Below are 57,671 nucleotides of genomic sequence, written 5' to 3'. Positions count from 1 at the left end.
ATTTTTATCTAAAGTCCGTTTTTTGTTTCTCTCTGCCTTTCGCCAATATTTTGAAGAAACGATTGTTGCCGAAATGCGTGGATACTCTGATGCAAATGGGCAGTCACCATTTTGGAATGCGGTAGGCCATAAGTTTTTTAATATTGAATTTACCAAAGCCGATTATTTGAGTGGGGTGGGACAAAAGGCTTTTATTGCTGAGTTGATGCCGAGACATCCACTCTATGTTGATATGCTGCCTGATGATGCTAAAGCCGCGATTGGTATTGTTCATCCCAATACTCGACCAGCCTACAATCTCTTGCTTGAAGAAGGACTACGCTACAAAGGCTATATAGATATTTTTGATGGTGGTGCAACGCTGCAAGCAGATATTGAAAATTTACGAGCAATTAAAGAAAGCCAGATTTTAACTGTACAAGTTGTAGAGTCTATTCCTCTTAGTTCAGGTGATGAACCCTATATTGTGGCCAACGATAACTATGAAAATTATCGAGCCATTCTTGTATTCGGCACACCTTATCAGGAGTTATTGCAAATAACAAAAGCACAAGCAAAACAATTAAATGTTGAAAATGGCTCTTTAGTTCGTGTGCTAAGTGTCCATGTTAAACAGGACTCGAACCCACAGATAGTGAACAAACTTAAAGAAACAGAGCATTTGCGAATGGCTGTTAATTAAGCAGAAATACTATACATTTCACCAAATTTAAGAAGGAATACTATATTATCGCTAGCGCAAGAGGGGTATATGGATAAATACGATCTTGCTCGCTGAGCTGGGATTAATTAGCCTGTTTTATTATATAAAAGATAATTCAATAAAATATGTAATTAATTTATATATTTTAAGAATTTTTCAAAATTATATTTTTAAATGCAGGCTAATATAATAATGAAGGAAAGGAATGATGAATAATTTTTATTGTTATAGGTGATAGCTTTTAAAAAGGAATTTATAAGGTTTTAAATGATTTAATAATATTTTTAACATGATTTAATGGACTAAATTAATAATCATATAATTTATTTATTATTAAAGCATTTACGACGGTTGCTATAAATTGGAGTAAATATTACATGAGTAAGAATAACGGAAAGCAATTCCTGGAAGGAGATCTTCTTGGTAGTCAACATATGACTGAGCAAGAAGAAGAGAAATTGCAGCGCTCATTGACAAATCGTCATATTCAAATGATCGCAATCGGTGGTGCAATTGGTACTGGATTATTTATGGGTTCCGGGAAAACATTAAGTGTTTCGGGTACTTCAATTGTTTTAACCTATTTAATTATTGGTTTCTTCTTTTTCTTCGTGATGCGGGCAATGGGTGAATTGTTGCTTGCCAACACGAATTTTAAAACCTTCGCCGATTTTGCAACAGCTTATCTCGGTCCGTGGGCGGGGTTCTTCCTTGGTTGGTCGTATTGGTGTAACTGGATTATTACTGCGATTGCCGATGTAATCGTGATCGGAGGGTACATGCAGTTTTGGTATCCAGATTTACCCGTCTGGATTCCGGCATTTACTTCATTGGCGATCTTAACCATACTCAACTTTGTGGCTGTGCGGCTTTTTGGTGAACTTGAGTTTTGGTTCTCCCTCATCAAAATTACCGCAATTATTCTGTTTATTCTGGCGGGTATTTATTTAATAGGTACCGGATTTACTTCTCCAAATGGGGTTAAGGCCTCGATGAGCCATTTGTTTGAAACAGAATCGATGTTTCCTTATGGCGTTACAGGTTTCTTGGCTGGCTTCCAAATTGCCATCTTTGCATTTGTGGGTATTGAGCTTGTCGGTACGACTGCTGCTGAAACCAAAGACCCGCATACTTCACTTCCGAAAGCAATTAACTCTATTCCTTTACGCATTTTATTATTCTATGTAGGCGCATTGGTTTGTATTATTGCAGTCACATCTTGGGCAAAAGTTTCACCAGAAAAGAGCCCATTTGTAGAAATGTTTACCTTGGTTGGATTACCAATTGCGGCGGGTTTAATCAACTTTGTTGTTGCGACTTCGGCTTTATCTTCTGCAAATAGTGGAATCTTTGCAACCAGTCGTATGCTATATGGTTTGGCTTTAGACAACGATGCACCTAAAAGCTTTAGTAAGCTGTCAAAAAGAAAAGTTCCAATTCGCGGACTCGTATTTTCAATGGCATGCGTAACGGTTGGTACTTCTATTTTATTTATTGTGCCTAATGTCATGACCGCCTTTACGATTATTTCAGCGCTCACTTCAATTTTATGTATTTTTACATTTATGCTGATTGTGCTTTCATATATTTACTATCGTAAGAAAAGCCCTGAACTACACATCCAGTCAAAATATAAAATGCCAGGTGGTTTATTTATGGCATGGATGACCATGTTATTTTTAGTTTTTACTATCGTAATTTTAGCTTTAGACCATGATACTTTAATTGCACTTGAGTGCTCACCAATCTGGTTTATTGGTTTGTTTATTGCCTATAAATATAAAAAGAAAAAGATGTTGCAGCTTGATATTTTAAAAGCTCAAAAGGTTGATTATATTTAAATAAATTTTAGTGATTTTATTAGAAATCTTATTATTTAAAACCCAATAAAAAAGCCTCATAACGAGGCTTTTTTATACTCTTTATTTAATACTTGGATCGCCTTTTTTCAAGAAAAAGCGAATCGCTAGTTTTTGTAGGAATGTTCCATAAGGAGGGTGGAAAAGCTGAGTCGGGAAAAACCGATGACGAATAAATACAGTTTTTGCATGTGAAAGTTCACGGAAACCTTCTTCGCCATGATATGACCCCATGCCTGAGTTACCGATACCGCCAAAAGGAGCATCGTGGTTAACTACATGCCAACCCCAGTCATTGATGGTCACACCACCTGAATGAGTTTCACGCAAAATACGATCTCGTTCTACTGAATTATGCGTAAAGCAATAAAGTGCTAAAGGTCTTTCGTCCGATTTCACATAGGTAATCGCATCATCTAAAGAATCATAAGCCACCACAGGTAAAATAGGGCCAAAGAGTTCTTCTTTCATAATCCGCATGTCTGGCGTGCAATTCAGCACAATGTGCACAGGCATCCTGCGACCTTGTTGGTCAAAGCTATAAGTATCGCAAGGAATAATAAGGGCACCTTTTTCTTGCGCATCGGTCAAAATATCTTGAATACGTTTTAAATGGCGGTCGTTCACAATGGATGTGTAATTCTCATTATTTTCAATGTTTTGACCAAACATTTTTATAAAGCTTGATTTCGCAGCTTCAACAAATTCATCAATACTTTCTTTGGGAACCAACGCGTAGTCAGGCGCTACACAGATTTGACCACTATTAGTTGCTTTGCCATGGGTAATACGTTTTGCCGCATCGGCAAGTGGGTAATTACGGCTCACAATGGCCGGTGATTTGCCACCTAACTCAAGTGTAACAGGTGTTAGATTTTCAGCAGCAGCTCGCATGACGACTTTGCCAATCGCAGGAGAACCCGTAAATACAATATGGTTAAATGGCAAAGAGGTAAATCTTGCTGGGTCTGTAATTTCTTCACCAAAAACCGCCACTTCATCTTCATTAAAGACTTCAGCAAGCATGCGTCTTAGCATTGCATTGGTATTCGGTGTAATTTCAGGGAGTTTAATCATGACTCGGTTGCCCGCAGCCAAAGCTGCAATGAGCGGGCCAAGTGCTAAATAAACGGGGAAATTCCAAGGAACAATCACACCAACCACGCCTTTAGGTTGGTATTGCACACTTAAACGGTTCGATAAAAATAAAAGCTCGGTACGGCGTTTACTTGGACGCATCCAGCGGCGTAAATGATGAATCGCATGATCAGCTTCCAACACAGAACCAAGCAAATCTAGTAGTTTAGATTCATCGAGTGATCTTGAACTAAAGTCAGCATTAATCGCGGCAGCCAAAGCATCTTGATAACGGATAATTTGTTTTTTAAGTTTATGCAGTTTTGTGCGGCGTGCTTCAAGACTTGGGTAAGGATCTGCCTCAAAATTGGCACGTTGTTTGGAAAAAATAAGTTCCATATGTTCAGTGGCAGAGCCGCTATATTCTTTTAAAGTGGAGCTTTCCATTATTGTTCCTTCCATACTTTTGCTTATCATACTTTATGCTTGAAGCGTCGTATGGTCGATGTTAAATTGAGACAACAAGAGGTAGATTAGTGCCATTATGCACGTCACTCTAGGGATGGTGTGAGTTAAATGCCTAAAAATCTTTATAAAAATGCAAATAGTGTTATCGAAGGAAATTATGATAATACACCCTTAGGTGCCAATACATATTTGCTGGGTTTAACCAGTTTATTTGATGAAATGGGGGCGCAAGGCCATTCAATATCCGATGTTTTATCTGGCACAAATATTTCGCCAGATGCTATGAATCACTCCTCTTTATATATTTCCCAAGTCCAAAAAATTCAGCTATTTCAAAATATTCAAAAGCTATCAAATGATCCACTCATTGGTCTGCGCGCAGGGCAAAAGCAGCGATTGTCAGATTTTGGAGTGTATGGCTATGCGCTATATTCTTCACGTAATTTTAGACAAGCGGTCGAGCTTGGTATTCGACACATTAAGCTTGCAGGACCTATTTTAAAGAAGTCATTTTATATTCGAGATGATGTTGCCGTTTTTGAAGGGCAGGACATTATTGCACTGGGTAAGCTTTTACCTTTAGTGTGCGAGTTTTGGTTTAGCTCTATGCAAACTTTAATTGAACGAGTGCTTGAAGGACCATTTCAAGCAAAGAAGCTTTTATTACCATACCCAGCGCCTGACTATGCAGAAGAATATGAAAAAGTGTTTCGTTGCCCCGTTCAGTTTAATGCTGGGGTGATGCAATGGCATTTTGATTTAAAGTGGCTCGATGTACCTTGCCCAAATGCCAACCCGATTACTGCGGACATGTGTAAGTCGTTTTGTGAGCGGATGCTAGGCGTTGCTGAACTTGAAGAGCCTGAGTTGGTGAAAACGATTCGTTTAATACTATTGGATGGAACGGGGCTTTTTCCATCAGCTCAAGAAATGGCTGAACGTTTACATATCTCAAAGCGTACTTTACACCGGCGCTTGGCAGGTTTTGATTTAACCTATCAAGAATTGTTAGATGAGACTCGGCGCCGTCTTGCTGATGAATATTTGCGAGAGACAACTTTAACCATAGATGAAATTGCTGAGAGAATTGGCTTTTCAGATACTTCTAACTTTCGAAAAGCCTACCGTCACTGGACAGGCATTTCACCAAATGAGTATCGAATACAGTACCTAAATTAGATTAAGGTTTGTTTATTATTTAAATCGAGAGAGTAACTTTTTCTGCAAAAATGGATTACAGAGCAAAATCGCAAATAAAATAATAAAAATGCCGATAATACTGAATAGATCTGGTAATTCATGCCAAAAAACAAATCCCCAAATTCCTGCAAAAATAATAGCAATATAGTTCATTGGGCCAATTTGTCCTGCTGGTGCTAAGCTGTAAGCATAAGACATAAACAGTTGACTAATATTAGCTAAAAGTCCTGCGGCAATGAGTAATGCTAATTCATGCCAAGTGAAAATACGCCAATGCCAGAACATTGGAATAGAGGAAATTAAACTACCAAAAACACAGAAGTAAAAAACAATACGTTCAGGCGGCTCTGTACTGGTTAAAGCTCTTACGGTGACAAAGGCCATTGCTGATAAAAAGCATGCACCCAAGCCAATAAAAGATAATGCGTTAAATAGACCTTGATCGGGTTTAGCGACAAATAAAACCCCAATGAGTCCAATCACAGCGGCAAAAATCATAGACTTGGTAATTTTTTCTTTTAAGAAAAGCCATGCAATGAGTGGTATAAAGATAGGAGATGAATAACTAAAAACCATGGCGTTCGATAGTTTTAAGTTCGCAATGGCATAGAAAAAACCATACATGGCGGCTAGCCCGACAATACTTCGCCAAGTATGCATCCAGAGTTTATCGGTTTTAATAAAATCTAGCCCCTGTTTAAAGAGCATCGGAATAAAAATAAATAAACCTACTGCATTTCTAAAAAACACGACAGTCGCGTTATCTACCGTTTGTGAAGCAAAACGAATGCACACTCCCATAATGGAAAACAATAATGCCGACGTCATAAGACAAAGCAGTGCTTTTCCAAGTTGTGTAGAGGGGAGGTTTGAAGCAGTCTGATTTTGCATAGAGAAATACAGTTCTTAATTTTCGATGTTATTTTAGCAGCGCTGTTAAGTTTTAGTGAAATGTGTCGTAATTAATAGGGGAAATAAGAAAGATGAGGTGATATAACCTCATCTTCTAAACCTTATTAGGTCACGGGTGCAGGGTTAAATACAGCGAGTGAGTTATGAATACCCCAACGGTCCGACCACGTTTGTTTTTCACCGCTAGCTACTTGTAAAATCAGCTCAAAAAGTTCCCAGCCCACTTCTTCAATAGTTTTCTTCCCAATGGCAATATCGCCAGCACTGATATCAATCAGGTCATACCAACGGTTTGCAATATTGTTTCGGCTTGCCATTTTAATAACCGGCACTGCTGCCAGCCCGTAGGGTGTACCGCGACCTGTGGTAAAGACTTGAACGGTAATACCAGATGCCATTTGCTGCGTACCACAGATAAAGTCACTCGAAGGGGTGGCCGCAAAAATTAAACCCTTTTTAGTCGGTCTTTGGCCCGGTGCGAGAACTTCTACAATCGGTGAGCGGCCCGATTTTGCAATTGATCCCATCGCTTTTTCTACAATGTTATTCAGTCCACCTTTTTTATTGCCGGGTGTGGTATTGGCACTTCGGTCTACTTGGCCTGCTGCTAAGTAGTCATCGTACCATTTCATTTCCCGAATTAGATCTTTGGCAACTTGTTCATTTGCTGCACGTGGAGTAAGTAGGTGAATACCATCGCGGACTTCCGTAACTTCAGAGAACATGACTGTACCGCCACATTGCACAATCAAGTCAGCTGCGAAACCAACGGCAGGGTTAGAGGTAACTCCGGAAAATGCATCACTCCCACCACATTGCATGCCTACAACTAATTCAGAGGCTGGAACTTCTTCTCGAGTACGTTGATTAAGCTTTTCAAGGTGTTGTTCTGCCACGGTTAAAATATGGTTCACCATACTTTCAAAACCGTTGTGGCGTTCATCTTGTAACTGAATAATATCTTCGTATGCTAGGGGAATATATTTGTTTTCTTTAGGAATATTTAAAAGTCGTTCGGGTTGCATTTTTTCGCAGCCCAGACTCACCACCATAATTTCTCCACCAAAATTAGGGTTGAGTGCAAGGTTATGTATGGTACGAATAGGAACAATTGCAGCGGGTGCATCAATTGCTACACCACAACCATATAAATGGTTTAATCCAACTACACCATCTACATTTGGATATTTTGGAAGTAAATCACGTTCAATAATTTTAACGACATAATCGACAATACCCTCTACACAGTTAACGCTGGTCGTAATACCTAAAATATTTTTTGTGCCGACGCTGCCATCCTTATTTTTATAACCTTTAAATGTATATCCGGTCAGTGGAGGAAGCTTAGGATCGGGGCGAGTTGCTAATTCAAGATCATCTAGCTCAGGTGCCTCTGGCATTTGGGTAACGGCTTCATTCACCCAAGAACCTGCGGTTAAATCTTTATTGGCATAGCCAATGATTTCGCCATAACGAACAATTGCTTCACCTTGCTTTAACGGCTCCAATAAAACCTTATGTCCTTGTGGTACTTCATCAACCAAGGTGAGTTGGTATTCTTCAATATATGTAGAGGATGGTAAGCCACCGTCATTGACCACAATGGCTACATTATCGGGAGGACTGATTCTTATTAGGAGAGGCTTCAGCATGATCGTTCCTTGTATACATTTGAAGAGAGGCCATAACGCTTAATGTGTTTAAGCGTTATGGTGTAAAGGTTTAAGAAGTAGGTTTTAATTCGAAGCGCTGAATTTTACCGACAATAACGGTATAGCAAATGACAGCTGCGATGGCATGTATACCGACATAAGTTAATGCAAGGTTGAAAGAGCCTGTACTTGCCAAGATATAGCCGATCACAATTGGGGTCACGATTCCTGCCGTATTACCAAATGCATTCATCATTCCACCTGATAAACCAACCATTTCTTTTGGTGCAACATCAGACATGACTGCCCAGCCTAAAGAGCCGATTCCTTTACCGAAGAATGATAAGGACATAAAGAATACGATTGCTGCTTGAGAATCTACGTAATTACATAAGATAATTGAGGTTGAGACCAAGAAGCCGACTACGATAGGGAGCTTTCTCGAAAAGCTTAAGCTGTAATTCATTCGAATTAACTTATCTGAAATTAAGCCACCTAAAATTCCGCCTACAAAGCCACAGAGTGCTGGTGCAACCGCTGCAAAACCCGCTTCTAAAATGCTGAGATGTCTTTCTTTGACAAGGTAAACAGGGAACCAAGTCAAGAAAAAATAGGTCAGTGTATTTACACAATATTGACCAATAAAAATACCGAGCATCATACGTGAAGCAAGAAGTTGTTTAACTTTACTCCAAGTAATTTTCTCTTTTTTAGCGTTTTGGCTGTTTTCGCCCATATCGAGTAAAGCACCTTCTGAAGCAATGTATTTTACTTCTTCAGGATTTACTGTTGGATGATTGGTCGGGCTATAGATGACCTTGAGCCAGATAAAGGAAAGAATGATTCCAAGACCACCCATGACCCAGAAAATAGACTGCCAGTGGACGGTTGCAACAAGCCAACCCATGAGGGGAGCGAAAAGTACGGTCGAGAAATAAGAGGATGAGTTAAAAATGGCAGCGGCAGTTCCACGTTCTTTGGTTGGAAACCATGCAGCAGCAATTTTACTGTTACCCGGAAAAGCAGGCGACTCAGACAAACCGACTAAAAATCTGAGTACAAAGAGCGAAGTAATGATGGTCGCAGTATCACCTAAAATGTCGGTAAAACCGATTAAAACAGTGAACAAAGACCATAAAAACAGGCTCCAGAAATATACACGGCGAGCACCAAACTTATCGAGTAGCCAGCCACCTGGAATTTGACCAATCACATAGGCCCATGCAAAGGCCGAGAAAATATATCCCATAGTGACTGAGTCAATTCCCAGTTCATGAGACATTGGCGTTGCTGCCATTGAGAGAGTTGCACGATCACCGTAATTAAAAGCCGTGACCAAAAAAATCATCGCAAGAATGTAATAGCGAGTTTTTGTATGCTTGGCTCTTTGCTGAGTCACTACAGCAATATTTGTTTGCAGATTATCCATATACAAACTCTTTTTAATAATCGACCTATTTGCATATCCGTGAAATAGGTGACGTCATGTCAAATTCATCGATAGAATAGATGAGAAAACGGAATGTTGTATCTACTCTATAGTCCTAATTCTAAAACCGCGCCTTTAGATGTATGACATCATATGATTAAAAATATTATTTTGGCAAGTAGGCTCGAAAAATAATTTTTGTGCGAGTTTATATTGACAAGTTGTATGATGTCTTATAAGTTTTGGTGATGAAAAAATAGTATCAGTATGCCAAGGAGTATTTTAATGGCGACCTCTACACCTATTGTTAAATCCATTCGAGCAATCCCAGTTGCCGGGCATGACAGTATGCTGCTCAATTTGAGTGGTGCCCATGGACCTTATTTCACTCGTAATATACTCATCATTGAAGATAACTCTGGAAATATTGGTGTAGGTGAAATTCCAGGCGGAGAGAAAATTTTAGCGACATTAAATGATGCTAAAGCCTTGGTAGAAGGGCAGCCGATTGGTGAATATAAAAACTTGCTCAAAAAAATTCAGCAAACTTTTGCTGATCGTGACAGCGGTGGTCGAGGCAATCAAACCTTTGATTTACGTACCACAATTCATGTTGTAACGGCCTATGAATCGGCATTACTTGATTTGCTTGGTAAGCATTTAAATGTAAATGTTGCAAGTTTACTTGGTGAAGGGCAACAACGTAGTGAAGTTGAAGTATTAGGGTATTTATTCTTTATTGGTGACCGCAAACAGACTTCATTAGACTATGCGACTACACCTCAACATAACCATGATTGGTATAAAGTCCGTCATGAAAAAGCGTTAACACCTGAGGCTGTGCAGCGTTTAGCAGAAGCATCTTATGACCGTTATGGTTTTAAAGACTTTAAATTAAAAGGTGGTGTATTACAGGGCGAACAAGAAGCTGAGGCAGTAACTGCAATTGCGCGCCGTTTCCCGGATGCACGTGTAACGCTTGATCCAAACGGAGCATGGTTTTTAGATGAAGCAATTGCTTTAGGTAAACATTTAAAAGGTGTGCTGGCCTATGCGGAAGACCCGTGTGGTGCAGAACAAGGTTATTCAAGCCGTGAAATTATGGCTGAGTTTAAGCGAGCAACGGGGTTACCGACCGCCACGAATATGGTTGCGACTGACTGGCGGGAAATGTCGCATAGTATTCAATTGCAAGCTGTTGATATTCCATTAGCTGACCCGCATTTCTGGACATTGGAAGGTTCGGTGCGTGTTTCTCAGTTATGTAAAATGTATAACTTAACGTGGGGATCGCATTCAAATAATCACTTTGATATTTCCCTTGCCATGTTTACCCATGTTGCAGCGGCTGCCGTGGGTAATGTGACTGCAATTGATACGCACTGGATTTGGCAAGAAGGTACAGATCAACTGACTAAAGCACCGCTTGAAATTAAAGATGGTAAAATTCAGGTACCAACAGCACCGGGACTTGGTGTCGAACTTGATTGGGACCGAATTAATCAAGCCCATGAACTTTATAAATTAAAAGGTTTAGGAGCTCGTAATGATGCGGATGCGATGCAATTTCTAATTCCTAATTGGACTTTTAATAATAAAAAGCCATGTTTGGTTCGTTAATCTGACTCGATTCGTATTTAAATATTGAATTGATAGCTGTCCTTTGGGGCAGCTTTTTTATTGCTATAAAAAAATTAATTTTAAAAAGAAAAAAGATATTGAAAGAAATTAGATTGATGATGTAAGATGTCTGACAACATAAACACGTATGGAAACTTGCAAATGGATGCTCTTGAGTTAAAAAACATTATTTCTGATGGTTTACTGTCTTTCCCGGTAACAGATTTCGATCAAAACGGAGATTTTAATAAATCTTCTTATGCAAAACGTCTTGAGTGGTTAGCTCCATACGGCGCCAGTGCTTTATTTGCTGCAGGTGGTACAGGTGAGTTTTTCTCATTAACTGGCAATGAATATTCTGAAGTAATTAAAACTGCGGTAGATACATGCAAAGGCAGTGTACCGATTATTGCTGGGGCAGGTGGTCCGACACGTCAGGCGATTGAACAGGCAAAAGAAGCAGAGCGCTTAGGTGCACACGGTATTTTGTTAATGCCGCATTACTTAACTGAAGCAAGCCAAGAGGGTTTAATTGAACACGTTAAGCAAGTATGTAATTCAGTAGACTTTGGCGTAATTTTTTATAACCGTAGCGTATCAAGATTAAATCTCGATTCTATCCAAAAGTTAACTGAGATGTGCCCGAACTTAATCGGTTTTAAAGACAGCTCTGGCCAAATTGATATGATGACGGCAGTGACTCAAACTATTGGAGACCGTTTGTCGTATTTAGGTGGCCTGCCAACAGCAGAAGTTTTTGCAGCGCCATATAAAGCCTTAGGTTGCCCAGTTTATTCGTCAGCTGTATTTAACTTTATTCCAAAGACTGCAATGGAGTTTTATAACGCGCTTCGCAGTGATGACTTTGAAACAACCAATCGTTTGATTAAAGATTTCTTCTTGCCTCTGATTAAAATTCGCGACCGTAAATCAGGTTATGCGGTAAGCATGATTAAAGCTGGTGCCAAAATTGTTGGGCATGATGCAGGTCCTGTGCGTCCACCATTAAGTGATTTAACTCAAGCAGACTATGAGGATTTGGCTGCTCTCATTGCGACACTTGGTCCGCAATAATTCTAACTGTTTAGGTATTGGAGCTTTAAAATGAGTAAAAATAACGGTCGGCAGTTTATTAATGGTCAACGCGTTGCTGTAAATGTGCCAGCTTTAGAAAGTATAGCTGCAAAAGACTATCAGCCAACAGGTTATATATTTAGTCAGGCAACACTTGAAGAAGTAGATCAGGCTGCTCAAGCTGCGCATAACGCTTTTTTAGTTTATAGCCAAACTTCTCAAGAGCAACGTGCATCTTTTCTTGAAGAAATTGCTCGCCAAATTGAAGCATTGGGGGCGAACCTGCAAGAAGTCGCTTCACTTGAAACAGGCTTACCACTTGCTCGTCTTCAAGGGGAGACAGGGCGGGTTACTGGTCAGCTTCGACTGTTTGCTGAACTTTTACGTCGTGGCGATTTTTATGGTGCTCGTATTGATGTGGCATTACCAGAACGTAAGCCTTTGCCACGTGTTGATTTGCGTCAATATAAAGTTGGGGTAGGACCAGTTGCCGTGTTTGGCGCGAGTAATTTCCCACTTGCATTTTCAACTGCAGGCGGTGATACCGTAGCTGCTTTAGCAGCAGGGTGTCCGGTTGTCTTTAAAGCACACTCTGGCCATATGGCGACTGCTGAGCTTGTTGCAGAAGCCATTGAAAAAGCAATTGAAGTTTGCGGTATGCCTAAAGGCACATTCAATATGATTTTTGGTGGCCGTATTGGTGCAAACTTGGTAGAACATCCACTGATTCAAGCAGCTGGTTTTACGGGTTCTCTTGAAGGAGGAATGGCGCTTTATAACCTTGCGCAGAGCCGTCCTCAGCCGATTCCATTTTTTGCTGAAATGTCAAGTGTGAACCCTGTGGTGGTTTTACCTGAAGCACTTCATTCACGTGGTGAACAAATCGCACAAGATACGGTTGCTTCTTTTAATATGGGGTGTGGCCAGTTCTGTACAAAACCCGGTCTAATTTTAGGTGTAAAAGGCCCCGAGTTTGACCGCTTTATTACAGCTTTAGTTGAAAATACACAGAAAGCCGTGCCTCAGGTTATGTTGAATGAAGCTACTTTAAAAAGCTATCGAACTGGTATTGATGCATTAATAAATGAAGCTGGTTTTGAGGTCATTGCATCGGGTCAGGAACCTGAGTTGGTTTCTCAAGCAAAAGCACATCTGTTTAAAGCGGACCAATCTGTTTTATTGTCAGGCAACCCAAAACTACAACATGAAGTTTTCGGACCGATGTCGATTGTGATTGCGGTCGAAGATGAAGCCACTCTGTTGAAGGGTATTGAAGCTTTAGGTGGACAGCTCACGGCAACCATTATTGGTGATGAAAATGAGTTGTCTGAAGCAGGCGAGCTTCTTCATTTGCTAACCGGTAAAGCTGGCCGTGTATTGTTTAACGGTTTCCCGACAGGAGTTGAAGTGTCTGATGCCATGGTACATGGTGGTCCTTTCCCTGCAACCAGTGATGCACGCGGAACTTCGGTGGGTACGGGAGCGATTGAGCGTTTCTTGCGTCCGGTATGTTTCCAAAATACACCACAAGTTTTATTACCCGATGCATTAAAAGATAGTAATCCACTACAGATTACTCGTCTGGTCAATGGGCAATTAACTCAGGCTCAAATTTAAAAGTTGTGCAGCTCAATCAATGGTATTGAGCTGCATATTTTTTAACTTATTCAACGCATTATTAAATATCAACAGAAGCATAAGTTGCTTACTTTTTAAATATATGTGAGAGCTTGATAAGGGAGATAAAATATTTTGATTTTAATAACTTAGAGGTATAAAAACCGAATATGACTATCGTCTAAGTTTATAGTAAAATGAATTTTCTAATTTTTTCAACATTTCATGAGTTCTTCAGATTATGTCTAGCGCAATTAAACCTAGATCAACAAAAAAACTAAGCCAGATTATTGTAGAACAACTGATCGAAAAAATTCAGTCTGGAGAATTTAAAGTTGGAGAAAAAATCCCGACCGAACTTGAATTAATTGAAACTTTTGAAGTAAGCCGTTCTGTCATTCGCGAGGCAATTACTGAGTTGCGTTCATTAGGATTCGTCGAGACTCGTCACGGGATTGGTACTTTTGTAAAAGAGCAGACTGTTGAGCAAAACTTTCTGTTGTCTAATGCCAGTTTAGAAACCATTAATGACATTATTTCCTTGCTTGAGCTTCGGATTAGCCTTGAATCTGAAGCTGTTTTTTTAGCATCTGAGCGCCGTAAGCAAATCCATATTGATAAAATGAAAGCTGCGCTTGAAGACTTTGAACGACATATTTCTTCAGATGCAAACGATGGTACGGTAAAAGCTGACTACGATTTCCATATTGCCATTGCTGAAGCTTCTGAAAACCAATATTTCGTTGATTTTTTGAAGTATCTGGGTGAAAAAATTATTCCACGTGCACGTGTTAAATCTATTGAGCAAAGTCCTGAAAATCGCGAAGAATATTTAAAAGCGGTTCACCATGATCATGTCAATATTTATAACGCAATTGTCGATCAGGACGGATTATTGGCCCGACAAATGATGCGAGCTCATTTGTCTAAGAGTATTAAAAAGTTTAAGCAGTAAAGCTTGAGCTAAGATCAAGATAAAAAAGAGAGCTTATTTAAGCTCTCTTTTAATTTTTTGGGTGCTATTTACAGCTAAAGTTTTCGGCTTTTTCGCTATCGCCTTGACCATTGTAACGAGCAATCAGTGGGTAAGGACAAAGTGGACGGGTGCGGTCTGGTGCCCAGTCTTGTGGAAGTTCAGTATTCACTTGACCACTCGGATTACCTGCGCCGCGTGCAGTCGCAATGATTTTGTCAGGTGCTTGCCCATATTCCACCCAATTAACTAAAGCAGTCAATGCATCAAATTGGTCGGTCGCAATGCCATCACGGGTATGGTTCATGCCTGGAACTCTAAAGAAACGTGCAAATTCAGGTGCTGTGCCTTTTGCATCATTTTTATAGTGTTGTAGCAGTTGATCGTACCAATTTTGGGTGTCATCTACAGAGAAAACGCCATCTGCTGTGCCTTGTACCACAATCATTTTCCCACCGTGATTACGGAGTTTATCCCAATTCAATTCATCAGGTGGCATCATGAATGACATGGAACTTTCGGTATAAACATCATTGGTTGCTGATAGTTTTGAATAGTCGGTATCGAAGTTAAAATTAAAGGCAAATTGTCTAGAGTTTTGAGTCACGGTTGGGTCTGGTGGGACTTGAAAAAGAATGCCGACTGCAACGGGGTCACGCGCTGTTCCCACCGAAGATTCAAATTTCCAGCTTGCCCAGTTACTGCCGACTAAACCGGGGTCGAAAGGCTGGGTTGCATAGAGCGCTTGTCCAGCCGAATTTACAGGCCCACGGTAAATGTTGGCTAATACATCAATTTGTTCGGTGCTTAAACAAGTACCATCTCTTGTGCTTGAGCAAACGGGTACATGTTGGTGAATATCAAAAGCTGTACGGCAAGCCTCGACGTCTTGAACCAGTCCATCTGCAACACCGTCTAAAGCATCGCATCGATCTAAAATCGCTTTTGCTAAAACTTTACGCTCTGGAAGAGTTAGAGCAGTACTTAGGTCATTTTCATCTGTTGCGACACGACGAAGCTGCTGTGCTGTATAGAGTTGAGCCGCGGCTGCACGAGGTAGGTGAAAACCTGGTGTACTCGCTAGAATTCCATCATATTGGTCGCCCAAACGGGTTGCGGCAATCATGGCATGACGTCCGCCGTTCGATGTGCCACCTGCATAGGAGCGATCTGGCAATTTGCCATATGCGGCTTTAATTAGGTTTTTTGCCATAGGCGTGAGTTTGGTAATCGCACCGTAGCCGTAGTTAATTCTAGCTTGAGGGTCTAAACCAAACATTGGATTTTGTGAAGCATTATGTCCGGCGTCGGAGGAAATAACAGCAAAACCATCATGCAGGGCATTGGTGAGTGGTCCACCGCTACCAATCTGACCTGTTGCAGGAACTAAATTACCATCGGTTCCGCCATTACCTTGATAGAGGAAACGGCCGTTCCAGTCTATTGGTAAGCGCATTTCAAAACCAATTTGATAAGTTTGTCCATCGACAGGGCTTACCCGTTGATCCATATAACCTTTGACCAAACAATGTGCACCAATCGGTTTGTTGGCGACAGTCAATGTACCTGCTTCTTGAAGGGTAGCTGAGCTAATAACGGTATTGTTGTAATGAAATCCGAGTAAGTCTGAACAGCTTCCTGTCATTTTTACGCCAACAGCAGGAGATAACTGCGGTGGTTTGGTTGTTGACGGAACCGTTGTGTCATCATTATCACTTCCACAGCCTGCCAAAGAACTAAGCATGGCAAGCACCAAAGCGGAGCGGGTCAAAATTCGTTTATTGTTGGTGTAATTCATTTATTCATATCCTTATTGAATGAATGTTTGCAATTAATCTAAAACCAAAAAATTAGCTGTGCTTCGTGCAATCATTTTGTTGTTTTGCCAAGCTTCACTTTCGAGATTCAGTACGGTTTTGCCTTGTTTAATGAATCGGCATTTTGTAATGACTTCACCCACAGCACAGGGCTTTAAAAAATCCATCGTTAAATTGATGGTGGTGGCGGGTTTACGGTCATTAGCGAGAAATGCAAAAAGCCCCATCACATCGTCAAGCATGGCGCAGATCATGCCGCCTTCAACGGTGCCGCGTGGATTGGTAAAGCTTTCTAGCGCTGTGTAGTGGATGGTGAGTTCAGTGTTTTGGTCATTCCAATGGATATTATGTCCACCCAAATGCTGATGGATGGGCGGTAAGTGTTCTAAAATTTTTTGATCCATAGTGAAGGGTCCATCCTTTTTGTTGGTGTTATAAAAATTATTATTTCAGGGTATAGGCATCATAAATAACTGCTTTACCCAAGCGCATTGCACTGCCTACAGCAACGGTCTGATTGAGCCATGAATATTTTGGTGAGCTGGTTTCAAACTGCATGGTAATTTTGAAATAGTAATTTTTCGGGTCGACATCTTTGCCTTGGGCAAGCTGTTTTAGCGTCTCTGCCGAGCCATGGCGGTAACCTTTGGTTTGAAGGTAAATAAGCGCACCGTCATCGGTTTCTAACAAATATCGCGTATCAATAATGGCTAGCCCTTTACTGTCGACAATTTGCCAATCTGCGCCATTATTTAAAATGCGGCCCTTAAGGGATTTGCCTTCGAATGTCCCACCTGTAATGGGAATAATTCGGCGTTTACCTGCATCACTGGTGGCACCTAACTCCCAAACAGGCGCATTTAAATCAACACTAAATTTTGCTAAAGGCTCAAGCTGAATAGGTGGTGGGCTATATTGCGTTTCGGCATGAGTTAGGCCAATGAGACAAATTCCGCAGAGTAGCGTTAAAACTTTCTTCATGATGAATTTCCCGAAATAAAAAGAGGTTCTATGTGTGACAGAACCTCTGGTTTTAATTATTTAAATTTCCATGTGTAGTCGATGTTGATACGGGTTTCGTTTACAGGTTTGATATTGGCTGTAGAGAGCATGTTGTTGTCATAAATGGCGTAGCGCGCGCGTAGCCCTAGATTTTTTAACCAGCCACTTTGAACGGTGTAGCCTAAATCAAAGTCTGTTTCGCGTTCTTTTAAATTGGTCCCACCTAAGTTAGGTGCATAAATATTGTGACCTGTGGTGTAACGAGTCATAAAACGTAAACCCGGTACATAATCTTTAAAGTCATATTCATAACGGAAGCTATAGGCTTTTTCTTTTGGGTTTAAAAACTCGCCCGGCCATGTATCAATGAGTAGACCCGTTTCACCTCCCGTTAAATACGGAAACGCGGTGTCGCCATGATGTTGGAAAGTCCCAAAAATAAATTTATGGTTTTGATGTTTGAGTTCGAAATGCGCATGATAGAGGTCATTATCGACTAAGCCTGCTTTTGCTTGTCCATCATCTCGGCTGCGGTAGTAACGTAATTGAGAGCTAAAATTAGTAGTGTCATTAATTTTGTATTGGTGTAATGCACCGACCATGGTTTGGTTATAAAGATCATCAACATCCATATAAAAAGCGGTGAGTTTGAGTGCAGGATTAAACTGATAGTTTCCACCTAAATAATAGAGTCCATCAGTTTCGGCACTTTTAAATCGTCCATTTACGCCTGAAATTTTAATTTTTTCATAGTTGGTCGAATCCCGATGATTCACTTTATCGAGATAGGCTGCCTGTAAATCAAAGTCTTTAATATCTTTACTGGTTAGTGAAATTCCTCGATAAGTTTGAGGAAGCAAACGAGCAGGTGACGCCACTAAAACAGGGTTCATTGGCATGAGCGTACCAATACGTAACTCAGTCTGGCTCATTTTGGCTTTTGCTGTGACCCCAATTTCGCCATAAGAGTCAGTAGGTTCATTGGTACGCGTGTCTCTAGGTAAGTTTCCTGTACCGCCATGCTCTGCATCAGCATCGAGTTTAAAGCCTGCCGTTGCAAGCACATCCAGCCCGAAACCGACAGTCCCTTCGGTATAACCTGAATTGGCTTTAAGAATAAACCCTTGTGTCCAGTCCTTGGCAGCAGGGTAAGCAGATTGCTCTTGGTAGTCGCGGTCAAAATAGAAATTACGTGTGGTGAGTTCTACTGAACTATTATCAATAAAACTGCCAGCCCACACTGAACCAGAGAGCATAAGGGTAGAGTACATCCATAGTTTCGACATAGCATTTCTTCCTGAAATATCATTTTTTGTTTTCAACAAGGCATAGTTGTTGTGTCTGCCTTATTTGGTTTTTAAATCGAATTATTTTCCGAGCAGTTCTCGGGCGACGATTTCTTTCATAATTTCATTGGTTCCCCCATAAATTTTTTGTACCCGCGCATCCACAAAAAAGCGTGAAATCGGATATTCCTGCATGTAACCGTAGCCACCAAAAAGCTGAAGTAATTGATCAATCACTTCACATTGGACATCGGTAATAAAGCATTTCAGTGCGGCAACTTGAGTGACGCTTAACTGGTGTTGTTGATACAGCGCTGCACATCGGTCTACAAAAGCTTGAGCGGCTTTGGCTTTGATTTGCGCATTTGCGAGTACAAATCGTGTGTTTTGCATTTGGCTTAAAGGTTGCCCGAAAGCTTTACGTTCTAATACATAGTCTTTGGTCAGTTCGATGGCGCCTAAAATTGACCCCAGAGCCATCATCGAAATGCTTAAACGTTCGCGAGGTAACTCTTGCATTAAATAAGCAAAGCCTTGTCCTTCTTCACCCAAACGCTGAGTTGCAGGCACACAAACATCATCAAAAAATAGTTCGGCTGTATCTTGGGCATGCAGCCCGATTTTTTGTAAAGAGCGACCTTTTTTAACGCCGTCTAAAGCAGCATCTACTAGAAAAATCGAAATGCCTTTTGCTTTAGCTTGAGGGTCAGTTTTTGCCACCAGAACGATCAGGTCGGCATGCAAGCCATTTGATATAAACGTTTTTGAACCATTCACACGGTAGTGGTCATTTTCTAAAACCGCTTGAGTGCGTATGGCTTGTAAGTCTGAGCCAGCATTGGCCTCTGTCATGGCAATTGCAGTCACGACTTCACCTGTGACCATTTTGGGTAACCAATAACGTTTTTGCTCTTCGGTTCCAATATTTTGCAGATAAGGGGAAACCAGCTCATTTTGCCCACCAATGGCAACAGCTAAAGATGCAAAGCCAGCTTGAGCAGTTTCTTGAACCAGCATGAGTGAGTAGTGCACAGGAGCGCTGTAGCCGCCATATTCTTCGGGCACATCGACGCACAAAAAGCCATTTTCCCCAAGACGAAGCCATAGGTCACGTGGGATAAGGCCATCGTATTCCCATTGTTCGTAATATGGAGCAACCTGTTCTTTTAAGAACCTGCGATAGCTGTCCCGAAATAGTTCAAATTCTGTATCGTGTGGCATGTTGAACCTTTTTTAGGCAAAAGTGAGGCTAAGGCCCAAACCGAAATTTGAGCTTCCTTTTTTATTTCAATTGCTTATTGTTTTAAGGTGGGCACCCGAATAATCAGCGGGTTATCAGTCTGCTTTTGATAAAGTTCATCAATTAAAGCGGCTCGACGTTTCGTAATACTGCTTTGATTGAGGTTGCCTTTATCAGTCACTTCACCTGCATCAAGTTGAGGTGGCTCGGTCATTAAATAAAGCATTGAGACTGTATTTGAGCTGCCAGTCGCATCTTTATTAAAGGTCGTTAAAAATTGGCGGAACCATTGCTGGACTTTAGGGTGTTGTAATATCTCTGTTGCAGAATGTTCACCAAGCTTAAGACCTGCATATTGAGCACACGCTTCTAATTTTGGAAAAATCAGAAAACCCACAGCATTCAGGTTTGAACCAGTAATACAAACATCTTGAACCAGTAAATTACCTTGAATCAGTACTTTGTTGCGTAGTGTGCCCACATTCACAAAAGTGCCTGTATTGAGTTTAAAGTCTTCGGCAATTCGTCCGTCGTACATCAGGCCTTTAGTTGGATCATTCACATCGACTAAACGAACAGCATCGCCCGTATGGAAAAAGCCTTCATCATCAAACACAGTGCTTTGCTGGTCTGCTTTTAAGCGCCAATAGCCTTTCATGACATGTTTGCCACGAACACAAAATTCTAGTTTGTCACCACATGGAACTAGCTTAATTTCGCATCCCGGAGCAGGATATCCAATAAAACCAGCCATCACACGTGGGCCAGTTGTAAAAGCGCAAGATGGTGCAGTTTCAGTCATGCCCAATCCACTCATTATGCGGATTTTTTCTCCGCAATGTTGCTGAGCAATTTTATCGAGTCTGTTCCAGCCCGCTTCTGAAAGTGCAGCACCTGCAAAGAATAAAATTTTAACTTTAGCAAAAAAGCGGTCTCTTAATTCTTCATCTTTTTCTAAAGCTTCGGTGAGTTCTTCCCAACCTTTAGGCACATTTAAATAAACTGTTGGAGAAATTTCTTTGAGATTGCGAATAGTTTCGTCAAATTTTCCGGCAACGGGTTTGCCATCATCAATGTAAATGGTACCGCCGTTATAGAGCGCGATGCCGACATTGTGACTACCACCAAATGTGTGGTGCCAAGACAGCCAGTCGAGTAGGACAGGTGGTGTTTCTTCAAACTCAGGGAAAGTTTGTAATAACATTTGCTGATTAACACACAACATTAAATGCGTGGTCGGTACAGCTTTAGGCAATTTGGTTGAACCTGACGTAAATAAGAATTTGGCAATTTGGTTTTCATCAAGGGTTTGATAAAATTCTTGTACATTTGAAACTGGCGTATCTAATAGCGACTGAAAAGATGTGCAGATCTGATCGCCTACAATGCCTTTATTGGTCACCACTTCAATGTCGGATGTAATACATGCCTGAATCGCTTTGGCAAAAGCTTGTCCGTCGCTGGCATAAACCATACCAGGTGTGAGCACTTCAAACACATGTTTGAGTTTGCCAAAGTCTTGAGAAATCAGAGAGTAGGCAGGGGAAATAGCCGAGAAAGGCACGCCTGCTAGCATGGCAGCCATAGACAGTGTTAAATGTTCGAGATCATTACCACTTAAAATAACGAGTGGTCTTTCTTGGCTTAAATTACGATCATGCAAAGCTTGAGCAATGTGCCATGCACGTTGTAAAACTTCTGCATAACTCAGTTTGACCCATTCACCTTGAGCATTGCGTTTTGCTGCAAAAATATGGTCTGGTTTGGTTTGTGCAAAATGAATTAACCGATCTGTCAGTTTTTGTGGATACGGTTTTAATTGCTCTTTTGGGCTGATATAGAGCGCGTCATCTTTATGGTGATAATGAATATCATGTTGCCCTAATTTTACGAACCGTTCGCGGTCTTGTGATTGAGTGGCATTCATTTGCATTTCTTTCACTCCATGGAAAGCGCATCACTGCGCTTTATTTTTTTGCATCATGCAATTTTTATTTAATCTGTCGGTATTCGCATTAGCCTGACTAAATCGGGTAATGACGTGATTGGGTTTGAATGGTAATCCAGCGTAGTTCGGTAAATTCGGCAACGGAGACTTTACTACCAAAACGTCCGTAACCACTCGATTTTGTTCCACCAAATGGCATTTGAGCTTCGTCATGTACGGTTGCGCCGTTAATATGACAAATACCCGAATCAATCTGTTGAGCGACTTCCAGTGCTTGCGAAATATTTTGGCTAAACACTGCCGAAGAAAGACCGAACTCGCTGTCATTTGCCAATGCTACGCCTTCTTCAATGCTTGAAAAGCGTTGAACTGTGCATACAGGTCCAAATGATTCTTCACGGTAAAGCAGCATGTCAGGTTTAATATTGAGCACCAGCGTCGGTTGCATGGTGGTGTCTTCAATATGAATACCTAAAGGTAAGTCAGCACCTTTGTTTTGAGCATCTTCTAGCAAATGCTGAATACGGCTTGCAGCGCGGCGACTTTCTAAAACACCGAGCACATTGTCTTTTGAAGTTGGATTACCTGCCCGAATAGTGCGGGTTTTTTCAATCAGTTTTTCAATAAATTGGTCGGCAATATTGTCTTGAACCAAAACACGTTCGGTCGACATACAAATTTGACCCTGATTAAAGAATGCTCCAAAAGCAACTGCATTTACGGCTTCATTAATGTCAGCTTCATTTAAAACCACAACAGGGGCTTTGCCACCCAATTCAAGTAAAACAGGTTTTAAATATTTAGCCGCAGTCTCGGCAATAATTTTTCCGACTTTGGTTGAACCCGTAAAATTAATACGCTTCACGGCTGGATGAGACACTAGGCGCTCCACGATTTGTGGTGCATCTTCAGCGGCATGCGTAATCACATTTACCACACCTTCACCAAGCCCCGCTTCATGTAACACCTCACCAATTAAACGATGTGTTGCTGGGCAGGCTTCTGATGCTTTTAACACTACCGTGTTACCACAAGCCAAAGGCATAGCAAGCGCACGTGTTGCCAAAATGACAGGGGCATTCCAAGGTGCAATTCCTACAATCACACCACAAGGAGCTCGCACACCCATTGCAAGATTGCCCGGCACATCTGACGGAATCAGACTTCCGTCAATTTGTGTGGTCATGGCTGCTGCCTCACGTAACATGTTGGCAGCAAGATGAACGTTAAACCCATACCATGTTGCAGTTGAACCTGTTTCTTGCATTCCAGTTTCAATGAATTGCTCGGTTTTTTGGTCCATTAGATCAGCTGCTTTTAACAAACGTAAGCGACGTTCGGTAGGCGAGAGTTTCGACCATACTTTAAAAGCTTGTTGTGCCGATTCGATTGCACGGTCAACATCTTCCAGTGTTGCGGCAGCAGCTTTACTGGCTACTGATCCATCAATTGGGCTAATACGCTCAAAAGTTGCCTGATTTGATGCATCAACAGATCGACCGTGAATAAGTAACTGTACATTTTGCATGGGTTGCGTCCTTACATTGCCATTAAAGTATCAAAAGTTAACCAGTACGTTTATAACTCTGTAAACCCGGTTTAATTGATTTTTCATCTAAAAATTGTTTCAAACCTTCTTGGCGGCCATTTTCAGTATCTCGGTGGATACATTGATCAAGTTTGGCATATAAGTAGTCTTCGTTTTGGTCCCATGTCAGTTCGCGGCAACGCTTAAAGCCATTTTTTGCGGTACGAAGAACTACTGGATTTTTCTCAAGTAAGCAATTTGCAAGTTCAGTCACTTCTGCTTTTAATTGGGCAAGCGGTACGCTTTTATTCACAAGGCCCATGGTTTCAGCTTCTTTACCACTAAAGGTTTTACCCGTCATGATGTAGTACAAAGATGCACGATGACCTACGGTATCTGCCATTGCTTTGCTTACAAGGTTACCCGGTGGGATCCCCCAGTTAATTTCAGATAAACCGAAAGTTGCTTCATCTGCTGCAATTGCTAGGTCACACGCCACTAAAGGTGAGAAACCGCCTCCAAAGCACCAGCCGTTAACCATAGCAATGGTTGGTTTTGAATACATACGAAGAAGTTGCCACTGCCAGCGACATGAGTCACGGCGAATACGTTCTTGGAAAATTTCAGGCTGAGTGTCGACTTCACGGAAATATTCCTTCAAATCCATACCCGCTGTCCAAGAATCACCTGCACCCGTCAACACTAAAACACGTGCATCTTGATCAAGCTCAAGAGTTTCTAGCACATCAATCATTTCGCGATTGAGTGTTGGGCTCATGGCATTTTTCTTTTCCGGACGGTTTAGGGTGACCCATGCAATTCCATCTTCAACTTTAACATCTACTGTTTCCCAGCGGTTTTCATAACTCATCTTCATACTCCTTGAATGATTTCTTGCTGTTCTGGGATTTAATCTAATATCAGTTAAACTTACATTCAAGTCTTTTTTGGAAAATTTCATAAATATTTTATAATTTGTTGTATTTTAAACATTAATTATTTTAAAAATTAATTTTAAATAAAAATATGTTGATTTTTTAATAAGTTTAACTGATATTTTTGGTGTGTTTAAAAATAATACACAAAGGGCTAAATGGAACGACTAGTCAATAAAGGACAACACAATGGAAAAAATATCAGGACAGCCTTCAAGGGCAAAAATCACGTTGCTACTGTGCTTTGCCATAGCGATTTTTGAAGGATTTGATCTTCAATCAATGGGGGTAGCCGCTCCACGAATGCGGGCTGAGTTCATGTTAGACAATGCCCAGATGGCGTGGGCATTTAGTGCTGCAATTTTGGGAACACTCCCAGGCGCAATATTAGGTGGTCGGTTTGCCGATATCGTCGGGCGTAAGAAAATTCTGATTTTTAGTATCTTACTTTTTGGAATTATGTCTTTGCTAACCGCCTATGCCGCCAATTTTAGTCTGTTGCTACTCATTCGTTTTTGTACTGGTTTGGGAATGGGTGGGGCATTACCCATGATGATTACACTTGCTTCTGAAGCTGTACCTGACCAGCACAAAGGCACTGCAGTTAGTGTGATGTATAGCGGCATTCCTTTTGGTGGCTTACTGACATCGGTGGTTGCCATGGCATTGGCAGGCGATGCAGAGTGGCGTCATATTTTCTATATTGGGGGGATTGCGCCTATTTTATTAATCCCACTGATTATGCGCTTTTTACCAGAGTCAAATGACTACCTGCAACGCAAAGTTCAAGCACAGCAAACCACGCCATTCTTTGAGGTTTTATTTGCCAAAGAGCGTCGTATGTCAACCATTCAACTTTGGATAAGTTTTTTCTGCACGCTGGTGGTACTGTATTTCTTGTTGAACTGGTTGCCGTTACTCATGGGAGCGCAGGGATTATCAAAACTACAGGCGAACTATGTACAGATGGGCTACAACGTTGGTGGAATTTTAGGTTCAATCCTCATGGGCGTATTGCTTGATAAATTACGCATGAGTTTTGTGATTAAGCTAATTTATCTCGGCATTTTATTTTCGCTATGTTGTTTGGCAATTTCTCCGACCGTGGCTTTACTTGCACTTTCGGCAGTGGGTTGTGGCTTATTCATTGTGGGTGGGCAATCAGCGTTGTATGGTTTGGCTGCCATGTATTATCCAACCGAAATGCGTGGAACCGGAGTTGGCGCTGCGGTTGCAATCGGGCGTATTGGTTCGTTTGCAGGGCCTTTAATGGCAGGGTTTTTACTCTCGCTTGGACAAAGCTCGACCATCGTGATTGGTTCAAGTATTCCAGTGATCTTAATTGCAGCGATCTCTGCATTACTTCTTGTCAAAAAACCTAAACAGCCTGTACATTTAGTACAAAGCTCAGGTGCTCGCTAAGTTTTAACGAAAGTATGGGGTTAGAACCTCATACTTTCACTACAGATTTTCTTATGATGATTGAAAGGTTATGGTACGTTCGAATTTAGTTCAAAAAAAAGTAGAAGATGAGCCTAAGTTAAGTTATATGATTGCTCGTGTTGACCGAATTATTAGTAAACATTTAACAGAACATTTAAAAGAGCTTGAAATTACCTTACCGCAATTTACCGCACTTTCTGTTTTAGCTTCAAAAAGTAATTTATCCAATGCCAAGCTTGCTGAGCGTTCTTTCATAAAGCCTCAATCTGCCAATAAAATTTTGCAAGATTTACTGGTGAATGGCTGGATTGAGAAAAAACCGGACCCGACACATGGCCGCCGTATTTTAATTACCCTGACCAAAAGCGGGATTGAAAAGTTAAATAAATGCAATGAAGTGGTTTTAAAAGTCGAAGAAAAAATGCTTGAAGGCATTGATATTAACTTGGCTTATTTAATTCGCAATAACCTCGATATTATGGTCAATAATCTTAAAAATTTTAAATAAGTGTGTTTGTTTAGGTTGAGTTAAATTGCTAAGTACTGATTCACACAGAAAATTGATTTCATTTTGCAAATGAACTTGCTAGCATCGAAGTGACGTTTTTGATGATGTGTGGCAACGAATGTCTTCAGGACAACAAGTTTTACTAAAACTAAGAAAAATGATTATTTCAGGGGAACTTGAAGGCGGTGCCAGAATTGCCGAGATTCCTACTGCCGAGTTACTTGGTGTTTCACGCCAGCCTGTTCGTATAGCCTTTCGGTTGCTCGAACAAGAAGGTCTCCTCATTAAAAACCCAACTCGTGGTTACACGGTTCGTGAAATTTCCGGAAAACTGGTGCATGACGCACTTGAAGTGCGCGGTGTGCTTGAAGGGTTGGCTGCGAAAACTTTGGCCGAACAAGGCTTAAGCGAAGATCAGAAAAAGACGTTGCAACATTGCATTCAGGAAACTGAAAAACTCTTTAATGAAAAAGACGAGTTTGGTGATGCTGAGCTAGAACGTTATCACCATTTTAATGTCATCTTTCATGACACTATTATTGAGGGAGCGCAAAACGTTGCGCTCATCCAAGCGTTGGCTAAAAACAACCAATTGCCAATGGCTTCTGCCCAAGCCATTACCTATGACCAGAACCAAGCTTTATCGGAATATCGCCGTTTGCACTATGCGCATTTACAGCATTGTTCGATTTTCGATGCATTGGTACATCGTCAGGCAGGGCGTGCTGAAACGTTAATGCGCGAACACAGTAGTGTGGTGATTTTAGGTGAAACGCTAAGAAATGTTCTCAGCGCTTAAAGTGAAAAGTTCCTTTATTTTTGAATAAAGGAACTCCAGAATTAAAGCTCAATCACAAGATGTTTAGTTTTTGCACGAGAACAACAAGGCGTAAATTGGTCATTTAGTGCATGCTCCTCATCAGTCATAAATAGATCACGATGATCAGGTATACCTTCTACCACGCGGGTAATACAGGTACCGCAAATGCCTTGTTCACATGAAACAGGAATATCAAAACCATTTGCAATTAATGCTTCTGTTGCAGTCTGCTCTGGCAATACTTCAATTCGGCGGCCCGTACCTTTCACTTCAATCGTGAAAGCTTCATCGTTGGACGTATCTACCTTTTGAGCGACAAAATGTTCTTGATGTAACTGTTCACTATACCACCCAGCTTGTTCAGCCGAGCTCATGACAAACTGCATAAACCCTGTAGGCCCACACACATATAAATGTTTATCAGGTGAAGCTTGGCCCAAAGCCTCTGCCATATTACATTCGGTGTCTGATTGATCTTGAATGTGAAAATGGACTTGGTCACCAAAGTGCTCGGTTAAATTGCCATAGAAGGCAAGCATTTCATGACTGCGAACAAAGTAGTGTAATTCAAAAGGGATATTGGCCGACTTAAGCCGATACGCCATCGACAAAATAGGGGTAATCCCAATACCGCCTGCAAATAAAACCGCCTTTTTTGTGTGAGGGTGAATTTCAAATAAATTACGCGGCTCACCAATTTTTAAGAGGTCGCCTTCACGATATTCAGTATGGATACAACGTGAACCACCGCGTGAATTGGCATCATGTAAAACACCAATGACATAACGATGTTTTTCACTGCAACAGTTTGAAAGAGAATACTGACGGGTGAGGCCATTTTTCAGATGCACATCAATGTGTGCACCTGCTTCAAAACTCGGCAGCTCTGTACCATTTGCTGCAACCAATTCAAATGCACGAATGGTCGGGGTGAGCTGGTGAATTTTTTGAATGATAACGTCCATGTTCATGCTCCTTTAAATAATCCGAATGTTTGGAAACTTCTGTGTGGACGTTTCAGGAGGTGTTTTATTTTCTTCGGCAAGGAGTCGGTCAATGACCTTACGGGACTGGACACCACCTGCGTCGATATTGAGCATCAGTAACTTGCGATGTGGATTGTTTAAAATGTTTTGCTGCTGTTGCTCCAGCATTTCTAAATCTTCAGTAAAGATTTTGCCTTGGCCTTCACGAATTTGATCGGTGAGTTCAGCATTATCTGGCTGGAAGTTACGCGCCATTCCCCAGAAATACCAATGTGATGTTTCAGTTTCCGGTGTAATAAAATCGACCACAATTGAGGACACTTTTTTGTCTTTCGGTGCGTGATAACCACCATGTCCAGCATGCGCTACACCTACTTCAATGTGGACATTACTTGGCGCAAAGAAGTGGCAACGTTGCCAACGGTCGACAGGTACATCATCTGCTAAATGATTGCCGCGAAGGGCCATTTGCCAAAATGGAGGTGCGATCACATTTTCCATATAGCGTTCGGTAATGACATGGTCACCGTCAACTTTAGTCACTGGCAGGGCTTCATCAATTTCTTTTTGCCCAATACTGCTTGAGTGAACATAGGTCTCATGGGTTAAATCCATTAGATTGTCGATCATTAGGCGATAGTCGCACTGAATGTGAAACAAGCCTCCGCCATAGCTCCATTCCGGATGATCTGCCCATTCTAAAGTTGGGAGTTTTGCTTCATCTGCTAAAGCCTTTTCACCTGGCCATACCCAAATAAAGCCGAACTTTTCAACAACTGCATATGCTTTGTTGCAAGGGAAACCATTTACACGTTGGGCTGGCATTGAAACGGTCTTTCCGTCACAACCCATGACTAAGCCATGATAACCACAGACAAGATTGCCATCTTCGACATAACCAAGTGAGAGTGGGGCACCACGATGCGGACAAAAATCTTCAACGGCTGCAACTTGGTTTTCTTTACCGCGATAAAAAACGATTTTTTCACCACAGATGGTGCGACCTAATGGTTTATCTTGGATTTCTTCTGGACGGCAGGCAACATACCAAGCATTTTTAATAAACATTGTGACGACTCCTTATCACTTATTGGATCCAATTTATAATAAATAAAAATATTGGTCAATTGATAAGCAGTATATTTTTTAAAAATGTTGTTCTTTAGGTTTGGTTGTTTTGTAGATTTTTAATTGCTATTAAAGACTTTTGTATTTACTTTGAATTTTAGAGGCTAAATTTTTACTCATCTTAATTTGGATCCATAATGGCTATAGTTAAGCCATTATGGGAGTGTAAAGATTTAGAAATTAACCGTGTAGTGAAGCATCATGCGCTGTTCATCCAGACTTTTGCCATGTTTGGTGTCGTAGTTAATATTTAAGAAAAGAAACTTAAGATTTTTAACCCAAGCATTTAGGTCGTACTGAATCAACACATCACTTTCTTGCTCAAAATCGTTTTGATTCATGGTTTGAAAAGAGTCGCCATAAATATATTTATAGGTCACTTTTAAACCCTTGATATAGTTTTTAAAGTCATAGGAAGCAACGAAATGATAAGACTTTTCATCTGCTTTGGTAAACGCACCTAAGGTCCAGTTCACCATATGAGGGATGGGTATATTGTCGAGTTTTGGAATACCATCTTTGCCAAAGTTTTCTTGATAGCCAATTCCGGTTGTAAAGTTGCCATGTTTGATGAAATGCATAGCGCCTATGGATGTATTGTCATATTCACCAAGCTTTGATTTACCGACATCGTCGTGGCGAAACACACGTAATTTTGTAGTGTGCTGCTTTGTCCATTGATAATCAAAAGCAAGGTAACTTTGATTGATGAGATCTGTTAAGTAACCATTATAAAATTTCCAGTGGTACCGTGGTGTTTTGCCATCCCATTGAAAGAAATAGAGTCCGTCAGATTCATGTTTTGATATGGCGAGTTTGTGGTAGTCCTCCTCATTTTTGGGTGAATAACGGTTAATCAAACCCAGCTCGAAATTTTGTTGCGGTGTCTTATATTTTAATTCCAAGCCTTTGTAGTTCACGCGTAATTGATGTGTGTCGACTTGTGGGGTAAGTGGTGAGTCGGGAATAATTTCACCTATATTCATGTGAAAGTTTTGATATTCAACTCCAGCTCCTAAGCCATATTTAACGTAGTCTTGTGCTTGTTTTTTGGTATTAGGGTCAAAGGGTATGACCATATCATTGGTGTGTTGGTCACTACTTAGGCGATAAGCATATTGAATGCTTGGATTGAGGTGTAGCTGAACCTCATTAAGTTTGGTTGACCAGTCGCCACGATAGATCAGACCTTGGCTCAAGCTATGAGTATCGGGGCTGGTCCCATTTTCATATTGTCTGTCGAAGTTGAATGTTTTTAGCGTGAGTGTATTTTGAAAATTAACATCGACTGCACTATGAGCTAAACAGCAGGCAAGGGTCGTCCCTGAGAAGAAAATCCCATAAATAAAAATATGCTTCATTTTTAAATCCGTTTAAAAGCGTTTTACTGTTCTAAATCCGACATGGCTGGTGGCAAGGTCGAGTTCTTGTGGATGCCTCGCGGCAGCACGATAACGCGCGCAATAGTTGGTTGCGCATAAATAAGACCCACCTTTAATCGTGTATTGCAAAATCTGTTCGTGACTTTGCCGATATTTCGAGGGATCTCCCATATGATGATCTCTTGGACCTGTATAGGGTGTTTGCGTCCATTCCCATACATTGCCAATCAAGTCGTATAAGCCAAATGGGTTTTTGCTAAAACAACCAACAGGGGCCACATCCTTAAAACCATCTTCCTGAACATTTTTGTATGGAAATTCACCTTGCCAGAAGTTGGCTACAATATGGCCTTCATGGGTGGGGCCAATGTCGGAGTTTTGCTGAAAACCTTTGGCTGCATACTCCCACTCAAGCTCAGACGGTAAGTCATGACCGAGCCAGTTTGCATAAGCATAAGCATCATTCCATGTCACCATACGTACAGGTTCATGAGGTGCAGGTTGTTTAGGGTTGTTTAATCCCCAAGGATGTTTCCAGTTGGCACCTTTTCCAAATTTCCACCACTGTAATTCTTCAACTGGATGCTCAGGTTGTACAAACATGGCCGCACCGCCTTGCTTTTCTGCATCGGTGACATAACCCGTTTGTTTAACAAACTCTTGAAATTGGGCATTGGTGACTTCAGTTGCATCAATTAAAAAAGCGGGAACGGAAGTTGCCTGTAAGTTTAATGGGCGTTCATCTTCATAACCTTGTGTGGTGCCTAAAACAATTTTTCCTTGCGGAAGCTTGACCATACCGGCTTCTTTGTTTTTAGGCCAACCCGAAGGAAGGCCCGAATAAGAATTACATTTAGCTTTGCTACCTAAGTCGGGCAAGATGGTCTGTTCTAGTTGAGGCGTGGTTTTTTGGCATGCACCAAGTAAGAGAAATGATGAAAGCATCATGATTTGTTTCATCTGGTTTTCTCTACTTTTTATTGTATTGCTCAAAATCCACAACACCATTTTCATCGGCATATCTTAAATATTTATCATTTAAGACTTTGACGATCTCAGGATGTTCTGCATAAACATTATGTTGCTCATTAAAATCTGTTTTTAAATTGTAGAGTTCCCAACCGTGGCTTTTAAATTTAGAAAGTGAGTTTTCAACAAGTTTCCATTCGTCAGTTTTGGCGTAGCGGCTGCCATGCAATTCTTTAAAGTCATAATAATTAACAGGGCGAATACGGGCAGTATTATCCTTAAAAGCAGGAATTAGGCTAAAACCAGACGGTTTAATTTTAGTGCTTGAAGTTGGATAGATTTGATTATTTTGAATACCCGCTAGTTCCATAACGGTTGGGAATATATCTCTGACTGTCGCAAAGTTATTGTTGATTCCACGTTGTTTAGAAATTTGTACAGGCGATTTAACAATAAATGGAACACGTACTCCACCTTCTGAAGCAGCTGACTTCCAGTGGGTAAATGGTGTGCTGCTCACTTCGGCCCAGCGTGGTCCCATGTAAACATATGAGCTGGCGTTACCTATATTTTCATAGCGATTGTCGGCCTCACCCATTGGGAAATTATGATCACCACCTTCAGCGCCGTTATCTGACATAAACACTATCAAAGTGTTGTCATATAAATGATGCTTTTTAAGATATTGAATGACATCACCCACGCGGTCGTCTAACTGGGTAACCATGCCCGCATAAACTTCCATTTTACGCGCTTCATATTTGCGCTCTTGGGGGGTGAGTTCATTCCAGCTTTTGGTACCTAAAGCTTGGTTGCCACGCTCGACTGGGTATTCTGCGTTTGCTGGAATTAATCCTAATTGCTTTTGTCTAAGAAAGCGTTGTTTACGAATTGCATCGTAGCCTTGATCGTATTTACCTTTATATAAATCTCTATAGTGAGCAGGTGCCTGTAACGGCCAGTGTGGAGCGGTATAAGCTAGATAGGCAAAAAATGGTTTTTGCGCTTTATTCTTATCTAAGTACTCAAAAGCTTTTTGTGTAAAAAAGTCGGTTGAATAGTAGTTGTCAGGCAGTGTGACCTTTTGACCATTTTCCGTGTATTGAGTGTTGCGCGGATAGTTTTTAGGTTGGTCTTTAAAGTGTAAATCGAAGCCATCGAGCAAGGCAAAAGATTGGTCAAAACCACGGGCTTTAGGATTTTGGTCGGGAGCATAGCCTAAATGCCATTTACCGACCATGAAGGTGTAATAATCTTTTGTCTTTAAAATCTCTGCGAGTGTATACGCATTTTGTGTTAAGTGACCTGAATATCCATCAATTTTAAGGAGTGCACGTGGGCTATCGGCCCCAACCAATTTTTCTTGTCGTTTAGAAGTTTCATACATGGCACCTAAACCCACTAAGTGGTTATCTGCACCTGTCATAAGCTGTGCACGAGTAGGTGAACACATTGATGAAGCATGAAAATTGAAAAGCATTTTTCCTTGCTTTAACAGGCTGTCAATATGAGGTGTTTTAATCTCACTGCCATAGGCACTAATGTCTGAAAATCCAAGATCATCGGCCAAAATAATCATGATGTTAGGTGGTTGTTGATTTTTCGGAGATGCTGCTTGCGCTGTGTAAAACAATTGGCTGGCAAAAAAAAGTCCCAATGTAAGCTGGCTTACTCTTTTGAGTTTCATAACAACAATCCTTTGAAGTTTTATAAATGCATCTTGCATTTCATAGAAATGAACTGAGCTTTTTTTGGCTAAAAAATGCTCTGAAATCGATCATAATAGATTTTTTATTGTGGATCCATAAAAATATTTAAACAATCTAATTTTATGTTTTTAATAATTTTATACTTATATAATTTATATGTTTATAGATGTTTTAATAATCAATTTATAATTTTAGTTGATTTTTTGGATCCAAATATTCAGTATAGAAAAAGAGCAGGATGCTCAAAAAAACAAATATTCCTCTAGGTCATGATGGATACGGATATGCATAACCACCCAATCGCTCATATTAGCAATGTCGTGTGTATCTCTTATCCACATTGGGAGATGCACAAATGGAAAGAGATGTTCTAAGTGAGATTAATCACAATAAAATGAGCCGTTATCAATGGTTCATCATTTTGATTTGTATTTGTCTCAATATTATTGATGGCTTTGACGTGATGGTAATGGCATTTACTGCTCCATCCGTGTCAGCAGAATGGTCACTTTCAGGCGCACAAATTGGCTTATTGCTGAGTTCAGGTCTTTTTGGTATGGCTGCCGGTTCAATTTTTCTCGCACCTTTAGCCGATAAAATCGGTCGCCGTTTACTTATCTTGGTTTGTCTTGTAATTGCAGGTCTTAGCATGTTGGGCTGTGCTTTAGTGCAAAGTCACGGCATGTTGGCCGCACTTCGGTTTATTACCGGAATTGGGGTGGGCGGGATTCTTGCGAGTAGTAATGTCTTGGCAAGTGAATATGCCAATGCACGCTGGCGCAGTCTCGCAGTGAGCTTAATGTCTACAGGTTATGGCATTGGTGCGACTCTGGGCGGAGTACTCTCACTGGCCTTGATTGAGCATTTAGGTTGGCGTTCAATCTTTTTGGCAGGGGGTATCACAACCATAGTGATGTTACTGATTAGTGCATGGTTATTACCTGAATCTTTAGATTATTTGTTGGCGAAAAGACCAAAACAGGCACTAGAACGTATTAACACAACAGTAAACCGTATGGGTTTAACTGCTTTAAAAGCTTTACCTTATTACGGCCAGAATAATCAAAAAAATACAGGTGATATTGGTAAATTATTTTCAGGGCAGCAGGGGTTCCAGACACTTTGTCTTTGGTTTGCATACTTTTTAGTGATGTTTGGCTTTTACTTTGTCATGAGCTGGACACCAAAAATTTTGATTTCAATGGGAATGTCGCCTGAACAAGGCGTAAGTACCGGTATTTTAATTAGTATTGGTGGTATTTTCGGAGCAGCCATTATTGGTTTACTTGCTTCCCGCATGAAAATTTTCTATGCCCTAAGCTTATTTCTGGGATTAACCGCTGTCTGTGTTTTCCTATTTGTCGCCGTTTCATCTCAAGTGAGCATTGCTCTCATAGTCGGTTTATTACTTGGCACACTCATTAATGGCTGTGTGGCAGGTTTATATTCTATTTCTCCAACGATTTACGATGCTGAAATCCGTAGTCGCGGCGTGGGTTATGCAATTGGTTTTGGTCGGATTGGGGCAATCTTATCGCCAACGGTTGCAGGCATTTTCTTAGATAAAGGTATTGCACCTGCAACGCTGTATGCCTATTACGGTGTGGTGTTTATTTTGGCTATTTTCCTGATTTTGAGTTTAGGTAGCGCTTTTTACCGAAGTAAGAAAGAGCAAAACTTCTCACTTAAAACAGCACCTTAATCCATTAAAAATTAAATAGTTGAGTTAAAAAATGAAAAAGACACCATTGTGGGTGGGGGTATGCTTGTGCCCATTATTTAGTCAAGTTGTGCATGCTGAGTTTATAGCAGACAGTAAAGCTGAGCTGACGCTGCGTAATTTTTACTTTGACCGAGACTATAAAAAAGATCCATATCCCTATACAGCAGCCAGAGATTGGGCGCAGGGTTTAATTTTTAAAGGACAGTCTGGTTATACCGAAGGGACAGTTGGGTTCGGAGTTGATGTATTGGCAATGGCAGGTTTTAACCTGATGGGAAGCCGTGCTGATGACTATGCAAGGAGTGGCTTATTACCAGTGAATACCGATAACTCGCGTGATGATTATTATGGGAAAATTGGTATTACAGGGAAGGCTAAATTTAGAAAAAATGAGCTTTTTGTGGGGGACTTGGTTCCACAATTGCCAACCATATTTTCATCACCAGCACGTTTGTTCCCTCAGACTTATCGCGGTATTCGCTTTGTTTCAAATGAAATTCCCAATCTTCAACTCGAAGGTTTTTATGTCGACGAAGTACGGCAGCGTGACTCCATTCGTTATACCGATGTTGGAACAGACAATATCAATCATCGATTTAACAAAGCAGCCACCACTGACTCGTTTTATACTTTAGGTGGAAGTTATCAGTTAAAAGACTACCGTTTACGTGCTTACCATGCCGAACTGAAAGACATTTACCAGCAACAATTTTTGGGCTTTAACGGCAAACAACCTTTGAATGACCAGCTTAACTTTTTAAGTGATGTGCGGTTTTTTAATAGTGAAGAAACTGGAAGTAAAAAAATAGGAGAGGTCGATAACCGCCATATTAGTGGCTTATTGGGTTTGAACTATCAAAACCATACGCTTTCTTTGGGTTATATGCAGTCATTTGGTTCAACAGGTTTGCCATTCTTATCTGGAACTGAAAGTCCGGTTGTACTTGATTTCATGAGTTCGGACTATTCGAACAAAAATGAAAAAGTCTATTCAGTTCGTTATGAGTATGACTTTAAAGATGCGCGATTAGGTGATGTGTCATTAAACGGACTACGTTTTATGACCCGTTATGCTAAAGGTGAAGATATTGATTTACTGCAATATGGCGATCAGCGATTTAAAGAAGATTCGCTAGAGTTTGATTTGGGTTATAAAATTCCAGAAGGCAAGTTAAAAGGCTTAGGAATGCGGGCCCGCTTTTCTCACTACCGTAATGACATGCCAACGAATATGACCTTCCACTCGGCAAATGAAACACGGTTGAATGTTGATTACACCTTTAAATTTTAAATATTAAAAAAGCAGGTTAAAACCTTTTATTTGAGGCTTTAACCTGCTTTTGGATGTGGTTAAGCAGATACTTTTGCTGCTTCTAAAACTTCACCCTGAGTTTGAGTATAAGCTTGTTCTTCTAAAGTATGTTTAGCCGGAATATAAGACATTGCACGTTCTGCTAGAGCTGTAATGGTGAGACTTGGGTTAACGCCCAAATTTGCACCTAACATTGAACCATCTACAACGTATAAGTTTTTATAGTTAAACACCCGATTTTGTCCATCTACCACACCACGCTCTGGACTTGAAGCAATTGCACAACCACCCATACAGTGAGCTGTAAAAGGTACGTTAAACAAAATTTCGGTAATGGTCGTCATGGGGTGGCCATTAAACATTTTGGCAACTTTTTCGGTAAATGCATTGGCCTGCGGAATATAAACAGGTAGCTTTTTACCTTCGCTCGATAACACCTTACCAAAAGGCCAGAACCAGTTACGTTTCAAGCGCATGTTAATGGACGCATCTGCAGTTTGCATGACAAGGAAAATTAAGGTTTGACGTGCAAAACTGACAGGATTACTCATGCGAAGGAAAATAAATGGATGGCAAATGAGTGCCCATAACCAAAAGAAAATACGCGTCCAACCCGGTTTTCCTTTAGCCATGTAAGTACACATAAGGCCCATAGCATCTGAACCACTTTGGTAGCGAGTTGCTTCAATGTGAGTGTCATGGTCAATGTAAATACTTGAACCAATAGCAACACCTTTACTCATGTCGACATCTTTACCAAAAAAGCGAACACCTAAAATCGATTCGGCATTGGTACGAACCCGATTACCCAAATCATCAGAAATATTTGGCAGAGAACCGGACTGTTTTAAACGGAACAACATCTCTTGTGTCCCTAAAGAAGATGCCGAGAAAATTACATTACGAACTCGCCAAGTACGACGTTGTTTGTTAAACCATGAGCTTGAACATTCAGTCGTGACTTCATAACCATCACTGCCATTGGCTTTACCATTGAGCGGTTTAACATCAACTACTTTGGTTTCTTCATAAACCTTGGCGCCATTTTTTTCGGCAAAGTACAAATAATTTTTATCTAAAGTATTTTTTGCGTTGTGTTTACAACCCGTCATACAACCGCCACATGCGGTACAGGTGCCACGGTCTGGACCTTCGCCGTTAAAATAAGGGTCAGGGTAGGTCTTCCCACCTTCTTCACCTTCCGGTGGAAAGAAAGTGGCAACACGAGTAGGTTTAAATGTATGGCCGACACCGACTGCTTCACCCATTTTCTTTAGCATGTGGTCGGCAGGGCCGAAAATTTTATTATCAGTCACGCCAAGCATACGTTCTGCTTCAGCATAGTGCTGAGGCATTTCATTTTTCCAGTCCGCGGCATCTGCCCACGTGCCTTCATCCCAAATATGTTCAGGTGGAACCAGTAGGGTATTGGCATAGGTAATTGAGCCGCCACCTACGGCGTTACCGCAAATAATGGTGACATGGCGAAAAAAACGCATGTTGAAATAACCGAAAAGTTTCATGCCCGGACGCCAAATCCAGCGGCGGGTATTCCAGTTGTTTTTAGCAAAATCTTCAGCTTTCCAGCGTCGCCCCATTTCCATTACGGCAACTGAGTAGCCTTTTTCAGTTAAACGGCAAGCAGAAACACTACCACCAAAGCCTGAACCAATAATCAGGTAATCATAGTCATAATTGTTTATTGTCATGATGAAGGCTCCTGTCTAATGATATTTTTTATATTGACTCTGTATGTTTATCAATGAATTGCCTAATGCGCTCAATGGAGTCATTAGATTCCTTTAGTATACCTGCATGAAATTGAAAAACATGTCCGACTTGGTCATAAAGCTTTAAGTTCGTCGGAATGCCGTATTTTTCAGTCTGTTCAGCAAGTCGTTTTGCATCATCTAATAAAACTTCTTCGGTACCGACATGGATCAGAACCGGCGGTAATCCGGTTAAGTCAGCATAGAGTGGGGAACATGTTGGATCGGTTGCCGATTTTTGGCCGCAATAGTTTTTTGCACACCAGGTTAACCAGTCCTCTGACAACATCGCATCTTGAGCAGCATGAGTTTTTATTGTGTTTCCTGAAAGACTTAAGTCAACCCAAGGCGAAAGTAAAACTAAAGCCGCTGGTAAAGGGAAACCCGCATCTCGTAAAGCAATTACGGTGCTTAAGCTCAGCCCGCCGCCAGCGGAGTCACCCGCAATTACAAGTTTTTTAGGGTCTTGTCCGTAAGCAAGTAAAGTTTTATAGACTGCAATGATATCTTCAATAGCAGCAGGGCTTGGGTGTTCTGGGGCCAGACGATATTCAGGTAACCAGACTTGTGCTTGAGCTACATGTCCGATCTGAGCGGCAAGTTTAGCGTGACTTTTGCTACTGCCCACGACATAGCCACCACCATGTAAATACAAAATACCGAGACCTGACTTAATGGTCTTAGGCCGAATATGAAGCGTAGGAACTTGAGCAATTATTTGCTTTTTTGTTTGATAACCACGAGGCCCAAGCACAATAGCACTGGCTGCATCACTACAAAAACGTTGTAGCTTTAGTGGTGTTTTAGGGGATAAAGCTGGACGTAGTGTAGTACGGATGGTCCATGCAAGAAGTTGCTTCATAATAAGGACTCATACTAAGCATGTGAGATTAGTCAGCATCTCTTAAGATTAAGAGCATGCTGACCACTATTTTTATTTTGCTGATTTGTTGAGTAGACGGGTTTGAAAGGCAGTGGCAGTTGCAAAAATCTTTTGGTAGCCTTGCGGCAGAATACGCTGAATTACATCAACGGCTTTCGCATCGGCTCCAATGAGTAAACGGCGACGGTCCTTACGAACAGCTTCTAAAATTTGTTGAGCTGCATCATCAGCAGGGGTGCGAAGTAATTTATCGAAAGCATCCTGACTTTTTAAAGGATCCATTCCTAAAGACTGGACGCTATTATTCATGCGGGCAGCTTTGGCAATATTGGTACGAATACCACCCGGATGCACACAGGTCGCACTCACTCCAGCATTTTGCATATCAAGTTCTTGGCGTAGGGATTCAGTGAAGCCACGAACGGCAAATTTACTAGCGTTATAAGCACTTTGAGTTGGTTGAGCTGTTAAGCCGAACATACTGGAAATATTAATAATATGCCCGTCACCACTTTGCTTTAAGTAAGGTAAAAACTCTTTGGTGCCATAAACTACGCCCCAAAAATTAATACCAATGAGCCATTCAAGGTCTTCGTAGCTCACACCTTCAGCCGTACTCCCTATTGCGACACCAGCATTATTAAAAATCAGGTTAACTTGGCCATGCTCATCTACTACTGCCTTTGCCCAAGTTGCAACTTCATCACGTTTAGCCACATCAACTTTTTGAGTGGTGACTTTGACAGAATAGGGCGCTAATAGCTCGACTGTTTTGGCTAACCCGGTTTCACTAATATCAGAAAGTGCCAGATGACAGCCTTGTTTGGCGAGGGCTATTGCAATTGCTTGTCCAATACCTGAACCCGCACCTGTCACAGCTGCGACTTTATTTTTAAAAGACTTCATAAAATTCTCCGTTTATTTTTCTCATTTCCTATGGCGAAGCGTATTTAAGAAATAGCCGACACCTGAGTGTAGTTTTCAATGTCAAAGCGACGAGTGCGTTGGCGATATTCAAGGGTAAAACCTGGCCAGTTATTGGTATTTTTGCCATCAGCAGTTTGATACCAACTGGTACAGCCTTGCGCCCACACCGTTTTTTTCATTTTTTCCTGAATATTTTGATTAAACTCGTGTTGAATTTCGGCACGAATGTTGGTGAACAGCAGATTATTTTTCAAAGTAGTGCGCAGTGCATCTAAAATATAATTCATCTGACTTTCAATCATATAGACGATTGAGTTGTGACCAAGGTTGGTATTTGGTCCATACAACATAAAGAAGTTAGGAAATCCGTTTACTGTTAGGCCTAAATAAGCCTCAGCACCATCTTTCCATGTGTCTTTTAATGTACGCCCATCAAGTCCAGTAATTTGCATTGGCGCCATAAATTCAGTCGCCGTAAAACCTGTACCGTAAATAATGGCATCAACTTCACGCAGCTTTCCTTCCGTGTCTAAAATGCCATGTTCAGTAATTTCTTGAATGCCTGTATCAATCACATCAACATGAGGTTGGGTCAGCGTTTCATACCAGTGGTTAGAGATTAAAATACGTTTACAACCAATTGGATAGTCCGGCATTAAGCGGTGGCGTAACTTCCCATCTTTAACAACTTTTCGAATGTGGCGCTGGAATATGTATTCCACCAAAGGCATTTCATTAAGTGAAGTTGTAAAAGCAAGTAGGCGAATTTCATGATGACCATATTGCAAGGCACGGTCTAGACTTTGCAAGATCGGCAGTTTACGGAAAGCTTTTTTCTCTAAAGGTTGGTAAACCCGATCCGGTTTTGGAATAACATAAGGCGCTGAGCGTTGATAAACGTCTAGGTGAGCCACTTGTTTTGCAATTTCAGGTACAAACTGAATCGCGCTTGCGCCTGTGCCAATGACTGCAACACGTTTACCAGTTAAGTCATAGTCATGGTCCCAACGCGCTGAGTGAAATGCCTTACCTTTGAAGTTTTCAATGCCTTTAAGTTTTGGATAGGCAGGGCGGTTGAGTTGGCCTACCGCACCCACTAAAAATTCAGCTTCAAACTGTTCACCAGTTGTACTTTGGATGTGCCATACACCTTGCAGTGCATCAAATTCGGCGCTGGCTATTTCAGTGTTAAATTTGATGTGCGGGCGAAGGTCATATTTATCGGCACAGTGACGTAAATATTGATAAATCTCTTGAGATGTTCCGTAGCGATTTTTCCAACCAAGTTCCTGTTCAAAAGAAAAAGAATAAAGATGTGACGGCACATCACATGCAGCGCCCGGATAAGTGTTGTCACGCCAGACACCACCTACATCGGCAGCTTTTTCAAATAGCGTAAATTGTTCAAAACCTGCTTGTTTGAGACGAATGGCAAGTCCTAGACCACCAAAGCCAGTGCCAATAATGGCGATGCGTACATTTTTATTTGAATTAGACGACGAATTAAACATAGGCTGCTCTAAAATCCTTAAAAACAGAGAGCGAAAAAATCGCAATTTCCTGTATGCAGAATAGACGTTTATTAACTTGATTTAGAGGATGGATGAGGACAAAATATTGTGATTCGAGGACATTCTGAGCGATACAGTGAAGTATGCATGGGCATTTGAACGCAGTGTACATAGTGTTCGGTTAATGGCTGATTTCGCGATGGAATCAGGCATCTCTTATCAGACAATTTTGCAAGGGACTGGGCTTAGCCAACAGCAATTACTTGACCCTAATATGGTGGTGACAGGTCATCAGGAATTACAGTTGATTCATAACTTGGTTGAGCAACTAGGAGACAGACCGACATTAGGCTTAGAAGTGGGCATACGCTATCATTTCACCACATTTGGGCCATTAGGCATGGCTCTGATGAGTAGTGCGAGCATTCGTGAAGCACTGGATTTGGCTTTAACCTATTTTACTTTAACCTTTGCTTTTACCCGCTTTGAGGTATCGGATACACCGCAAGGAATCCGTATTGAAATTGATGAGCAAGATATTCCGTCTTCAGTACGTCAATTCATTATTGAACGCGATGCCGCTGCACTCATTACGGTACAGCGAGATTTGGTGCAGGATAATTTTTGCCAATATTTGGCTTTTTCTTTCCAACCTAAAGGTGATGCCGAGCCTTATCGGAATTTATTTGGGGTCATGCCAGAATTTGGCGCAGCTAAAAGTTTTGTAATTCTTGATCCGCAAAAAGTAGATCAAAAGCTACTTATGGCGAATGAGTTGGTTCTGCACACTGCAGAAGAACAATGTCGTCAAATATTAGAAAAGCGCCAATCACAAAATAAATTTACAACCTTAGTGCAACAGCAGCTGATGAGTATGCGTGGGGAAATGCCATCTATGGATATAGTGGCTGATCGACTACATTTAAATACAAGAACCCTACGCCGTCACTTGGCATCGGAAGGAATGACTTTTATCCAGATTCGTGAAGAGGTTAGACAGGTCTTAGCAGAGCAATATTTGGCATTACCAAAAGCTTCTGTTGAGCAAATTGCCGAGTGGTTAGGCTATGCCGAACCTGCCAGTTTTATTCATGCTTATAAAAGATGGCATGGGAAAACACCTCATGCCATGCGGTTAAATAGCCAATAGTCAAAGTATCTTTATTTCTTTAAACGCAAATGTAGCAAACGTGTTGCCGATGTATGGCGTATATTGTCGGCACGGTTATAAAAATAACGTTCAGTAATAGCTTCACCAGACAAGTCTTCGATTACTTCAAAACCCATTTTTTCAACCGCCTGATGTAAATCAGAAGGTTTAAACTGACCTAGTAAAGGTTCTTTCAGCAAATGGGTAAACTGTGCAACACCCATACTCCCAAGTCGCTCAATACCTTTTAATTCCTGAAAATCGGTTGAATAGTCGAGTACCACTTCGCTGCCGTTTGCAGCAAATTCAGCAATACTTTTTAAAGTTTGTAGCGTAGTGTCCGGCTTTAAATAATGAGTGGTGCCTAACCAAGAAAAGAAAGCCGGAGTTTTTCGTACATAGCGACTTCGGGCAAGCGCTTCAGAGATAGATTCTTTCTCAAAGTTAATAGAAACAAATTCAACAGTAGAGGGAAGTTCGCCTAATTTTTTGAGTTTAGATTGTTTTGCAGCCTGAGTATCAGGATGGTCAACTTCAAAAATTTTTAAAGTTGGATAATGCTGTGATTTTCGGAGCACAAAAGAGTCTAAACCCGCTCCAACCAAAACATATTGCTCAATATTGTGTTGAACAGCTTGGTTAAGTAAGTCCTCGGCATAACGTGATCGGCCGACAACCTGCCCACTCAATAAACCTAAGGTACGGTTTAAAATGGGTGAATTCATTAAGTTAACAATGAATGGTGTAGATAAAAGCTTTTTCCAACCTTTACTGGTCATTTCAAAAGCATAGGGATCTGAAAATACAGGATTTATCGTATTTTTAAAGTGATTCGCACGTAAAGCAGCAGCGGCTTCGGCAGTACGGCTTGATTGACCTTCTTTCATCTTTAACCTGTTCTTTTATTTCTTGAAGATTGAATGAAGAAGGCAGTGTATTTCATGAAAATCTAAAATACACTGCCCATTCCTTACAACTGATTTGGTCAAATTTACAAATTAATGTGTCTTTGACATTTGATATGTAACTTCATAATCCTTCAAATCTAGTTTTTTCAAACGTTGTTTAAGCTTTTTCAATGACCACGGCCATGCTGCAAAGTTGCGACCGTTAGCGTCAAGGTAATAACTCTTACAGCCACCACTATTGAATACAGTTGTTTGTAAGTGTTTTTGCACTAAGTCATTGTGCTTTTTAATCACATCAGCCTTAACATTTAACTTGCTAATTCCTTTGTTTTTAATTTTTAGCAAGCCATCTACGATATAGTCGAGCTGTGCTTCTGCCAAACCAATAAATGAGTCATAAACCAGTACGTTTGGTCCCAATACTAAGAATGCATTTGGTACATTTTCAATGTTGGTTCCTAAGTAAGCTTCCGGTGAACTATTTTTCCACAAATCATTTAAACGTTGGCCTTTTTCATTAAACACACGTTTGCCGATTGGTGGGTGAGATACTTCAAAACCTGTGCCCCAAATAATCACATCAACTTCATGGCGTTCGCCATTAGCTGCAATCACCGTATTGCCTTCGACTTTAACCAGGCCATGTGGAATAAGCGTGGTATTTGGTGCTTGTAGTGCAGGGTAGTAATTGTTAGCAAACAAAATACGTTTACAGCCAATATCAAAATTAGGCGTTACGTTTTTACGTAACTCAGGGTCTGCAATTTGAAGTTTAAGTAATTGCTTGCCGAGTACATTTACTGGTTTTAGTGCAAGTGGGTTACGTAAACCAAAATTAATCGCATTGAGGGTTAGCGCTACACTTTTACGCCAACTTGCCTGAATCGCTGGATATTTGGCAATAATTGATTTACTAAACTCACCCAAATCCGTATCCGGTTTTGGCAGTACCCAAGGAGCCGTACGTTGGAACACAAATAGCTCTTTTGCTTTAGGTTGAATTTGTGGCACAAACTGGATGGCAGATGCACCAGTACCAATCACGGCAATACGTTTTCCAGTAAGGTCATAGTCATGATTCCATTTCGCTGAATGGAACATTTCACCAGTAAAGGTATCTAGACCTTCAAGATGGGGAATCTGGGCTTCGGTAATTGGGCCTGTTGCAAAAATAACAGTTCGCGATAGATATTGACCAGTAGTTGTATCAAGTACCCACAAATGGCGTGATTCATCCCAAGCAGCATTGAGCAGTTCGTTGTTAAACTCAATTTTAGACGTGATATTAAACTCGTTACTTACATCTTCTAAGTAACTTAAGATTTCCGGCTGACGTGCAAATAAGTGACTCCATTTTGCACTAGGTGCAAACGAATAAGAATACAAAGCCGAAGGTACATCACAGCCACAGCCCGGATAGGTGTTTTCACGCCAAGTGCCACCTACACGTCCTGCTTTTTCAATAATTTTATAGTTGGTATAGCCAACTTGGTCGAGACGAATCGCTGCGGCGATACCGGAAATTCCGGCACCGACAATAAAGGTATCGTAAATATGGTGAGGTGAATTGACAGCTTTTTTTGCTGATGCATTTGTTTTCATTTGAGCAGTCATATGGGTACTACCTATAAAATTTCTTATTTAAATAATTTGTAAGAGGTACCAAGGAACTTGGTATACAAACTTGGTGATGCACGTTTCATCAGCCAGAACAACTTCGCATCGATTTGAGGGATGGTATAAAGCTCATCCTGATCAAGGCGGTTAAGTGTGAGTTTGGCTACATCATCACTTGTGGTGAGTGCGTAGTTCATGAGCGCATGGTCTGCAAGTTTTGAATAACGGCCCGGAATACGACCATTTTTAATGATATTGGTAGGCACCAAGGTCGGGCAGAGCACATTGACTTTAATGTTGAATTTACGAAGCTCAGCCGAAAGTGTTTCAGACAACGCACGAACACCAGCTTTAGTCACGTTATAAGCGGTCATTTCTGGGGCAGCAGTGTAAGACGCCGCAGAAGCTACATTAATAATTGCGCCGTAACCTAGTTTTTTGAACTTTGGCACAAATGCATGACAACCATGAATAACACCCCACAGGTTAATATTCATGACCCAGTTCCAGTCTTCTAGGCTGAGTTCGTCAAACTTACCGCCTAAACCTACACCTGCATTATTAATGACAAGGGTGACAGGATGACTAAGTAAAATTTCAGCAGTTTCAGCTAAATTTGTGACATGTTCAGGGTTACCTACGTCACAATGCATTGCAAATGCTTTTGCACCCTGTTGTTCAAGCAACGTTACAGTTTCTTCTGCAGCTTCTAAATTAATATCTGCGCAGACTACGCTACCACCACGTTTCGCCAGTTCAATTGCAAAACTTCGTCCAATTCCGCTGCCTGCACCCGTCACGACGGCATAAGCTTTTTGGCTTGGTTTAACTTTCTTTTTGCCAAATAAAATCATGATTCATCCCGAAATAGATTTAAGGAACACCAGCCATTAAGTAATGACTAGTTGCAAGCCAGTTAAGACAAGCGTACAGGTGGGGTAAATTCCTTCACAAAGTAAGGTGCAATCGCGCCACCTTCTTTGAGTAATTTGTCTTTGTAGTAATCTAGATATTCGGTCGTGTCATGGTCATTTGGATGGAAGTCAGGACGTAAGTAATCGAAAATCTGGCCAATGGTGCTACCAAATACACCATCTTTTGGACCAAAAATAAGTCCTACACCACGGCGCGCGTCTTTCCAGAATTTTCTAGTCAACATTTCCTGCGGTTTTCTTAAAACCGGAATAAACAAGGTAGTCGCAGGAATTAGACCTAAAATAGTGAAGAATGCTAAGAAGAAGCCAGAAGCTCGTAGTGGGTAGCTACCATTGAGTAATTGATATACATCATAGGCAATATCTTTATGCTCAGATTCTTCAAGCATATGCCACATCCATAAAGCACGGCTTTTTGCATCATCTGAATAGTAGAAATTCTTTTCGTGTTTCATCATGTATTCGGCAAGTACCGCTGTAAAATGCTCAATACCAGCCATCATCGATAATTTAAGCGGTTGCGGGAATTTCAAAAACACATATTTAAAGAAGTTTTCGCCCAAGAAACGGTATAAATCGACAGGGTATTCAACATCTTTAAGTGCATCGTTATATTCATTGTGCAGTTTAGAGTGAATCGCCTCTTGTCCAATCAATGAAGTAACACGCTGTTTTAAAACTGGGTCTTGAATAAATTCACGGTGATGACGAGCTGTTTCAATCACCAGATCTTCACCATAAGTCAGAAATACTGAAAGCGTAGCAAAAAACATCGTGGCAAATTGATTGTTCATATAGAATTCAACATCAATCTCTTTACCTTCAAATCCGATATTTAAATGACGGATTGGGATAGATTTTTTACTAGCAAAATCCGGTAACTCGATTTCACGGTAAAATTTAATTTTGTTTAGTGATTTTTTAACTGTGGTCGAGATCATGGTGACACCTTCAGATCAATCAGTGATAGTGCGGCTACGTCGAAAACCAAAAGCTTTGATTTGCAACAGGGCACTGTAAATTCCATTTTCAAAAAGCAGTTTTCTCTGCTTACTGACTACGGTGATGTTGCTCCGTTATTTGTGTGATTATTTGACTGAATAACGGGAAAAAGAGGAAAGTTCAGTAAAACGGCTCAACCTCTTTTTAGATTTTTTCATGTTAATCTGAGTTTATGTTCGGATTCAATTCGGGTAACTTTTCAAGTTTCTAAACCTAAAGTTTCATGTTTTTATAAAATAAAAAAATAGTTTCTAAATTTATTAATATATTGATTTTTATTTAGATATTTTAATGTCATTAAAAAGAAATATTCAAACATAAAAGAACTTATAACAGTGTTTCATTGTAGTTTTAAAAGAAATATTTCATGAAAGTTGACAACTATTCGGATTTTGTTTTTTTATTAGGGTAGGGCTAAATTACATGCTAATCTGAGCTTATGTTCGGATTATTTATAAGAAAATATGTCTACGCGAAAACCCCGTCAGGCACGAGCCAAAGTCACTGTCGATACCATTATTGAAGCAGGTTTTATTGCTGTAGCATTGCATGGACCAAGTGGTACCACTACACGTCATATTGCAGAAATTGCAGGGGTGAGTGTGGGGTCACTCTATGAGTATTTTAAAAACAAAGAAGAAATCTACGATGCGATGAATCACTACTTTGTGAGTGAAATTCTCGACATGATTAAAGAGCTAACTCCTACAATTTTAGAGTTGGAGTTAGAACCTGTTATTGAAATGATTTTTTATACGTTCAGTGATTTATTAAAGAAAAATAATGACCGTTATTTAACCGTTTTACGTTATGCAGGTGAGTTGCAATACGATAAATATATTCCAAAAATTGAACAGGCTTTAATGGAAGTCATCATGAAGTATATGATGCACAATCCTAAATATTTAAAAATTAACAATTTACCTGTAATTACCTATATTTGTATTAATAGCGGTATTTTTAACGTTGCAAGGCATCTTATTTTACCCAACCCATTTATTAGTTTTGATGAAATGGTGCAGGGGCTAACAACTATGATAATGAGTTATATCAATACCGAAATGGCACGCTCAGAAGATCAATCATAATTTTTAGGTCTTCAAATGTGATAAAAAACACCTGCATATTTCTACGCAGGTGTTTTTACTATTTATGGCATGGTTGGAATTTCTTCCGGACGCATATCAAAAATCAGAATTTCAGCATTGTCACCATTGGTAAATGATAACTTGCCTCCATCACGAATACGCGCAGCATCACCGGTATTAAAGGTTTTACCGTTTACATCAATACGGCCTTTTGCCACATGTAGGTAAACATAACGACCTTCAGGAATTGCAAACTCTGCTGTTTCTTCACCATCAAAAAGACCTGAATAAATATTAATATCTTGTTTGATGGATAAAGTTTTTTCGCCACCTTTTGGTGAAATCATCAAGTGCAATTTGCCGCGTTTGTCTTCCTCGGAAATATGCAATTGTTGATAGCCCGGTGTTGTGTTCACTTCATTTGGAACTACCCAAATTTGCAAGAAGTGCACGTTTTCTTGAGTAGAGTGATTAAATTCACTATGTGCAACCCCACGGCCTGCGCTCATTAACTGAATATCACCAGGCACAATAACCGAACCTGTACCCATTGAGTCTTTATGTTCTAACGCACCTTCAAGCACATAAGAAATAATTTCCATGTTACGGTGAGGGTGAGTACCAAAGCCTTTTGATGGAGCAACCGTATCGTCATTAATTACAAGTAAATCTGAAAAGCCAACTTGTTTTGGATCCCAATAATTTGCAAATGAAAACGTGTGTTTCGACTGTAACCAGCCATGATGTGCTGCACCACGCTCATGAGATAAACGCATATCAAACATGATTTATTATCCTCATTCAATTTTTTTCTCTGAATGCAGTTTATCGTTTTCATTTGTGCAATAAAGCTCTGAAAATAGAAAGCTTAGTGTGATTTTTGGAACGCTGAAATATTGAAATAAGATTTTTATCGAAGTAGGCATAATATTTCATTTTTTATCTTTTAAAGCCATATTTTTATCATTTTAGGACAAATGTATTTTATTTAAATTATTATGAATAATAGTTAGTTATATAAGTTATTTGAAATTATCAAAAATATTTAAGTTGGCAAAAAGTTTCAATGTGGGTTGGCTTTTTTTGTCCTTGTTCGAGAGTTATATCAAGCGCACTATTTAATCTGATTTGGTGAACTTAACAATATTTAAGTTCATAAAACATGGCAAGGCAGATGTATTCGAGCAAATTTTTGTTCTAGAGCAGTTAAAGATTGCAAGAAATAATCTAAAGACAACTTTAACTGTTTGATTCGACGCTGCCTTGTATTTAACAAATTTTATAGGGTGTCGAAAATGGTCGCTCAAGCTATCCGAAATATTATTTCTCCTAAATCAGTTATAGCTCAGTATCAAAAGATAGATTTCTCAAATAAAGGGACTATCCCAATTCGCCATTTAAATATCGGATTTGATGGTAAAGAAATTGATATCGAGTTTTACGTCAACAACCAGTTTGCAACTTTGTTCTTTGCAACGCTTTCGGTTTTTTTGACCTATGGTGAAGATCTGGTGATTGAAACAGCTCGTCACCACCGTGAATTTATTCAAGATCCGATTTTAAAACAGCGTGTTACATCGCTGATTGGTCAAGAAGCCATCCATTCAAAATTGCATAATGAGTTCAATAATGCAATTAAAGAGCTGGAATATCCGGTCGATTTTTATCGTTTCTTGGGTGAGAACTTCTTTAAATATGTGTTCTTAAAATTCCCGCAGCCATTAAAGCTTTCACTCATGGCGGGTATTGAACATTTTACGGCGGTACTTGCCGAATACATGATGAAACATGAAAAGAATTTCTATTATACCGACGATGCCAAAAGTCGTGCCTTATGGATGTGGCATATGCTTGAAGAATCTGAGCATAAAGATATTGCTTATGATGTATATCAGGTTTTAAACGGTAATTATCCGTTACGGGCAACGGGCTTTTTAATGGCTTTCATTACTATTTTAGGGCTTATTCCAACAGCAACTTTATTTGTACCTCTACTGCGTAAGCCAAAAGAACTGTTGACCAGAAAATTTTGGAAAGATGCACGTCGTGGCGTCAACTTAATTTTTAGTCCAAAAGATGGCGTATTTGGTAGCACCATTGGTCAGATTTTTGATTACTTACGTCCAGACTTCCATCCAAATGACCATGATACGACTGAATATCTAGAGTACTACAAAAAGAAATTACTTAACGAGGGCGGTGCAATTGCGCCTTACTTTGTGAAGGAATTTACACCACCAGTTCGTGCAGTTTCATAAGCCTATTGGTCATGGCAGTAATATGACAATTACTGCCATCTCCCTAAAGTTTTTTAGGATTTACTATGATTTTATTTGGTAAGAAAGACCAGCCGAGCCGAAACGCATATGCGGTCGTAACTGGGGCAGGCAGTGGGATTGGACGAAGCTTTGCAGTTGAACTGGCAAAACGTGGTGGCAGCGTAGTCTGCGCAGATATTAATTTAGAAGCTGCTGAAGAAACCGTAAAGTTAATTGAACAGTTGGGACAAAAAGCATTTGCTGTACAGTGCGATGTTGGGCAAGCAGAACAAGTACAGACTTTGGCTGATCAAGCAGAGCAGTTACTTGATCATCCGGTAACACTCATCATTAATAATGCTGGCGTAGGTCTAGGTGGCAAATTTGATGAAATGAGTTTAGAAGACTGGAAATGGTGTATGCATGTAAACCTGTGGGGTGTTATTCATGGTTGTCATGCATTTGTGCCAAAGTTCAAAAAACTAGGTTACGGTGCAATTATTAATGTCGCTTCTGCGGCGTCGTATACCGCAGCACCAGAAATGAGTGTCTACAATGTAACGAAAGCGGGTGTATTGGCATTATCAGAAACCCTTTCAGCCGAGCTTCGCAAATTCAATATTAAAGTCAATGTACTTTGCCCGACTTTGGTGCCAACCAATATCATTAAAAATGGTCGTATTCCGGGGCGTTATTCCAAGCTTGCAGACCATGCACTCATGAACTATGCCATGACGACCAGCGATGCAGTTGCAACTTTAACATTGAATCGATTAGATCGTGGGCAGCTCTACACCACGCCACAGATCGACGCCAAATTATTCTGGCTTATGAAAAGGACATCTCCAACGCTATATGCAAAGTTCCTTGGGCTTTCGTATCAGTTATTTAAATAAAATTTTGTATAGGCAGAAAAATTATGGTCACTAAACCTAGAACAAATACACGCACCCGTAAAACCCAAGAAGTTGCACATATTTATGACACTTTTATTGTCGGTGCGGGTATTTCTGGTCTTGCTGCTGCAATTAAGCTAAATGAAGCAGGCCTAACTAATTTTAAAATTATTGAAAAAGCAAGCCGCGTCGGTGGTACTTGGCGTGAAAATACCTATCCGGGCTGTGGTTGTGATGTACCTTCGGCTCTGTACTCTTACTCGTTTGCTCCAAGTGCAAAATGGAGCCATTTATTTGCACGTCAGCCGGAAATTTTAAGTTATTTAGAAGATGTTAGTCGTGAGTTTGATATTGAGTCCTTAATTGAATTCAATACCGAACTATTAAAAGCGGAATGGGACAATGTAAAAAATGTCTGGAAACTAGAGACAAGCTCTGGTTTATATATTACTAAAACAGTTCTATTTGCTACAGGCCCAATTACTGAGGCGCAGATTCCACGCCTTGAAGGTTTAGATACCTTTACTGGTGAAATGTTCCATTCGGCGAAATGGAACCATGATTATGACTTAACTGGAAAACGTATTGCTGTGATTGGTACTGGTGCATCTGCCATCCAGTTTGTGCCCCAAATTCAACCTAAAGCCAAAGAACTGTTTGTATTCCAACGTACAGCCCCTTGGGTGCTGCCAAAACCGGATACAGACTTAGGTGAGTTAAGTAAATCAATTATTGCCAAATATCCAGCGATTCAGGCAGGTTGGCGCCAGACTGTAGCAGGCGCCTTAAATGTCATTAATTTTGGCTTACGCAACCCAAAAGCATTAAAACCTGTCAATTTTGCTGCGAAACAATTGTTAAAGTTACAAATTAAAGATCCAGTTTTACGTAAAAATGTAACGCCTAATTTTGATATTGGCTGTAAGCGTATTTTATTTGCCAATAATTATTATCCAGCATTACAAGCACCGAATACTACACTTATTCCACATGGCTTAGTTAAAGTGGAAGGCAACACCGTGGTTGCAGCTAACGGTGAACGCCATGAAGTTGATGTGATTATTTGGGGCACTGGATTTGAAGTGTCTCATCCACCCATTGGTAAACGGGTACATAACGAAAAAGGGGAATGTCTGGCAGAACTCTGGAAAGACTCCTCACCGGAAGCTTACTTAGGAACCAATATTGAAAATGTACCGAACGCATTTCTTATGCTAGGGCCAAATGTCTTGGTTTATGACTCATTCATTGGTCTTGCTGAAGCCCAACTGCAATATATTGTAGATGGTTTATTGCAAATGAAAGCGAAAGGTATTGCTAAACTTTCTGTAAAATCAGAAATAATTAAAAAGCATAATGAGCTTGTACAAAAGCATTTACAAACCACAGTATTCAATAGTGGTGGTTGTAAGAGTTATTACCTTGATGCAAATGGTCGTAACTTTGCAGCATGGCCATGGTCATTGAAAAAGCTTAAACAGCGTTTACATCATTTAAATTTAGAAGAATATGAGGTCATCTATGAATCTGATCTTGTAAAAGTAAAACCTAAAGTTGAAGAAGTCGCAGGTTAATTAATTTATAAAAGCCCACTTTATTGAGGAAGGTGGGCTTTTTACTATTAAATAATGAAAGAAATATATGAAAATTCAATAAATAATATAATGAAGTTAAAGTAAACGATAAATTTAAATATACTTCAAAATAAAAATGGGCCAAGCAGTCTATATAATTTTCATTTAAAATAATATAGCTATTTTTAAAAATGAATTTTTAAGTGAAAAGTTTTCTTTTTAATCAATTTTTTAAATTGTATAGTGGAAAACATTTTTATATCAATAACTTGTGTGGTTGATAATTATTGTAAATAAATGTGAAAGTATTCACAACCTTATTTTTTTTTGTTAAGATCATTAACATTAAAAACATAGAGATAATAATAATGATCAATAAAGTATTAATAGTGTTATGCGTGAGTATTGTATTTGTATTAGGGTATTGGGCATATTTAGATACCCAAAATAAAAGACATCAAGAGCTCATGAGGATCATTCAAGAAGCTGAAAAAAATTTACAGACCATCGAACGTAATCCTAACCGTGTTAGTCATAGCAATTTAGCTTCATATAATTTGCAAAAATATATCAGTGATAAAAAAGTTTTTTTCTAAGCACAGTGTCGATTGTGATTTGCTTTAAAAAGTGTGCCATTGATCATATCTTTTCATAAATTTTGATCATGTTGCTGTTGAATCTGTTAAACTTATTGAACGTATAGTAAAAAAGCTGCATAGGGGTTATGCAGCTTTTTTGTGTTTCAAGAGGGGCTGTGGCTATTTTCTGTGTATGACAGCAGAAATCAAATGAGTGGCATATTTGTTGCTTCGTCTATTTAAGATTTTTGTCTAGAGATCTGAACAGAAAAACAAGATTGCTCAGATACCTACATAGAAGTACATATTCCACAGCTCAGATTTTGCATAGAGGCTACTTATGGCGGCGCCCAATTCTTCGGCAGGGTGGTTAGAGCGTTTATTTAAGTTAAGCGACAATAAAACCACGTTTCGAACAGAAGTTCTTGCTGGTGTAACTACATTTTTAACAATGTGCTACATCATCATTGTCAATCCACTCATTTTATCTGAAACCGGCATGGATCATGGCGCCGTATTCGTTGCGACCTGTTTGGCAGCAGCAATCGGTTGCTTAGTGATGGGTATTATTGCTAATTATCCAATCGCCTTGGCACCCGGTATGGGGCTTAATGCTTATTTTACCTATTCGGTTTGTATGGGTATGGTAGTGCCATGGCAGACAGCTTTAGCTGCTGTTTTTGTTTCAGGTGTGGTATTCCTTGCGATTAGTTTCTTTAAAATTCGTGAGGCGATTGTCAATGCAATCCCGATGTCGCTTAAATTTGCGATAGGTGGTGGTATTGGTTTATTCCTTGCGCTCATTGCGTTAAAAAATGCCGGAATTATTGTCGCGAACCAAGCAACATTGGTCGGTTTGGGCGATATTAAACAACCTACTGTATTATTAGCTTTATTTGGCTTTTTACTTATCGTAATTTTGCATCAGCTTAAAGTCCGCGGTGCGATTATTATTAGTATTTTGGTCGTTACAGCAATTGCCACAGCTTTAGGTCTAAATGAATTTAAGGGTGTGGTTGGTGAAATTCCTTCAATTGCGCCAACATTCATGCAAATGGACTTTGAAGGGTTGTTTACCGCAAGTATGGTGGGTGTCATCTTCGTATTCTTTATTGTTGACTTGTTTGACAGTACAGGTACTTTGGTTGGCGTTTCACACCGTGCCGGCCTTTTACAAGACGGTAAATTGCCACGTTTGAAAAAAGCGCTATTTGCTGACTCTACTGCAATCGTTGCTGGTGCAGCATTAGGTACATCATCAACTACGCCATATATTGAATCGGCTTCAGGTGTAGCAGCAGGTGGACGTACAGGTTTAACCGCGGTAGTTGTCGCTTTCTTATTTATTTGCTGTTTATTCTTGGCACCTCTTGCTCAATCTGTGCCGGGTTTTGCAACAGCACCCGCTTTATTGTTCATTGGTGTATTGATGATCCAAGGGATCACTCACATCGATTGGGATGATATTACAGAAGCTGTACCAGCCTTTTTAACGATTGTATTTATGCCATTTGCTTACTCAATTGCAGATGGTATTGCAATGGGCTTTATCAGCTATGCATTAGTTAAATTATTTACGGGTAAGGCAAAAACTGTTCCATACATGGTGTGGATTATTGCTGCTCTTTGGGTATTTAAATTTATCGCCTTTGGCGGTTAATACGATTGTTTATAATTTCCTTCTAGAACTATTTTAGTGATAGGGATATAAGAAGGAAATTATAGAAGGGTGTGCTTACCACACCCTTTTTTTCTTTAGATGTGGAGTTAATATGAATCAAGTCGAGCTGATTCAGGCCTTACCAAAAGCCGAGTTGCATGTGCATATTGAAGGGACCTTTGAACCTGAATTAATGTTTGCCATTGCACAGCGTAATCAGATTCAGATTCCTTACAAATCTGTTGAAGAAGTAAAGCAAGCTTATAACTTTCATAATCTTCAATCATTTTTAGATATTTACTATGCTGGTGCAAATGTTCTTGTTCATGAGCAAGATTTCTACGATTTAGCATGGGCATATTTTGAAAAGTGTGCGGAAGATCGTGTCGTTCATACAGAAATGTTCTTCGATCCGCAAACTCATACTGACCGTGGTATTGCTTTTGCAACCGTGATCAATGGGCTTAAACGTGCATGTGCTGACGCAAAAGCCAAATTTGGTATCAGTTCTCAGCTGATCATGTGTTTCTTACGTCATTTAAGCGAAGAAGCTGCATTTGAAACGCTTGAGCAAGCTTTACCGTTTAAAGAAGATATTATCGCTGTAGGACTTGATTCAAGCGAAGTAGGCCATCCACCAGCTAAATTTGAACGTGTTTTTGCTAAAGCACGTGAAGAAGGCTTCTTAATCGTGGCTCATGCAGGTGAGGAAGGTCCACCTGAATATGTATGGGAAGCTTTAGACCTGCTCAAAGTAAACCGTATTGACCACGGCGTGCGTTCTGAAGAAGACGAACAATTAATGGCTCGTCTAATTAATGAAAAAATGCCATTAACGGTTTGTCCTTTAAGTAACTTAAAGCTATGTGTTGTTAAGGATATGAAAGATCACAATATCCGCCGTCTTTTACAAAAAGGCGTACACGTGACTGTTAACTCAGATGATCCTTCATATTTCGGCGGTTATATGAATGATAATTTCTTTGCCATTCAACAGGCATTAGATTTAACCAATGATGAGTTGAAGCAACTCGCAATTAACTCTTTTGAAGCCTCTTTCATTTCAGATGAAGAGAAACAAAAGTGGATTTCAGAAATCCAGAAAATCTAAATAAAAAAAACCGCCTGTGATGATCTGACCCCATAAAGTTGGACAATTAATTAAGCAGCTTCTAAGGACTGAGTTCTGTATTGTACAGGGCTTAGTCCTTTTAATTTAACCTTGATTCTTTCATGGTTGTAATAATGAATGTATTCTTTCACAGTTTTCTCTAATTCCTCAACAGAATTAAATTTTTCACCGTAGAAACATTCTGATTTAAGTATTCCAAAGAAACTCTCCATTGATGCATTATCTAAGCAATTTCCTTTACGAGACATACTTTGGGTTAAACCATTTTCTGCTAGTTCTCGCTGATAATGACGCATTTGATATTGCCATCCCTGATCTGAATGGATGATAGGCTTTTCATGATCTGCAAGCTTCGTAAGTGCATCTTTCAACATATTTTTTACTAACTCATACATTGGTCTACGGTGGGTTTGGAAGGCAATAATTTCCCCATTAAACAAGTCCATAATTGGTGATAGGTAAAGCCTATCTCCTCGAATATTAAACTCGGTTACATCCGTTACCCATTTCTGATTTGGTTTGTCAGCTTTAAATTGGCGCTGTAGTACATTATCTGCAACTTGCCCGATGTCCCCTTTGTAAGAACGATATTTTGCGATTCTAATGCGTGATTTAAGTTTCATTGACTGCATGAGTCTTTGTACACATTTATGGTTAATTGTTAATCCCATATTCTTTAAAGCAAGAGTAATTCTACGATAGCCATACCGACCTTTATGCTTATGATAGATCATCTTAATTTGCTGCTTAAGGTCACTGTATTTGTCGTTAAGCTTTGATCGCTGCTCATGATAAAAGTACGTGCTTCGAGCCATCTGTGATGCACGTAATAGATATTTCAATTTATAGTTTTGCCTTAATTCAGAAATGAATCTTGTAACCGTTGCTGTTCGGCTTGTTCCTGTTCTTTCTGCTTCTGAATCAAGGCTCTCCGCTTTTTTAAATAAGCGTTCTCAGCTCGTAGATATGCAAGTTCTTCTAGTAGCTGTTCTTGGGTTTTGTCTCTATCATTCAGAGCATTTTTGACTTTTTTTATCTTAGGCTTTGGCACGGATTTAGGTCGTCCTTTCGGCTTAGCTTTTAAGCCATCTATACCGTGTTCTTCGTATTGGAGCAACCAACTTAATAACTGTGTGTGTGATTTCAGATTAAATTGATTTGTAGCTTCACGTACAGATAAACCTTGTTCAAGAACAGACTGAATAACTTTAAATTTAAATTCAGGAGTATATACAGTATTTGTGTTTTTCCTGCTCAGACCCTCAGCACCATGATTATTATAATTGGCTACCCATTTAGCAACATCGCTATGATGTATTCCAAATTTATGACTTACTTGGTGTCTGCCAAAACCAGATAAGTAATATTGGACAACCTCAAGTTTAAATTCTTGAGAATATTTAGCCATAGAAAAGCACCCTCCAAGTTAGACTGAATGTGTCCAACTTTCGGGGTGCAGTTCA

Annotated in this window: 47 protein-coding genes (1 of these 47 running past the window's edge); 20 read left to right on the top strand and 27 right to left on the bottom strand. The window is 40.2% G+C overall.

Annotated elements, in window-relative coordinates; genetic code table 11:
• Together astA and MKL62_RS12815 are read left to right on the top strand one after the other, a co-directional pair.
• Positions 1–682: the 3' portion of an arginine N-succinyltransferase gene (astA, locus tag MKL62_RS12820; RefSeq protein ID WP_005129179.1), read on the top strand. The gene continues 413 nt to the left of window position 1, outside the view; the window shows 682 of its 1,095 coding nt (coding positions 414–1,095); its start codon lies beyond the left edge, outside the window; the stop codon is at positions 680–682.
• A 398-nt stretch (positions 683–1,080) separates the two neighbouring features.
• Positions 1,081–2,544 carry an amino acid permease gene (locus MKL62_RS12815; protein ID WP_000042092.1) on the top strand — a complete coding sequence of 488 codons (1,464 nt, stop codon included), beginning with the start codon at positions 1,081–1,083 and terminating at the stop codon, positions 2,542–2,544.
• A gap of 81 nt (positions 2,545–2,625) precedes the next feature.
• On the opposite strand, the gene MKL62_RS12810 is transcribed toward MKL62_RS12815, so the two are convergent.
• Entirely contained in the window at positions 2,626–4,086 is a 1,461-nt protein-coding gene (locus tag MKL62_RS12810; RefSeq protein ID WP_005129171.1) for a coniferyl aldehyde dehydrogenase, read from the bottom strand.
• 129 nt (positions 4,087–4,215) lie between these two features.
• Here MKL62_RS12810 and MKL62_RS12805 point away from each other — a divergent pair, with 129 nt between their 5' ends.
• Positions 4,216–5,286, top strand: a complete 1,071-nt coding sequence (locus MKL62_RS12805) for an AraC family transcriptional regulator (protein WP_005129168.1) — start codon at positions 4,216–4,218, stop codon at positions 5,284–5,286.
• Positions 5,287–5,301: 15 nt separating this feature from the next.
• Here MKL62_RS12805 and MKL62_RS12800 read toward each other — a convergent pair whose 3' ends face one another.
• The 3 genes from MKL62_RS12800 to MKL62_RS12790 all read right to left on the bottom strand — a co-directional run bounded on the left by MKL62_RS12800 (position 5,302) and on the right by MKL62_RS12790 (position 9,300).
• Positions 5,302–6,198: a DMT family transporter gene (locus MKL62_RS12800; RefSeq protein WP_001181015.1), complete on the bottom strand. Its 897-nt coding sequence runs from the start codon at positions 6,196–6,198 to the stop codon at positions 5,302–5,304.
• Positions 6,199–6,323: 125 nt separating this feature from the next.
• Positions 6,324–7,871 carry a galactarate dehydratase gene (gene garD, locus MKL62_RS12795; RefSeq protein ID WP_030423680.1) on the bottom strand — a complete coding sequence of 516 codons (1,548 nt, stop codon included), beginning with the start codon at positions 7,869–7,871 and terminating at the stop codon, positions 6,324–6,326.
• A 70-nt stretch (positions 7,872–7,941) separates the two neighbouring features.
• On the bottom strand, positions 7,942–9,300 hold the full coding sequence (locus MKL62_RS12790) for an MFS transporter (RefSeq protein WP_005129164.1): 1,359 nt from the start codon (positions 9,298–9,300) through the stop codon (positions 7,942–7,944).
• A gap of 285 nt (positions 9,301–9,585) precedes the next feature.
• On the opposite strand from MKL62_RS12790, the gene gudD reads away from it, so the two are divergent.
• From gudD to MKL62_RS12770, 4 genes are all read left to right on the top strand, one after another.
• Entirely contained in the window at positions 9,586–10,920 is a 1,335-nt protein-coding gene (gene gudD, locus MKL62_RS12785; protein WP_005129160.1) for a glucarate dehydratase, read from the top strand.
• A gap of 162 nt (positions 10,921–11,082) precedes the next feature.
• On the top strand, positions 11,083–11,994 hold the full coding sequence (gene kdgD / locus MKL62_RS12780) for a 5-dehydro-4-deoxyglucarate dehydratase (RefSeq protein ID WP_000339250.1): 912 nt from the start codon (positions 11,083–11,085) through the stop codon (positions 11,992–11,994).
• A 30-nt stretch (positions 11,995–12,024) separates the two neighbouring features.
• Complete coding sequence (locus MKL62_RS12775) at positions 12,025–13,611, top strand: aldehyde dehydrogenase (NADP(+)) (protein ID WP_005129158.1); 1,587 nt, start codon at positions 12,025–12,027, stop codon at positions 13,609–13,611.
• Positions 13,612–13,852: 241 nt separating this feature from the next.
• Entirely contained in the window at positions 13,853–14,566 is a 714-nt protein-coding gene (locus MKL62_RS12770) for a FadR/GntR family transcriptional regulator (protein ID WP_000092890.1), read from the top strand.
• A 64-nt stretch (positions 14,567–14,630) separates the two neighbouring features.
• On the opposite strand, the gene MKL62_RS12765 is transcribed toward MKL62_RS12770, so the two are convergent.
• The 8 genes from MKL62_RS12765 to MKL62_RS12730 all read right to left on the bottom strand — a co-directional run bounded on the left by MKL62_RS12765 (position 14,631) and on the right by MKL62_RS12730 (position 24,282).
• Positions 14,631–16,382 (bottom strand): tannase/feruloyl esterase family alpha/beta hydrolase, encoded by a 1,752-nt coding sequence (locus MKL62_RS12765; protein ID WP_005129156.1) that lies wholly within the window; start codon positions 16,380–16,382, stop codon positions 14,631–14,633.
• Between the two features lie 33 nt (positions 16,383–16,415).
• Positions 16,416–16,805, bottom strand: a complete 390-nt coding sequence (locus MKL62_RS12760; protein ID WP_005129155.1) for a PaaI family thioesterase — start codon at positions 16,803–16,805, stop codon at positions 16,416–16,418.
• A 40-nt stretch (positions 16,806–16,845) separates the two neighbouring features.
• A complete protein-coding gene (locus tag MKL62_RS12755) occupies positions 16,846–17,382 on the bottom strand; it encodes a DUF3237 domain-containing protein (RefSeq protein WP_005129154.1) in 537 nt (178 codons plus the stop codon).
• Between the two features lie 56 nt (positions 17,383–17,438).
• Positions 17,439–18,689, bottom strand: a complete 1,251-nt coding sequence (locus MKL62_RS12750; protein ID WP_000041311.1) for an OprD family porin — start codon at positions 18,687–18,689, stop codon at positions 17,439–17,441.
• Positions 18,690–18,770: 81 nt separating this feature from the next.
• Positions 18,771–19,910 (bottom strand): acyl-CoA dehydrogenase family protein, encoded by a 1,140-nt coding sequence (locus MKL62_RS12745; protein WP_005129152.1) that lies wholly within the window; start codon positions 19,908–19,910, stop codon positions 18,771–18,773.
• Positions 19,911–19,984: 74 nt separating this feature from the next.
• Positions 19,985–21,871 (bottom strand): feruloyl-CoA synthase, encoded by a 1,887-nt coding sequence (locus tag MKL62_RS12740; protein WP_171066287.1) that lies wholly within the window; start codon positions 21,869–21,871, stop codon positions 19,985–19,987.
• An 82-nt stretch (positions 21,872–21,953) separates the two neighbouring features.
• Positions 21,954–23,405: an aldehyde dehydrogenase gene (locus MKL62_RS12735; protein WP_005129148.1), complete on the bottom strand. Its 1,452-nt coding sequence runs from the start codon at positions 23,403–23,405 to the stop codon at positions 21,954–21,956.
• Between the two features lie 37 nt (positions 23,406–23,442).
• Positions 23,443–24,282, bottom strand: a complete 840-nt coding sequence (locus tag MKL62_RS12730) for a p-hydroxycinnamoyl CoA hydratase/lyase (RefSeq protein ID WP_169538806.1) — start codon at positions 24,280–24,282, stop codon at positions 23,443–23,445.
• Positions 24,283–24,529: 247 nt separating this feature from the next.
• On the opposite strand from MKL62_RS12730, the gene mhpT reads away from it, so the two are divergent.
• The 3 genes from mhpT (at position 24,530) to MKL62_RS12715 (ending at position 27,090) form a co-directional block, all read left to right on the top strand.
• Positions 24,530–25,762, top strand: coding sequence for a 3-(3-hydroxy-phenyl)propionate transporter MhpT (gene mhpT / locus MKL62_RS12725; RefSeq protein ID WP_000411711.1), 1,233 nt, complete (start codon positions 24,530–24,532; stop codon positions 25,760–25,762).
• Positions 25,763–25,832: 70 nt separating this feature from the next.
• A complete protein-coding gene (locus MKL62_RS12720) occupies positions 25,833–26,291 on the top strand; it encodes a MarR family winged helix-turn-helix transcriptional regulator (protein ID WP_005129147.1) in 459 nt (152 codons plus the stop codon).
• 106 nt (positions 26,292–26,397) lie between these two features.
• Entirely contained in the window at positions 26,398–27,090 is a 693-nt protein-coding gene (locus tag MKL62_RS12715; RefSeq protein ID WP_086372192.1) for a GntR family transcriptional regulator, read from the top strand.
• Between the two features lie 41 nt (positions 27,091–27,131).
• Here MKL62_RS12715 and MKL62_RS12710 read toward each other — a convergent pair whose 3' ends face one another.
• From MKL62_RS12710 to MKL62_RS12690, 5 genes are all read right to left on the bottom strand, one after another.
• The gene (locus MKL62_RS12710) at positions 27,132–28,076 is read right to left on the bottom strand and encodes a PDR/VanB family oxidoreductase (protein ID WP_005129145.1); all 945 of its coding nucleotides are present in this window, start codon (positions 28,074–28,076) and stop codon (positions 27,132–27,134) included.
• A gap of 12 nt (positions 28,077–28,088) precedes the next feature.
• On the bottom strand, positions 28,089–29,165 hold the full coding sequence (locus MKL62_RS12705; RefSeq protein ID WP_000470071.1) for an aromatic ring-hydroxylating dioxygenase subunit alpha: 1,077 nt from the start codon (positions 29,163–29,165) through the stop codon (positions 28,089–28,091).
• Positions 29,166–29,398: 233 nt separating this feature from the next.
• Positions 29,399–30,586 (bottom strand): OprD family outer membrane porin, encoded by a 1,188-nt coding sequence (locus tag MKL62_RS12700; RefSeq protein WP_005129144.1) that lies wholly within the window; start codon positions 30,584–30,586, stop codon positions 29,399–29,401.
• Between the two features lie 12 nt (positions 30,587–30,598).
• Positions 30,599–31,552, bottom strand: coding sequence for a formylglycine-generating enzyme family protein (locus MKL62_RS12695; RefSeq protein WP_086222041.1), 954 nt, complete (start codon positions 31,550–31,552; stop codon positions 30,599–30,601).
• Positions 31,553–31,577: 25 nt separating this feature from the next.
• On the bottom strand, positions 31,578–33,263 hold the full coding sequence (locus MKL62_RS12690) for an arylsulfatase (protein WP_005129142.1): 1,686 nt from the start codon (positions 33,261–33,263) through the stop codon (positions 31,578–31,580).
• A gap of 377 nt (positions 33,264–33,640) precedes the next feature.
• Between MKL62_RS12690 and MKL62_RS12685 the strand changes: the two genes are divergently transcribed.
• Positions 33,641–34,987 carry an MFS transporter gene (locus MKL62_RS12685; protein WP_005129140.1) on the top strand — a complete coding sequence of 449 codons (1,347 nt, stop codon included), beginning with the start codon at positions 33,641–33,643 and terminating at the stop codon, positions 34,985–34,987.
• 31 nt (positions 34,988–35,018) lie between these two features.
• Positions 35,019–36,299, top strand: a complete 1,281-nt coding sequence (locus MKL62_RS12680; RefSeq protein ID WP_005129136.1) for an OprD family outer membrane porin — start codon at positions 35,019–35,021, stop codon at positions 36,297–36,299.
• Positions 36,300–36,358: 59 nt separating this feature from the next.
• Here MKL62_RS12680 and MKL62_RS12675 read toward each other — a convergent pair whose 3' ends face one another.
• The 4 genes from MKL62_RS12675 to MKL62_RS12660 all read right to left on the bottom strand — a co-directional run bounded on the left by MKL62_RS12675 (position 36,359) and on the right by MKL62_RS12660 (position 41,410).
• Positions 36,359–38,029 (bottom strand): cholesterol oxidase, encoded by a 1,671-nt coding sequence (locus MKL62_RS12675; RefSeq protein ID WP_005129134.1) that lies wholly within the window; start codon positions 38,027–38,029, stop codon positions 36,359–36,361.
• 28 nt (positions 38,030–38,057) lie between these two features.
• Positions 38,058–38,951, bottom strand: coding sequence for an alpha/beta hydrolase (locus tag MKL62_RS12670; RefSeq protein WP_005129132.1), 894 nt, complete (start codon positions 38,949–38,951; stop codon positions 38,058–38,060).
• A gap of 72 nt (positions 38,952–39,023) precedes the next feature.
• The gene (locus tag MKL62_RS12665; protein WP_005129131.1) at positions 39,024–39,878 is read right to left on the bottom strand and encodes an SDR family NAD(P)-dependent oxidoreductase; all 855 of its coding nucleotides are present in this window, start codon (positions 39,876–39,878) and stop codon (positions 39,024–39,026) included.
• Positions 39,879–39,922: 44 nt separating this feature from the next.
• Positions 39,923–41,410 (bottom strand): flavin-containing monooxygenase, encoded by a 1,488-nt coding sequence (locus tag MKL62_RS12660; protein WP_005129129.1) that lies wholly within the window; start codon positions 41,408–41,410, stop codon positions 39,923–39,925.
• Between the two features lie 136 nt (positions 41,411–41,546).
• Between MKL62_RS12660 and MKL62_RS12655 the strand changes: the two genes are divergently transcribed.
• The gene (locus tag MKL62_RS12655; protein ID WP_005129127.1) at positions 41,547–42,560 is read left to right on the top strand and encodes an AraC family transcriptional regulator; all 1,014 of its coding nucleotides are present in this window, start codon (positions 41,547–41,549) and stop codon (positions 42,558–42,560) included.
• Between the two features lie 11 nt (positions 42,561–42,571).
• Here MKL62_RS12655 and MKL62_RS12650 read toward each other — a convergent pair whose 3' ends face one another.
• The 4 genes from MKL62_RS12650 to MKL62_RS12635 form a co-directional block, all read right to left on the bottom strand.
• Positions 42,572–43,447, bottom strand: a complete 876-nt coding sequence (locus MKL62_RS12650; RefSeq protein WP_005129124.1) for a class I SAM-dependent methyltransferase — start codon at positions 43,445–43,447, stop codon at positions 42,572–42,574.
• A gap of 111 nt (positions 43,448–43,558) precedes the next feature.
• The gene (locus MKL62_RS12645) at positions 43,559–45,082 is read right to left on the bottom strand and encodes a flavin-containing monooxygenase (RefSeq protein ID WP_005129118.1); all 1,524 of its coding nucleotides are present in this window, start codon (positions 45,080–45,082) and stop codon (positions 43,559–43,561) included.
• A gap of 23 nt (positions 45,083–45,105) precedes the next feature.
• Positions 45,106–45,939, bottom strand: coding sequence for an SDR family NAD(P)-dependent oxidoreductase (locus MKL62_RS12640; protein ID WP_000600022.1), 834 nt, complete (start codon positions 45,937–45,939; stop codon positions 45,106–45,108).
• A 62-nt stretch (positions 45,940–46,001) separates the two neighbouring features.
• Positions 46,002–46,961, bottom strand: a complete 960-nt coding sequence (locus tag MKL62_RS12635) for a metal-dependent hydrolase (protein ID WP_005129117.1) — start codon at positions 46,959–46,961, stop codon at positions 46,002–46,004.
• A gap of 525 nt (positions 46,962–47,486) precedes the next feature.
• Between MKL62_RS12635 and MKL62_RS12630 the strand changes: the two genes are divergently transcribed.
• Positions 47,487–48,110, top strand: a complete 624-nt coding sequence (locus MKL62_RS12630; RefSeq protein WP_000107496.1) for a TetR/AcrR family transcriptional regulator — start codon at positions 47,487–47,489, stop codon at positions 48,108–48,110.
• A 62-nt stretch (positions 48,111–48,172) separates the two neighbouring features.
• On the opposite strand, the gene MKL62_RS12625 is transcribed toward MKL62_RS12630, so the two are convergent.
• Positions 48,173–48,895, bottom strand: a complete 723-nt coding sequence (locus MKL62_RS12625; protein WP_000460002.1) for a pirin family protein — start codon at positions 48,893–48,895, stop codon at positions 48,173–48,175.
• Positions 48,896–49,405: 510 nt separating this feature from the next.
• Between MKL62_RS12625 and MKL62_RS12620 the strand changes: the two genes are divergently transcribed.
• From MKL62_RS12620 to MKL62_RS12595, 6 genes are all read left to right on the top strand, one after another.
• Positions 49,406–50,368, top strand: coding sequence for a metal-dependent hydrolase (locus MKL62_RS12620; protein ID WP_005129116.1), 963 nt, complete (start codon positions 49,406–49,408; stop codon positions 50,366–50,368).
• A 65-nt stretch (positions 50,369–50,433) separates the two neighbouring features.
• Positions 50,434–51,264, top strand: a complete 831-nt coding sequence (locus tag MKL62_RS12615) for an SDR family NAD(P)-dependent oxidoreductase (protein ID WP_000599996.1) — start codon at positions 50,434–50,436, stop codon at positions 51,262–51,264.
• A 23-nt stretch (positions 51,265–51,287) separates the two neighbouring features.
• On the top strand, positions 51,288–52,838 hold the full coding sequence (locus MKL62_RS12610; protein ID WP_030423683.1) for a flavin-containing monooxygenase: 1,551 nt from the start codon (positions 51,288–51,290) through the stop codon (positions 52,836–52,838).
• A gap of 368 nt (positions 52,839–53,206) precedes the next feature.
• Entirely contained in the window at positions 53,207–53,434 is a 228-nt protein-coding gene (locus MKL62_RS12605) for a hypothetical protein (RefSeq protein WP_000608974.1), read from the top strand.
• Positions 53,435–53,756: 322 nt separating this feature from the next.
• A complete protein-coding gene (locus MKL62_RS12600; RefSeq protein ID WP_005129113.1) occupies positions 53,757–55,076 on the top strand; it encodes an NCS2 family permease in 1,320 nt (439 codons plus the stop codon).
• Positions 55,077–55,188: 112 nt separating this feature from the next.
• Complete coding sequence (locus MKL62_RS12595) at positions 55,189–56,187, top strand: adenosine deaminase (RefSeq protein WP_001077401.1); 999 nt, start codon at positions 55,189–55,191, stop codon at positions 56,185–56,187.
• Between the two features lie 50 nt (positions 56,188–56,237).
• Here MKL62_RS12595 and MKL62_RS12590 read toward each other — a convergent pair.
• A protein-coding gene (locus MKL62_RS12590) for an IS3-like element ISAba45 family transposase (protein WP_094081405.1) occupies positions 56,238–57,616 on the bottom strand; the annotation gives its coding sequence in 2 pieces (ribosomal slippage) (positions 56,238–57,142 and positions 57,142–57,616; 1,380 coding nt in all).
• Positions 57,617–57,671 lie beyond the last annotated feature (55 nt).

It is taken from the genome of Acinetobacter sp. AOR01_HL (assembly GCF_027855455.1).
Taxonomy (GTDB): domain Bacteria; phylum Pseudomonadota; class Gammaproteobacteria; order Pseudomonadales; family Moraxellaceae; genus Acinetobacter; species Acinetobacter baumannii.
Note: the sequence above shows the minus strand (reverse complement) of the source record. Positions and strands in the feature narration are given on the sequence as shown.

Bases quoted from the DNA above. Each gene is read 5' to 3' on its own strand.
- MKL62_RS12815 (WP_000042092.1), top strand. From the start codon at position 1,081: ATGAGTAAGAATAACGGAAAGCAATTCCTGGAAGGAGATCTTCTTGGT.
- MKL62_RS12810 (WP_005129171.1), bottom strand. From the start codon at position 4,086: ATGGAAAGCTCCACTTTAAAAGAATATAGCGGCTCTGCCACTGAACAT.
- MKL62_RS12805 (WP_005129168.1), top strand. From the start codon at position 4,216: ATGCCTAAAAATCTTTATAAAAATGCAAATAGTGTTATCGAAGGAAAT.
- MKL62_RS12800 (WP_001181015.1), bottom strand. From the start codon at position 6,198: ATGCAAAATCAGACTGCTTCAAACCTCCCCTCTACACAACTTGGAAAA.
- garD (WP_030423680.1), bottom strand. From the start codon at position 7,871: ATGCTGAAGCCTCTCCTAATAAGAATCAGTCCTCCCGATAATGTAGCC.
- MKL62_RS12790 (WP_005129164.1), bottom strand. From the start codon at position 9,300: ATGGATAATCTGCAAACAAATATTGCTGTAGTGACTCAGCAAAGAGCC.
- gudD (WP_005129160.1), top strand. From the start codon at position 9,586: ATGGCGACCTCTACACCTATTGTTAAATCCATTCGAGCAATCCCAGTT.
- kdgD (WP_000339250.1), top strand. From the start codon at position 11,083: ATGGATGCTCTTGAGTTAAAAAACATTATTTCTGATGGTTTACTGTCT.
- MKL62_RS12775 (WP_005129158.1), top strand. From the start codon at position 12,025: ATGAGTAAAAATAACGGTCGGCAGTTTATTAATGGTCAACGCGTTGCT.
- MKL62_RS12770 (WP_000092890.1), top strand. From the start codon at position 13,853: ATGTCTAGCGCAATTAAACCTAGATCAACAAAAAAACTAAGCCAGATT.
- MKL62_RS12765 (WP_005129156.1), bottom strand. From the start codon at position 16,382: ATGAATTACACCAACAATAAACGAATTTTGACCCGCTCCGCTTTGGTG.
- MKL62_RS12760 (WP_005129155.1), bottom strand. From the start codon at position 16,805: ATGGATCAAAAAATTTTAGAACACTTACCGCCCATCCATCAGCATTTG.
- MKL62_RS12755 (WP_005129154.1), bottom strand. From the start codon at position 17,382: ATGAAGAAAGTTTTAACGCTACTCTGCGGAATTTGTCTCATTGGCCTA.
- MKL62_RS12750 (WP_000041311.1), bottom strand. From the start codon at position 18,689: ATGTCGAAACTATGGATGTACTCTACCCTTATGCTCTCTGGTTCAGTG.
- MKL62_RS12745 (WP_005129152.1), bottom strand. From the start codon at position 19,910: ATGCCACACGATACAGAATTTGAACTATTTCGGGACAGCTATCGCAGG.
- MKL62_RS12735 (WP_005129148.1), bottom strand. From the start codon at position 23,405: ATGCAAAATGTACAGTTACTTATTCACGGTCGATCTGTTGATGCATCA.
- MKL62_RS12730 (WP_169538806.1), bottom strand. From the start codon at position 24,282: ATGAAGATGAGTTATGAAAACCGCTGGGAAACAGTAGATGTTAAAGTT.
- mhpT (WP_000411711.1), top strand. From the start codon at position 24,530: ATGGAAAAAATATCAGGACAGCCTTCAAGGGCAAAAATCACGTTGCTA.
- MKL62_RS12720 (WP_005129147.1), top strand. From the start codon at position 25,833: ATGGTACGTTCGAATTTAGTTCAAAAAAAAGTAGAAGATGAGCCTAAG.
- MKL62_RS12710 (WP_005129145.1), bottom strand. From the start codon at position 28,076: ATGGACGTTATCATTCAAAAAATTCACCAGCTCACCCCGACCATTCGT.
- MKL62_RS12705 (WP_000470071.1), bottom strand. From the start codon at position 29,165: ATGTTTATTAAAAATGCTTGGTATGTTGCCTGCCGTCCAGAAGAAATC.
- MKL62_RS12700 (WP_005129144.1), bottom strand. From the start codon at position 30,586: ATGAAGCATATTTTTATTTATGGGATTTTCTTCTCAGGGACGACCCTT.
- MKL62_RS12695 (WP_086222041.1), bottom strand. From the start codon at position 31,552: ATGCTTTCATCATTTCTCTTACTTGGTGCATGCCAAAAAACCACGCCT.
- MKL62_RS12690 (WP_005129142.1), bottom strand. From the start codon at position 33,263: ATGAAACTCAAAAGAGTAAGCCAGCTTACATTGGGACTTTTTTTTGCC.
- MKL62_RS12685 (WP_005129140.1), top strand. From the start codon at position 33,641: ATGGAAAGAGATGTTCTAAGTGAGATTAATCACAATAAAATGAGCCGT.
- MKL62_RS12680 (WP_005129136.1), top strand. From the start codon at position 35,019: ATGAAAAAGACACCATTGTGGGTGGGGGTATGCTTGTGCCCATTATTT.
- MKL62_RS12675 (WP_005129134.1), bottom strand. From the start codon at position 38,029: ATGACAATAAACAATTATGACTATGATTACCTGATTATTGGTTCAGGC.
- MKL62_RS12670 (WP_005129132.1), bottom strand. From the start codon at position 38,951: ATGAAGCAACTTCTTGCATGGACCATCCGTACTACACTACGTCCAGCT.
- MKL62_RS12665 (WP_005129131.1), bottom strand. From the start codon at position 39,878: ATGAAGTCTTTTAAAAATAAAGTCGCAGCTGTGACAGGTGCGGGTTCA.
- MKL62_RS12660 (WP_005129129.1), bottom strand. From the start codon at position 41,410: ATGTTTAATTCGTCGTCTAATTCAAATAAAAATGTACGCATCGCCATT.
- MKL62_RS12650 (WP_005129124.1), bottom strand. From the start codon at position 43,447: ATGAAAGAAGGTCAATCAAGCCGTACTGCCGAAGCCGCTGCTGCTTTA.
- MKL62_RS12645 (WP_005129118.1), bottom strand. From the start codon at position 45,082: ATGACTGCTCAAATGAAAACAAATGCATCAGCAAAAAAAGCTGTCAAT.
- MKL62_RS12640 (WP_000600022.1), bottom strand. From the start codon at position 45,939: ATGATTTTATTTGGCAAAAAGAAAGTTAAACCAAGCCAAAAAGCTTAT.
- MKL62_RS12635 (WP_005129117.1), bottom strand. From the start codon at position 46,961: ATGATCTCGACCACAGTTAAAAAATCACTAAACAAAATTAAATTTTAC.
- MKL62_RS12630 (WP_000107496.1), top strand. From the start codon at position 47,487: ATGTCTACGCGAAAACCCCGTCAGGCACGAGCCAAAGTCACTGTCGAT.
- MKL62_RS12625 (WP_000460002.1), bottom strand. From the start codon at position 48,895: ATGTTTGATATGCGTTTATCTCATGAGCGTGGTGCAGCACATCATGGC.
- MKL62_RS12620 (WP_005129116.1), top strand. From the start codon at position 49,406: ATGGTCGCTCAAGCTATCCGAAATATTATTTCTCCTAAATCAGTTATA.
- MKL62_RS12615 (WP_000599996.1), top strand. From the start codon at position 50,434: ATGATTTTATTTGGTAAGAAAGACCAGCCGAGCCGAAACGCATATGCG.
- MKL62_RS12610 (WP_030423683.1), top strand. From the start codon at position 51,288: ATGGTCACTAAACCTAGAACAAATACACGCACCCGTAAAACCCAAGAA.
- MKL62_RS12605 (WP_000608974.1), top strand. From the start codon at position 53,207: ATGATCAATAAAGTATTAATAGTGTTATGCGTGAGTATTGTATTTGTA.
- MKL62_RS12600 (WP_005129113.1), top strand. From the start codon at position 53,757: ATGGCGGCGCCCAATTCTTCGGCAGGGTGGTTAGAGCGTTTATTTAAG.
- MKL62_RS12595 (WP_001077401.1), top strand. From the start codon at position 55,189: ATGAATCAAGTCGAGCTGATTCAGGCCTTACCAAAAGCCGAGTTGCAT.